This window comes from Novosphingobium sp. YAF33 (assembly GCF_052113265.1).
Classification (GTDB): domain Bacteria; phylum Pseudomonadota; class Alphaproteobacteria; order Sphingomonadales; family Sphingomonadaceae; genus Novosphingobium.
In genome coordinates this window covers 284,783-341,099 of record NZ_JBFRCW010000001.1, presented here as the reverse complement: position 1 = coordinate 341,099, position 56,317 = coordinate 284,783, and the positions used below count along the sequence as shown (strand labels likewise).

General features: G+C 67.0%; 53 protein-coding genes and 1 tRNA gene (1 of these 54 only partly in view). 39 read left to right on the top strand and 15 right to left on the bottom strand.

Features of this window, described 5'->3' with window-relative positions:
* Positions 1–132 precede the first annotated feature (132 nt).
* The 5 genes from AB4Z00_RS01550 to AB4Z00_RS01530 form a co-directional block, all read right to left on the bottom strand.
* Positions 133–1,008 (bottom strand): amidohydrolase family protein, encoded by an 876-nt coding sequence (locus tag AB4Z00_RS01550; protein WP_442044617.1) that lies wholly within the window; start codon positions 1,006–1,008, stop codon positions 133–135.
* Complete coding sequence (gene ligK, locus AB4Z00_RS01545; RefSeq protein ID WP_442044615.1) at positions 1,001–1,675, bottom strand: 4-carboxy-4-hydroxy-2-oxoadipate aldolase/oxaloacetate decarboxylase; 675 nt, start codon at positions 1,673–1,675, stop codon at positions 1,001–1,003. Before ligK ends, AB4Z00_RS01550 begins: the two co-directional genes overlap by 8 nt.
* Positions 1,676–1,764: 89 nt before the next feature.
* Positions 1,765–2,199, bottom strand: a complete 435-nt coding sequence (locus AB4Z00_RS01540) for a group II truncated hemoglobin (RefSeq protein WP_442044613.1) — start codon at positions 2,197–2,199, stop codon at positions 1,765–1,767.
* 66 nt (positions 2,200–2,265) lie between these two features.
* On the bottom strand, positions 2,266–2,913 hold the full coding sequence (locus tag AB4Z00_RS01535; RefSeq protein WP_442044611.1) for a L,D-transpeptidase family protein: 648 nt from the start codon (positions 2,911–2,913) through the stop codon (positions 2,266–2,268).
* A 189-nt stretch (positions 2,914–3,102) separates the two neighbouring features.
* Positions 3,103–3,762 (bottom strand): TetR/AcrR family transcriptional regulator, encoded by a 660-nt coding sequence (locus AB4Z00_RS01530; protein ID WP_442045063.1) that lies wholly within the window; start codon positions 3,760–3,762, stop codon positions 3,103–3,105.
* Positions 3,763–3,937: 175 nt separating this feature from the next.
* Here AB4Z00_RS01530 and AB4Z00_RS01525 point away from each other — a divergent pair, with 175 nt between their 5' ends.
* The 7 genes from AB4Z00_RS01525 (at position 3,938) to AB4Z00_RS01495 (ending at position 13,146) form a co-directional block, all read left to right on the top strand.
* On the top strand, positions 3,938–6,340 hold the full coding sequence (locus AB4Z00_RS01525; protein ID WP_442044609.1) for a TonB-dependent receptor: 2,403 nt from the start codon (positions 3,938–3,940) through the stop codon (positions 6,338–6,340).
* Between the two features lie 89 nt (positions 6,341–6,429).
* A complete protein-coding gene (locus AB4Z00_RS01520; protein ID WP_132261713.1) occupies positions 6,430–7,311 on the top strand; it encodes an alpha/beta fold hydrolase in 882 nt (293 codons plus the stop codon).
* Positions 7,312–7,440: 129 nt separating this feature from the next.
* Positions 7,441–8,724, top strand: coding sequence for a spinster family MFS transporter (locus tag AB4Z00_RS01515; protein ID WP_442044606.1), 1,284 nt, complete (start codon positions 7,441–7,443; stop codon positions 8,722–8,724).
* A 157-nt stretch (positions 8,725–8,881) separates the two neighbouring features.
* Positions 8,882–10,246: an NCS2 family permease gene (locus AB4Z00_RS01510; RefSeq protein WP_442044604.1), complete on the top strand. Its 1,365-nt coding sequence runs from the start codon at positions 8,882–8,884 to the stop codon at positions 10,244–10,246.
* Positions 10,247–10,316: 70 nt separating this feature from the next.
* Positions 10,317–11,603 carry a guanine deaminase gene (gene guaD / locus AB4Z00_RS01505; RefSeq protein ID WP_442044602.1) on the top strand — a complete coding sequence of 429 codons (1,287 nt, stop codon included), beginning with the start codon at positions 10,317–10,319 and terminating at the stop codon, positions 11,601–11,603.
* The gene (locus AB4Z00_RS01500) at positions 11,600–12,616 is read left to right on the top strand and encodes an adenosine deaminase (RefSeq protein WP_442044600.1); all 1,017 of its coding nucleotides are present in this window, start codon (positions 11,600–11,602) and stop codon (positions 12,614–12,616) included. Before guaD ends, AB4Z00_RS01500 begins: the two co-directional genes overlap by 4 nt.
* Positions 12,613–13,146, top strand: coding sequence for a DUF4269 domain-containing protein (locus tag AB4Z00_RS01495; protein WP_442045062.1), 534 nt, complete (start codon positions 12,613–12,615; stop codon positions 13,144–13,146). Before AB4Z00_RS01500 ends, AB4Z00_RS01495 begins: the two co-directional genes overlap by 4 nt.
* Positions 13,147–13,155: 9 nt before the next feature.
* Here AB4Z00_RS01495 and AB4Z00_RS01490 read toward each other — a convergent pair whose 3' ends face one another.
* The 3 genes from AB4Z00_RS01490 to AB4Z00_RS01480 all read right to left on the bottom strand — a co-directional run bounded on the left by AB4Z00_RS01490 (position 13,156) and on the right by AB4Z00_RS01480 (position 16,046).
* A complete protein-coding gene (locus AB4Z00_RS01490) occupies positions 13,156–13,689 on the bottom strand; it encodes a phosphoribosyltransferase (protein ID WP_442044598.1) in 534 nt (177 codons plus the stop codon).
* A 114-nt stretch (positions 13,690–13,803) separates the two neighbouring features.
* Positions 13,804–14,724, bottom strand: coding sequence for a LysR family transcriptional regulator (locus AB4Z00_RS01485; RefSeq protein WP_442044596.1), 921 nt, complete (start codon positions 14,722–14,724; stop codon positions 13,804–13,806).
* 425 nt (positions 14,725–15,149) lie between these two features.
* On the bottom strand, positions 15,150–16,046 hold the full coding sequence (locus AB4Z00_RS01480; protein WP_442044594.1) for a LysR family transcriptional regulator: 897 nt from the start codon (positions 16,044–16,046) through the stop codon (positions 15,150–15,152).
* A gap of 119 nt (positions 16,047–16,165) precedes the next feature.
* Here AB4Z00_RS01480 and AB4Z00_RS01475 point away from each other — a divergent pair, with 119 nt between their 5' ends.
* Positions 16,166–17,326, top strand: coding sequence for an isovaleryl-CoA dehydrogenase (locus AB4Z00_RS01475; protein ID WP_132261728.1), 1,161 nt, complete (start codon positions 16,166–16,168; stop codon positions 17,324–17,326).
* 102 nt (positions 17,327–17,428) lie between these two features.
* Here the strand turns inward: AB4Z00_RS01475 and AB4Z00_RS01470 are convergent, their stop codons facing one another.
* The 5 genes from AB4Z00_RS01470 to ccmA form a co-directional block, all read right to left on the bottom strand.
* Positions 17,429–17,875, bottom strand: a complete 447-nt coding sequence (locus tag AB4Z00_RS01470; protein ID WP_132261730.1) for a hypothetical protein — start codon at positions 17,873–17,875, stop codon at positions 17,429–17,431.
* 419 nt (positions 17,876–18,294) lie between these two features.
* Complete coding sequence (locus AB4Z00_RS01465) at positions 18,295–18,918, bottom strand: carboxymuconolactone decarboxylase family protein (protein WP_134095122.1); 624 nt, start codon at positions 18,916–18,918, stop codon at positions 18,295–18,297.
* Positions 18,919–18,950: 32 nt separating this feature from the next.
* The gene (locus AB4Z00_RS01460; RefSeq protein ID WP_132261734.1) at positions 18,951–20,093 is read right to left on the bottom strand and encodes a sulfotransferase family protein; all 1,143 of its coding nucleotides are present in this window, start codon (positions 20,091–20,093) and stop codon (positions 18,951–18,953) included.
* Between the two features lie 123 nt (positions 20,094–20,216).
* Complete coding sequence (locus AB4Z00_RS01455; RefSeq protein ID WP_442044591.1) at positions 20,217–20,876, bottom strand: heme exporter protein CcmB; 660 nt, start codon at positions 20,874–20,876, stop codon at positions 20,217–20,219.
* Positions 20,873–21,454 (bottom strand): heme ABC exporter ATP-binding protein CcmA, encoded by a 582-nt coding sequence (gene ccmA, locus AB4Z00_RS01450; RefSeq protein ID WP_442044589.1) that lies wholly within the window; start codon positions 21,452–21,454, stop codon positions 20,873–20,875. The genes AB4Z00_RS01455 and ccmA overlap by 4 nt, the downstream gene beginning before the upstream one ends.
* 64 nt (positions 21,455–21,518) lie before the next feature.
* Here ccmA and AB4Z00_RS01445 point away from each other — a divergent pair, with 64 nt between their 5' ends.
* Positions 21,519–21,818: a 4a-hydroxytetrahydrobiopterin dehydratase gene (locus AB4Z00_RS01445; RefSeq protein ID WP_442044587.1), complete on the top strand. Its 300-nt coding sequence runs from the start codon at positions 21,519–21,521 to the stop codon at positions 21,816–21,818.
* 10 nt (positions 21,819–21,828) lie between these two features.
* Entirely contained in the window at positions 21,829–22,947 is a 1,119-nt protein-coding gene (locus tag AB4Z00_RS01440; RefSeq protein WP_442044585.1) for an acyltransferase family protein, read from the top strand.
* Between the two features lie 8 nt (positions 22,948–22,955).
* Here AB4Z00_RS01440 and AB4Z00_RS01435 read toward each other — a convergent pair whose 3' ends face one another.
* On the bottom strand, positions 22,956–23,573 hold the full coding sequence (locus tag AB4Z00_RS01435) for a DNA-3-methyladenine glycosylase family protein (RefSeq protein WP_442044583.1): 618 nt from the start codon (positions 23,571–23,573) through the stop codon (positions 22,956–22,958).
* Between the two features lie 104 nt (positions 23,574–23,677).
* On the opposite strand from AB4Z00_RS01435, the gene AB4Z00_RS01430 reads away from it, so the two are divergent.
* The 28 genes from AB4Z00_RS01430 to AB4Z00_RS01295 all read left to right on the top strand — a co-directional run bounded on the left by AB4Z00_RS01430 (position 23,678) and on the right by AB4Z00_RS01295 (position 54,483).
* Positions 23,678–23,995: a 2Fe-2S iron-sulfur cluster-binding protein gene (locus AB4Z00_RS01430; protein ID WP_132261744.1), complete on the top strand. Its 318-nt coding sequence runs from the start codon at positions 23,678–23,680 to the stop codon at positions 23,993–23,995.
* A 253-nt stretch (positions 23,996–24,248) separates the two neighbouring features.
* The gene (locus AB4Z00_RS01425; RefSeq protein WP_132261746.1) at positions 24,249–25,259 is read left to right on the top strand and encodes a cysteine synthase A; all 1,011 of its coding nucleotides are present in this window, start codon (positions 24,249–24,251) and stop codon (positions 25,257–25,259) included.
* A 40-nt stretch (positions 25,260–25,299) separates the two neighbouring features.
* The gene (locus AB4Z00_RS01420; RefSeq protein ID WP_132261748.1) at positions 25,300–25,635 is read left to right on the top strand and encodes a hypothetical protein; all 336 of its coding nucleotides are present in this window, start codon (positions 25,300–25,302) and stop codon (positions 25,633–25,635) included.
* Between the two features lie 37 nt (positions 25,636–25,672).
* Positions 25,673–26,494 (top strand): ABC transporter, encoded by an 822-nt coding sequence (locus AB4Z00_RS01415; protein ID WP_442044580.1) that lies wholly within the window; start codon positions 25,673–25,675, stop codon positions 26,492–26,494.
* Positions 26,495–26,808: 314 nt separating this feature from the next.
* Positions 26,809–27,306: a division/cell wall cluster transcriptional repressor MraZ gene (locus AB4Z00_RS01410; protein WP_132261749.1), complete on the top strand. Its 498-nt coding sequence runs from the start codon at positions 26,809–26,811 to the stop codon at positions 27,304–27,306.
* Positions 27,303–28,343 carry a 16S rRNA (cytosine(1402)-N(4))-methyltransferase RsmH gene (gene rsmH / locus AB4Z00_RS01405; protein ID WP_442044578.1) on the top strand — a complete coding sequence of 347 codons (1,041 nt, stop codon included), beginning with the start codon at positions 27,303–27,305 and terminating at the stop codon, positions 28,341–28,343. Before AB4Z00_RS01410 ends, rsmH begins: the two co-directional genes overlap by 4 nt.
* Entirely contained in the window at positions 28,340–28,900 is a 561-nt protein-coding gene (locus AB4Z00_RS01400; protein WP_134095117.1) for a hypothetical protein, read from the top strand. Before rsmH ends, AB4Z00_RS01400 begins: the two co-directional genes overlap by 4 nt.
* Before the next feature lie 98 nt (positions 28,901–28,998).
* Positions 28,999–30,672 carry a peptidoglycan D,D-transpeptidase FtsI family protein gene (locus AB4Z00_RS01395; RefSeq protein ID WP_431568799.1) on the top strand — a complete coding sequence of 558 codons (1,674 nt, stop codon included), beginning with the start codon at positions 28,999–29,001 and terminating at the stop codon, positions 30,670–30,672.
* Between the two features lie 10 nt (positions 30,673–30,682).
* Complete coding sequence (locus AB4Z00_RS01390; RefSeq protein ID WP_442044576.1) at positions 30,683–32,182, top strand: UDP-N-acetylmuramoyl-L-alanyl-D-glutamate--2,6-diaminopimelate ligase; 1,500 nt, start codon at positions 30,683–30,685, stop codon at positions 32,180–32,182.
* Between the two features lie 4 nt (positions 32,183–32,186).
* Complete coding sequence (locus AB4Z00_RS01385) at positions 32,187–33,764, top strand: UDP-N-acetylmuramoyl-tripeptide--D-alanyl-D-alanine ligase (protein ID WP_132261757.1); 1,578 nt, start codon at positions 32,187–32,189, stop codon at positions 33,762–33,764.
* A 16-nt stretch (positions 33,765–33,780) separates the two neighbouring features.
* Positions 33,781–34,851 carry a phospho-N-acetylmuramoyl-pentapeptide-transferase gene (gene mraY, locus AB4Z00_RS01380; protein WP_132261758.1) on the top strand — a complete coding sequence of 357 codons (1,071 nt, stop codon included), beginning with the start codon at positions 33,781–33,783 and terminating at the stop codon, positions 34,849–34,851.
* Between the two features lie 13 nt (positions 34,852–34,864).
* A complete protein-coding gene (gene murD / locus AB4Z00_RS01375; protein WP_442044573.1) occupies positions 34,865–36,265 on the top strand; it encodes a UDP-N-acetylmuramoyl-L-alanine--D-glutamate ligase in 1,401 nt (466 codons plus the stop codon).
* Positions 36,265–37,476, top strand: a complete 1,212-nt coding sequence (locus AB4Z00_RS01370; protein ID WP_134095114.1) for an FtsW/RodA/SpoVE family cell cycle protein — start codon at positions 36,265–36,267, stop codon at positions 37,474–37,476. The genes murD and AB4Z00_RS01370 overlap by 1 nt, the downstream gene beginning before the upstream one ends.
* Positions 37,473–38,684 carry an undecaprenyldiphospho-muramoylpentapeptide beta-N-acetylglucosaminyltransferase gene (gene murG, locus AB4Z00_RS01365; RefSeq protein ID WP_442044570.1) on the top strand — a complete coding sequence of 404 codons (1,212 nt, stop codon included), beginning with the start codon at positions 37,473–37,475 and terminating at the stop codon, positions 38,682–38,684. Before AB4Z00_RS01370 ends, murG begins: the two co-directional genes overlap by 4 nt.
* On the top strand, positions 38,681–40,102 hold the full coding sequence (murC, locus tag AB4Z00_RS01360) for a UDP-N-acetylmuramate--L-alanine ligase (RefSeq protein ID WP_442044568.1): 1,422 nt from the start codon (positions 38,681–38,683) through the stop codon (positions 40,100–40,102). The genes murG and murC overlap by 4 nt, the downstream gene beginning before the upstream one ends.
* Positions 40,099–41,022: a UDP-N-acetylmuramate dehydrogenase gene (gene murB / locus AB4Z00_RS01355; RefSeq protein WP_442044566.1), complete on the top strand. Its 924-nt coding sequence runs from the start codon at positions 40,099–40,101 to the stop codon at positions 41,020–41,022. The genes murC and murB overlap by 4 nt, the downstream gene beginning before the upstream one ends.
* A complete protein-coding gene (locus AB4Z00_RS01350; protein ID WP_442044564.1) occupies positions 41,019–41,975 on the top strand; it encodes a D-alanine--D-alanine ligase in 957 nt (318 codons plus the stop codon). The genes murB and AB4Z00_RS01350 overlap by 4 nt, the downstream gene beginning before the upstream one ends.
* On the top strand, positions 41,972–42,937 hold the full coding sequence (locus AB4Z00_RS01345; RefSeq protein WP_132261769.1) for a cell division protein FtsQ/DivIB: 966 nt from the start codon (positions 41,972–41,974) through the stop codon (positions 42,935–42,937). The genes AB4Z00_RS01350 and AB4Z00_RS01345 overlap by 4 nt, the downstream gene beginning before the upstream one ends.
* Positions 42,937–44,217 (top strand): cell division protein FtsA, encoded by a 1,281-nt coding sequence (ftsA, locus tag AB4Z00_RS01340; RefSeq protein WP_134095109.1) that lies wholly within the window; start codon positions 42,937–42,939, stop codon positions 44,215–44,217. Before AB4Z00_RS01345 ends, ftsA begins: the two co-directional genes overlap by 1 nt.
* Before the next feature lie 262 nt (positions 44,218–44,479).
* On the top strand, positions 44,480–46,042 hold the full coding sequence (gene ftsZ / locus AB4Z00_RS01335) for a cell division protein FtsZ (protein WP_442044561.1): 1,563 nt from the start codon (positions 44,480–44,482) through the stop codon (positions 46,040–46,042).
* Positions 46,043–46,192: 150 nt separating this feature from the next.
* Positions 46,193–48,259: a tetratricopeptide repeat protein gene (locus AB4Z00_RS01330; RefSeq protein WP_442044559.1), complete on the top strand. Its 2,067-nt coding sequence runs from the start codon at positions 46,193–46,195 to the stop codon at positions 48,257–48,259.
* A 223-nt stretch (positions 48,260–48,482) separates the two neighbouring features.
* The gene (locus AB4Z00_RS01325) at positions 48,483–49,001 is read left to right on the top strand and encodes a YbjN domain-containing protein (protein WP_132261776.1); all 519 of its coding nucleotides are present in this window, start codon (positions 48,483–48,485) and stop codon (positions 48,999–49,001) included.
* 287 nt (positions 49,002–49,288) lie between these two features.
* On the top strand, positions 49,289–50,098 hold the full coding sequence (locus tag AB4Z00_RS01320; RefSeq protein ID WP_314463727.1) for a pyrroline-5-carboxylate reductase: 810 nt from the start codon (positions 49,289–49,291) through the stop codon (positions 50,096–50,098).
* Between the two features lie 147 nt (positions 50,099–50,245).
* Positions 50,246–50,986: a Bax inhibitor-1/YccA family protein gene (locus tag AB4Z00_RS01315; RefSeq protein WP_132261779.1), complete on the top strand. Its 741-nt coding sequence runs from the start codon at positions 50,246–50,248 to the stop codon at positions 50,984–50,986.
* Between the two features lie 163 nt (positions 50,987–51,149).
* Positions 51,150–51,845, top strand: a complete 696-nt coding sequence (locus AB4Z00_RS01310; protein WP_132261781.1) for a hypothetical protein — start codon at positions 51,150–51,152, stop codon at positions 51,843–51,845.
* Between the two features lie 224 nt (positions 51,846–52,069).
* Positions 52,070–52,145 (top strand) — tRNA-Ala (locus AB4Z00_RS01305).
* 162 nt (positions 52,146–52,307) lie between these two features.
* Positions 52,308–53,363, top strand: a complete 1,056-nt coding sequence (gene obgE / locus AB4Z00_RS01300; protein ID WP_132261783.1) for a GTPase ObgE — start codon at positions 52,308–52,310, stop codon at positions 53,361–53,363.
* A 172-nt stretch (positions 53,364–53,535) separates the two neighbouring features.
* Positions 53,536–54,483 carry an alpha/beta hydrolase gene (locus AB4Z00_RS01295; RefSeq protein WP_442044555.1) on the top strand — a complete coding sequence of 316 codons (948 nt, stop codon included), beginning with the start codon at positions 53,536–53,538 and terminating at the stop codon, positions 54,481–54,483.
* A gap of 10 nt (positions 54,484–54,493) precedes the next feature.
* On the opposite strand, the gene AB4Z00_RS01290 is transcribed toward AB4Z00_RS01295, so the two are convergent.
* On the bottom strand, positions 54,494–55,822 hold the full coding sequence (locus AB4Z00_RS01290; protein ID WP_442044553.1) for a family 1 glycosylhydrolase: 1,329 nt from the start codon (positions 55,820–55,822) through the stop codon (positions 54,494–54,496).
* Between the two features lie 161 nt (positions 55,823–55,983).
* On the opposite strand from AB4Z00_RS01290, the gene AB4Z00_RS01285 reads away from it, so the two are divergent.
* On the top strand, positions 55,984–56,317 hold the beginning of the coding sequence (locus AB4Z00_RS01285; protein WP_442044551.1) for a DMT family transporter. Its footprint extends 626 nt past the window's final position; 334 of the gene's 960 nt are visible here — the first part of the coding sequence; its start codon is at positions 55,984–55,986; its stop codon lies off the right edge, out of view.

Below are 56,317 nucleotides of genomic sequence, written 5' to 3'. Positions count from 1 at the left end.
TTTCCGCTGTCGAGCGCCCACCACTCCTTCGTCATTGCGAGGAGGCGAAGCCGACGAAGCAATCCAGAGCGGCGCAAGACCGCCCCTGGATTGCTTCGCTACGCTCGCAATGACGAACCTTGTTATCTGGCCTTAAACCTCTTCCGGCCAGTACAACCGCATCGGATTGGTCACGAGCAGCTTCTGCTGAAGCGCCTCCGTGGGCGCGATGCGGGGGATCATATCGACGAGGTGGCCGTCGTCGGGGATGTTGTCCTGCATGTTGGGGTGCGGCCAGTCGGTGCCCCAGATCACGCGGTCCGGATAGTCCGCAACCAGCGGCGCGACGGCTTCGGCGAACTTGTCCCACGGGTCGTTCGTGGGGTCGAGACGGTCGGGGCACGTGGCCTTGAACCAGATGTCCTCGCGGCTGTCGAGCAGGGCGCGGAACGCCTTCATGTCCACGCCGTCCGGGCCCTGGGTCACGTCGGGGCGGCCCATGTGGTCGATGACGACCGGCACGGGAATCGCGTCGATGAAGGCGCGCATTTCGTCGAGGATGTCGGCTTCGAAGTAGATCACGACGTGCCAGCCTTCGGGGAGGCGACCGGCGACTTCGAGGAACTTGTCCTTCGGGGCATCGTCGACGAGGCGCTTCAGGAAGTTGAAGCGGATGCCGCGAATGCCGCCTTCGTGCAGCTTCGCGAGTTCCGCGTCCGAGATCGCGGGATCGACCACGGCCACGCCGCGCGCCTTACCTTCGGACTTGGCTATGGCGTCGAGCGTCGCGGCATTGTCGGTGCCGTGGCAGCTCGCCTGCACGATCACGTTGCGGGCGAAGCCGAGGTGATCGCGCAAAGCGAAGAGCTTGTCCGGCCCGGCGTCCTCGGGGAGGTACTTGGCCTTGGCGCTGAACGGGAACTCAGCCATCGGGCCGAAGACGTGGCAATGCGCGTCAACCGCGCCTGCGGGCGGCGTGTAGAGCGGCTTGCTCGGGGCCGCGTGCCACGAGGTGATCCGCTCAGACATACTTGAGGCCTTCCTTTTCAAGGCGCTCACGCATCTTGTACATGTCGAGGCCGAGCACGCCGGCGGCCAGCTTCTCGCGCTTTTCGCCTTCGTTGGCTTCGCGGGCCTGCGCGGCGGCGAGCACTTCGGCTGCCTTTTCACGCGGCACCACGACCACGCCGTCATCGTCGGCCACGATCACGTCGCCCGGGTTCACGGCGGCATTGGCGCAGACGACCGGTACGTTCACCGAGCCGAGCGTGTTCTTGACGGTGCCCTGCGCGTAGATCGCCTTGGACCAGACCGGGAATTCCATCTCGGTCAGGTCGCGCACGTCGCGCACGCCGGCATCGATGATGAGGCCGCGGCAGCCGCGGGCAATGGCGCTGGTGGCCAGGAGGTCGCCGAAATAGCCGTCCTCGCAAGGGCTGGTCGGCGCCAGCAGCAGCACGTCGCCTTCCTTGAGCTGCTCGATGGCGACATGGACCATCCAGTTGTCGCCCGGAGGCGCGCTGATGGTCACGGCCGAGCCGGCGATGCGCGCGCCGCGGTAGATCGGGGTCATGTAGCTGGCGAGAAGGCCGGTGCGGCCCTGGGCTTCGTTGACGGTTGCGACGCCGCACTTGGCGAGGCCGTCGATCACCGCGGGGTCGGCCCGCTCGATGTTCTGGACGACGATACCACTCATCACGTGCTCTCCTGCATTATCAAAATTTCAGGCCGTCATTCTAGGACCTCAGCCGCAGGAAAGGCGAAGGGGATTGGCCTGAGAGGATATTAGTTCTGGCTAATCGTGGTTTCGACGGGGTCCTGATCGGGCCCTTCCTTATCGGGCACGTTGCGCATCCAGTCGGCCAAGCGGGCCATGGCTTCGTCGATGGCGGCGCGGGCCGCGTCGTCGGCCACGGTCTCGGCGAGGGCGCCGCGCATGCAGAGCAGCCAGGCATCGCGCGCGGCGGAGTCGATCGCCACGCGCATATGGCGCTGGCGCATGCGCGGATGGCCGCGCACCGGCGAGAACAGCGCCGGGCCGCCGAGCCATTCGGAGAGGTAGTCCTTGAGCACCTGCCCCAGCGGCGCGAGATCCTGCGGGTGCATCGCGCGGATCGTGCGCGCTTCGGCCAGCGCGTCCATGCGGGCGTAGAAGCTGTCGACAAGAGCGTCGATGGTCGGCGCGCCGCCGATGCGGTCGTAAAGGCTGGTCTCGGTCATGGTCGCGGCGTCATTCGGGCATTGCGGGAAGGTGCGCAAGGGCCATGGAGAAACGGGCGAAGGCGTTCACGCTCCCGCCAGATCGTCGCCCAGGCCCACCTGCTTGCCGCGCGTGATATAGACCTTGTCGCCGACCTTCGTGGTGGCGAAGAGCTTGGCCGCGAAGTCCACCGGCATGCCGACGCAGCCGTGGCTGGCGTAGCCCAGTTCGACCTTGGACCCGTGAAGCGTGATGCCGTCGTTGGTCAGCCGCTGCATGTAGGGCATCGGCGCGCCGGTGTAGATGTTGGAGACGTGGTCCTTGTCCTTCTCGGTGATCGGGAAGACGCCGAGCGGGGTCGGCGTGTCCTCGGTGCCGAGCAGGACGGCGGTCGTCCCGATCTCGTAGCCGCCCCGAAATACCGAAAGCACCCGCGCGTCGAGGTCCACGGTCACGACGATCGGACCGGAGGGAACTTCCGCTTCGTCCCAGTGCCAGTCGCCATATTTGATGGCGCCCTCGATCGGCAGGATGCGCTTGATGACGAAAGGCTGGTCTTTCGGCGGCGCGGAGGGCTGGGCCGAGGTCTGGGCGGCAGGCGCAGGCGTCCTGGCCGGGCTGACGGCGGCGATGCGTGCAACCGGGGCGGCCGGCTTCGAGGACGACAGCGCGAAGACGCCGACGATCACGGCAATCGCAAGCACGCCGGAGGCGAGTAGGAGGCGGGCATTCACGGGAGGATTTGTCCTGTCGGTTCGGCGGCTTTCACCATTTCAACATTGCGGAAAGCCGCCGCGATTGCCAGTCCGCTGCGGGCGCTGTCCCGCAAGGGGACTGACGAGGGACGGAAGTTAACGTCCGGCCGAATGTCGAAGGAGCCGGGTCGGCATCGAGGGCGCCCAAACAGAATGACGCGGGAAGCGTCAGTCTTCGTCCCGACTGGCGTCATCCTGACTGCCTTCATCCTGACTGGCCTCATCCTGACCGGCCCCGTCCCGCGCCATGATCCCTTCGCGCAGGATCGAATTGGCAAGATCCGCCAGTTCCTCCGGCGTGCCGTCGTTCGACCAGACGGCATAACGCAGCCCGAGGAACACGTTCATGCCCATGATCGCCCAGGCATGGGCCTCGCCCAGCCCCTCGCGCAGTTCGCCCTTGCGGGCGCCCTCGGTCAGGCGCTCGCGGATGCGGCGGGCGGTGGATTCGTAATGGATGCGGAAGCTGGCCGGATCGACGAATTCGCTCTCGTCGATGATGCGGTAGATTTCCTTGTGCTCGCGGGCGAAGCGCAGGAACGCGGTGAGCGCGGCCTTTTCCGCGTCGAGCGCGGGCAGGGGCTCTTCTAGCGCCTCACGGGCGGCATGGCGTACCTTGCCGGAGAGATCGTCTACCAGAGCACGGAAGATCTCGTCCTTGGAATCGAAGTACGTGTAGAAGCTGCCCAGCGCGGTGCCGGCGCGGGTGGTGATGCCGGTGATCGAGGCTTCGTGAAAGCCGCGCTCCCCGAATTCGATGGCGGCAGCGTCCAGCAGTTTCCGCAAGGTGCGCCGCCCGCGTTCCGTGCGCGGGACCTTGGCCGAAATGGCCGGCTCGGGTGCGCTGTCCCGGTGGGCCGAGGGCGATGGCTTGGCGCTATCTGTGGTCACGAAAGCACAGTTAGACCCTCATCGAGCCCGTGGCAAATCTTCAATGTTGAAAGACGGTTCATGTTTCAATATGGAGGGCGGACAAGATAAAGGTTCATTGGGAGTTTCAGCGATGCACAAGGCGCGTAACGGCGGCATGGGTTCGAGCTATCTGGCGCTTGCGGCCGCGATCGGGGCGGCTGCGTTCGGCCTGGCCGAACCGGCCCTTGCCCAGGACGCCAGCCCCGACCGGGCCGCTGGCCAGCCTGCCGCTCCAGCCGCCGCACAGGACCTCGGCACCGGAGAGATCGTCGTCACCGCCCGCCGCCGCGAGGAACGCCTGGTCGACGTGCCGATCGCCGTGACCAGCTTCAGCGGAGACCAACTGGCCAAGTCCGGCGCGCTCGACATTACCGACATCGCGCAGACCACCCCGAACGTGACGCTGGAAGTCTCGCGCGGGACCAACTCCACCCTGTCCGCCTTCATCCGCGGCATCGGCCAGCAGGATCCGGTGTCCGGCTTCGAGCAGGGCGTGGGCATCTATCTCGACGACGTCTACCTCAACCGCCCGCAGGCCGCCGTGCTCGACATCTACGACGTCGAGCGCATCGAAGTGCTGCGCGGCCCGCAGGGCACGCTTTACGGGCGCAACACCATCGGCGGCGCGGTGAAGTACGTGACGCGCGAACTGCCCGACCATTTCTCGCTCAAGCTGCGCGGCACTTACGGCACTTACGACCAGGCCGACGGCGTGCTGACCGTTTCCACCCCGATCACGGACCTCGTCCGCGTCGGCGGATCGGTGGCACGCCTTTCGCGCGGCGGCTTCGGCAAGAACCTGACCACGGGCGAGGAGAACTACAACAAGGACATCTGGGCCGGGCGCGGCACGGTCGAGATCGGCGGCAAGGGCCAGCCCGTGCTGATCCGCATCTCCGGCGATTATTCGCGTGACAAGTCCAACTCGCGCGGCGGCCATCGCCTGATCCCGGGCATGGTCTCGGGCACGCCGGTGCTGGACGACGTGTTCGACAGCCAGGGCGGGCTGGTCGATCCCAAGCAGGACGTGAAGGCTTACGGCCTGGCCATCAACGCCAGCGCCGAGCTGACCGATGCCCTGACGTTCCGCTCGATCAGCGCCTGGCGCAAGGACAAGAGCGCCTCGCCGATCGACTTCGACGCCTTGCCCGCCATCGATGTCGACGTGCCGGCCTTCTACAACAACGAGCAGGTCAGCCAGGAATTCCAGCTGCTCTACGACAACAGCAGCTGGCTGCAGGGCATGATCGGCGCCTATTACCTGGGGGCCAAGGCGGACACGGCCTTCGACGTGCGCCTGTTCACCACCGTCAACGGCCTGACCGCCTATACCCAGGCCGACGTCGACACCAGCACCTGGGCCATCTTCGGCGATTTCACGTTCGACTTCACCGACCAGCTCAGCCTCGCGGTCGGCGGCCGCTATACCTGGGACGAGCGCAAGGCGCAGATCCTGCGGCAGAACTACCTCGGCGGCGGCTCTCCGGTGTTCGGCGGGCTTGGCGTGGCTTTCGGAGCGCCCGGCACCGACTTCTCGGGCAAGGCGGTGTTCAAGAAGTTCACCCCGCGCGCCTCGCTCAGCTTCAAGCCGACACCGGACCACAACCTCTACGCCAGCTTTTCGCAGGGCTTCAAGGGCGGCGGCTTCGATCCGCGCGGCGTCGGCGTGAACGCGCCGGACACCAATGGCGACGGCATTCGCGAAGACAGCGAAGTGGCCGACTACCTCAGCTTCAAACCGGAATCGGTGGACAGCTACGAGGTCGGCTACAAGGGCAACCTGTTCGGCGGCGGCCTCTACCTGGCGCTGGCGGCCTTCCACATGGACTACAAGGACGTGCAGATCCCCGGCTCCTCGGGCTGCACGGTCAACGGCATCCCGACTTTCTGCGGTGTCATCACCAATGCCGGCAAGGCGAAGATCGACGGCGTGGAGTTCGAGGCCAATGCCCGGCTCGCGCAGAACCTGGCGACTTCGGGAGACCGCGTGAACCTGTCCGGTTCGGTGGGCTACATCAATGCCCGCTACAAGGAATACATCACCCAGATCGCGGGCCAGGGGCCGGTCGACGTCGCGGAGTTCCGCAAGGTCCAGAACACGCCCAAGTGGACCAGCAGCGCGACCCTGGCCTACAACGCGCCGGTGGGCGAAGGCGATGTGTCGTTCAACACCACGCTGTCCTACCGCAGCAAGACCTACCAGTTCGAGATCCCGAACCCCTATATCGACCAGAAGGGCTATACGCTGCTCGACGCCAGCCTGGTCTATACCGCGCCCGGCGGCCGCTGGAGCCTGGGCGTCCACGGCAAGAACATTCTCGACAAGGAATACAAGACTTCGGGCTATACCTTCATCGGGGCCGACCCGGTGACGGGGGCGATCCTGCGCAATCCCGCGGGCGGGTTGATCCCGACCCTCGGCAGGGAGGGTACGCTGACGGCATTCTACGGCAATCCGCGCCAGGTCTTCGTTACCGGGACGCTGGAATTCTGATCACGCCGGGCGGGCCTCGTCCGGGGAAGATGAGGCCCGTCATCCTGCCATCGTTCGGCCCGGCATGGGGCGAAAGGACAAGGCCCGCCATGGAATACCGCCTCCACCGCTACCGCAGCGCCTGCGGGAGGCTCGAGCTGGCCGCGCGGGACTATCCTGCGCACGAGGTCGGCGCGCCGGACCTGCTGCTGATGCACGGCCTCACCCGCAACAGCGCGGATTTCGAGCCGCTCGCCGCGCACCTCGCCGGGCGTTACCGGCTGATCGTGCCGGACCAGCGGGGCAGGGGGCTTTCCGAATGGGACCCGGATCCCGCGCAGTACCGGCCCGATGTCTACGCGCAGGACATGCTCGCGCTGCTGGACGGGCTCGGCATCGCGCGGGCCTGCCTGATCGGCACGTCGATGGGCGGGCTGATGGCCATGGTGATGAACGCCCTGCGGCCGGACCTCGCCAGCGGCTTCGTGTTCAACGACATCGGCCCCGTGCTGGACCCGGCCGGGCTGGCGCGCATCCAGGGCTATGTCGGGCCTGGCGGCACGATGACATCGTGGAAGGCGGCGGCGGCGCGATGCCGCGCGGTCAACGGCGTGGCGTTCCCGGATTTCGGCGGCCCGGACTGGCTGGCCTTCGCCCATCGGACCTGCCGCGAAAACCCGGACGGCACGGTGTCCTTCGCCTACGATCCCGCGATCGCGAAGAGCATCGACGGTGACGATCCCCAGACGGTTCCCGCCGATCTCTGGCCCTTGTGGGACCTGCTGGAGGGGGCGCCCGTGCTGGTCGTGCGCGGGGCGCTCTCCGATCTCCTTTCCGCTCAGACCGTGCGGGACATGGCGCAGCGCCATGCGGGGCCGTTCGCGGCGGTCGAGGTGCCGCGCGTGGGCCATGCGCCGATGCTGGACGAACTGCCGGCCCTGGCTGCGATTTCCGCCTTCCTGCGCGAGCATGTCCCGTCGTCGCGGGCTTGATCCGGCAGGCCCTGACGCCTTCAGGCCCCGGTCTTCCGCGCGATGGGGCAACAGGGCATCTTGCCGAAGAGCGGGCTGTTCACCGATGGTGGTCCCGGATCCCGTCCGGGATGAGGAAAGAGACTGACGATGCACGATAACCTCTCCCACCGGCAATCCACCGGAACTGCCCGCAGGTCGGCCTCGCCCCGGCTGGTGCTGGCGATGCTGCTGCTGGTCTACATCTTCAACTTCGTGGACCGCCAGATCCTGGCGATCCTGGCCGCGCCGATCCAGAAGGACCTGGGCCTCGACGATGCGCAGATGGGCATGCTGGGCGGCCTCGCCTTCGCCATGCTCTATTCGACGCTGGGAGTTCCGCTGGCCTGGCTGGCCGACCGGACCAGCCGGTCCTGGGTCATTACCGGTTCCATGGTGGTCTGGAGCCTGTTCACCGCGCTGTGCGGCGCGGCCACCGGCTTCTGGCATATCTTCCTCGCCCGGCTCGGCGTCGGTGTGGGAGAGGCGGGCGGCGTCGCGCCGTCCTATGCGGTGATCGGCGATCACTTCCCCAGCGAGCGGCGGGCTTTCGCGCTTTCGGTCTATTCGCTGGGCATCCCGCTCGGCTCGGCGGCCGGTGTGCTGGCCGGAGGCTATGTCGCGGCGCGGGTGGACTGGCGCGCGGCTTTCGTGGCGGTGGGCCTTGCCGGCCTGCTGATCGCGCCGCTGTTCAAGTTCGTGGTCCGGGACCAGCCCCGCCCCGCACCGGGCATGGCGCCGTCCGTGCGCTTCGGGGAAGTGGCCGCGCTGCTTGCCCGCAAGCGCGCCTTCTGGCTGCTGAGCTTCGGCGCGGCTTCCAGCTCGATGCTGGGCTATGGCCTGGCCTTCTGGCTGCCCAGCCTGCTCCAGCGCAGTTTCGGGCTGGACCTCGTCCAAACCTCCTGGTTCATCGGCGCGGTCCTGCTGATCGGCGGGACCGTGGGGGTGCTGGCCGGCGGCCTCCTTGCGGACCGGCTCGGCCGTGCCGACCGCGCCTGGTACGGGCGGGTTCCGGCCATGGCCTATGTCGTGGCCGTGCCGCTGTTCGCGGGCGGGATCTGGACCTCCAGCGTGCCGCTCGCCTTCGTGCTGTTCCTGCTGCCGCAGGCGCTGGCCTATGTCTGGCTCGGCCCGGTGACGAGCGCGGTCCAGCACCTCGTCGAGCCGCCCGCCCGCGCGACGGCTTCGGCCCTGTTCCTGCTGATCAACAACCTCATCGGCCTGGGCGGCGGAATCTACGCACTCGGTGCGCTGTCCAAGGCGCTGGCGCCGGTCTATGGCGCGGAATCGCTGCGCTATTCCATGCTCCTGGGCCTGGGCCTCTACGTGCTCGCGGCCCTGCTGATGAGCCTAGCCGGACCCGCCCTGCGGCGCGAATGGGTGAACGAGCGCTGATCCTCCATTCCGGCGGTCCCGGCCGGGAATAGGCGGCCAGCGATCGGGCAAGACCGTCGAAGCCCGTTGCGCCGCCTCCGGCAATTGCCGATAGGACTCCACCGGCCGAAAGCCGTCGCAGCCGCGCGCGGCCGCGCGAACTGTTGGGGACGAGAACGTGACGCGCACCGAAACGCAATTCGAACCGGGCACTCCGCCGGATGGCGCGCTGGAACGCTGGTTTGCGCTGAAGGAACGGGGAACCACCGCCCGCACCGAAGTCCTGGCGGGCATGACGACCTTCCTGACGATGGCCTATATCGTGCTGGTGAACCCTGCGATCCTGGGCGCGGCGGGCATGCCGGTGGCCTCGGTGGCGGCGGCGACCTGTTTTGCGGCGGCTTTTGCCTCCATCCTCATGGGGCTGGTGGCCAATACGCCGCTGGCGCTGGCGCCCGGCATGGGGCTCAATGCCTATTTCAGCTTCACCGTGGTGCAGCAGATGGGCGTGCCCTGGCCGGTGGCGCTGGGCTGCGTGTTCCTGTCGGGCGTGGCCTTCCTGGCACTGACCGTCACGGGCGTGCGGCAGCTCATCATCGCCGCGATCCCGCACTATCTCTTCGCGGCGGTGGCCGGGGGGATCGGCCTGTTCATCGGCTTCGTGGGGCTGAAAAGCGCCGGCATCGTGGTTGCCGATCCGTCGACTTTCGTCGCGCTCGGAAACCTGAGGGAGCCCGGCGCCATGCTGGCCCTGTTCGGACTGGTGCTGATCGGCGCGCTGTCCGTGTGGAACGTGCGCGGCGCCATGCTGATCGGCATTCTCGCCACGACCGCGCTCGGCTGGCTCTGCGGCATGGTCTCGGTCCATCCCGAACCCTATTCGTTGGACACCCTGACCGGCACGGCCTTCAAGCTGGACCTCGCCGGCGTCTTCGGGCTTTCGGGCAGCCATGGGCTGGGCCTGTTCGAGATCCTCTTCGTCTTTCTCTTCGTCGACCTGTTCGACAATATCGGCACCCTCGTGGCGGTGACCAAGCGGGCCGGGCTGATGGACGGGCAGGGGCGGATCCCGCGGCTCAACCGTATTCTCGTGACCGACGCCGCCGCCACCATCGTCGGTTCGATGGCCGGGACAAGCACGGTGACCAGCTATGTCGAAAGCGCGGCAGGGGTGCAGGCGGGCGGGCGCACCGGACTGACCGCGGTGGTGACCGGGCTGTTGTTCCTCGCCACCCTGTTCGTGGCGCCTTATGCCCAGGTCATTCCGCTGGCGGCGACTGCACCGGCGCTGATCATCGTTGGCGGGCTCATGTTGCTGCCGCTGACCGAAGTGGAATGGGAAGACCCGCTGGCGGCGATCCCGGCCTTCCTGACCGTGGCGATGATCCCGTTCACTTTCTCCATCGCCAACGGCCTGGCGTTCGGCATCACCGCCCATGCCTTGCTCAAGCTGGTGCGCGGCACGATCCAGCGGAAGGACTGGTTCCTGCTGGTTCTGGCGCTGCTTTTCGTCGCTCGCTTCGCCTGGCTGGCGGGCGGGTGAACGGGGCGTCACGCGGGAAGCGGCGCGTCGGCGCTCGCCTTCGTGCCGTTCGCCCGCTAGGACAAGGCGGATGATCCAAGCCTTTCGCGCCGAAATCCTCTCCGTTTCCCATGACCCCCAGCACGATCCCGCCGCGATCCGTCACGAGCCCGACGGGCTGCTGGTGGTCGAGGACGGGGTGATCGCCGCGCGCGGGGCCTATGCCGAACTGGCCGGACGCTACGGGCAAGTGCCGGTGGAGACGCTGCCCGGCCTCGTCGTGCCGGGGTTCGTCGACGCGCATGTCCACTACCCCCAGACCGACCGCATCGCCGCGCATGGCGACCAATTGCTCGACTGGCTGGAACGCCACATCTTCCCGGCCGAAAAGGCCTTTGCCGACAAGGCCCACGCCGATGTCGTGGCGGCCTTCTTCCTCGACGAATTGCTGAGGAACGGCACGACCAGCGCGCTGGTCTATCCCACGGTTCACGAACAGTCGGTCGATGCCCTGTTCGAAGCGGCGCTGGCGCGGGACATGCGGATCGTCTCCGGAAAAGTGCTGATGGACCTCGGCCCCGAAGGGCTGCGCGACACGCCCGCGTCGGGCCGGGCCGGAACCGAGGCGCTGATCCGCCGCTGGCGCGGCCGGGGGCGGCTGGGCTACGCCGTCACACCGCGTTTCGCGCTGGCCTGCTCCGACACGCAGCTTGCCGATGCCGGTGCGCTCCTGGCCGAGCATCCCGAGGTGCTGCTTCACACCCACCTGGCCGAGAACTTGCGCGAATGCGTGGAAGTGGCGGCGCGCTTTCCCGAAGCGGCGGACTACCTCGACGCCTACGACCGCTTCGGCCTCGTCACGGACCGCGCGGTCTTCGCACATGGGGTCCACTTGTCGGAGAGGGCCGGCCACCGGCTCCACGAAAGCGGGGCGGGGATCGCGGTCTGCCCCAGTTCGAACCTGTTCCTCGGTTCCGGCTGCTTCGATTTCGGGCAGGCAGACCGGCACGGCCTGCGTCTGGGCCTCGGCACGGACGTGGGGGCGGGCACGACGTTCTCGCTGCTCCACACCCAGGGCATCGCCTATCAGGCGGCGCAAATGAAAGGCACGGCGCTCGACCCGTTCCGCGCCCTCTGGCTGGCGACCGGGGGAAGCGCGGCGCTGCTCCACATCGGCGACCGCGTGGGGCGGCTGGACGTGGGGCAGGAAGCCGATTTCGTGGTGCTGGACCCCTGCGCGACGCCGCTGCTCGCGCGCCGCACCCGCGACGCCGGACTTGCAGAGCGGCTCTTCGCGTTGCAGGTGCTGGGTGACGACCGCGCCGTGGCGCGCACTTATCTGCTGGGCCGCTGCGCCTGGAACAGGGACAAGACATGACCGATCTCGACAGCTTCATCGCCGGCCTGCCCAAGGCCGAGCTTCACCTCCACATCGAAGGCAGCCTGGAGCCCGAACTCATGTTCGCCCTGGCCGAGCGCAACGGCGTGTCGATCCCCTTCGCCACGGTGGAAGAAGTGCGTGCCGCCTACGACTTCTCGAACCTGCAGGACTTCCTCGACATCTACTACGCGGGCGCCAACGTGCTGCTGACGCGGCAGGACTTTCACGACCTCGCCGCCGCTTACTTCGCCCGTGCGGCGGCGGACGGGGTGGTCCACGCCGAACTGATGTTCGATCCCCAGACCCACACCGACCGCGGCGTGCCTTTCGCCGAAGTGATCGAGGGCCTGCTCTCCGCCATGGAGGCCGCCCACGCCGAGCATGGCATGACCAGCAGCCTGATCCTCTCGTTCCTGCGCCATCTCTCCGAGGAGGCCGCCTTTGCCACTCTGGCCGAGGCGGAGCCCTGGCTCGACCGGATCGAGGCCGTGGGGCTGGATTCTTCCGAAGTCGGCCACCCGCCCGAGAAATTCGCGCGGGTCTTCGCCGCCGCGCGCGAAAAGGGCCTCAGGATCACTGCCCATGCCGGCGAGGAAGGCCCGCCCGCATATGTCCATCAGGCGCTTGACCTGCTGGGCGTCCACCGCATCGATCACGGCAACCGCGCGCTGGAAGACCCCGCGCTGATCGCGCGCCTGGTTCGTGAGGAAATGACGCTGACCGTCTGCCCGCTCTCCAACCACAAGCTCTGCGTGGTGGACGACCTGGCCGATCACCCGATCGACGCGATGCTCGCTCACGGCCTCAAGGCCACGATCAATTCCGACGATCCGGCCTACTTCGGCGGCTACGTGGCTGACAATTACCGCGCCGTCGCTGCGGCTCGCGGTCTGGGCAAGGCAGCGCTGGGGACCCTGGCGCGCAACAGCTTCACCGGCTCGTTCCTGCCGGCCGAGGCCGTCGCGGCCAATCTCGAACGGCTGGAAGCCTATCTGGAGGCGCATCGCTGAGGGGGCCGGACTGGCAGGCGGCCCTGGCGGCGAGCGGCATTCTCCTGCGGCTCGCCCGGTTCGATCCGCATGTCGCCGGGACGTTCCCGCTCGGCCTGGCGGTTCCCGGCAGCGACATCGACGTGCTCTGCCATGCCCCCGATCCCGACCTGTTCGCCGCGGCCCTGTGGGCGGAGTGCGGACGTTTCGAACATTTCGCCATGTGGCAGTGGCGCAAGGCGGACCGCCCGGTGGTGGCCACGTTCTCGGTGGAAGGGCTGCCTTTCGAGATATTCGGCCAGGCGCGGCCGGTCGCCGGGCAGCACGGCTGGCGCCACTTCACGGTGGAGCAGCGGCTGCTCGGCCTTGGCGGCACGGCGTTCCGGGACGCGGTCCTGCCGGCGCGGAGGGCAGGCGCGAAGACCGAGCCGGCCTTTGCGCAAGTGCTCGGGCTGGAGGGCGATCCCTACCGCGCCATGCTGGACCTGGCGGAGATGGACGACGCCGGATTGCTGGAGGTCATGAAGCCAGGGGGAAGCCCCGGGGCATGACCCCCGGCTTCAGGCCAGGCGTTCGGGCACCGAAAGCGCTTCCTCGACGATGCTTTCGCGCGTGCCCACCGATTCCCAGGGGAACACGAACCAGCGCTTGTCGTCGGTACGGTCGATCACTTCGGCCCAGAGGTCGACGCCGACCTTGGAACTCCTGTTGTTGATCACCACCGCGAAGCGCAAGTTGCCGTGGTCGCAGCCGCCTTCGGTCAGCTGGCTGCGGATATATTCGATGGTGCCGCCGGTGTCGTTGATGTCGTCCACGAACAGCATGCGCGTGCCCTCGGCGCTCATCGCCGCGACTTTCGCCAGCAGTTCGTCGGCGAAGCCGGGAATCTTGGACGAATGGTCGATCGACAGCATCGGCAGCGACAGCTGGTGCGAGATATAGACGGCCGGAACCAATCCGCCGCGGCCGAGGCCGATGACGAATTCGGGCTTCCACTCGCCCTGCTGCACCTGCCGTGAAAGCTGGCGAACCTTGGCAAGGAAGTCTTCGTAATACTCGAGATAATGGAGCTGCGGCTCGGAAGCTTCACTCATGCGGGGCAAATCCTGAACGCGAATGTGGGGAGGAAGCTGCTCCGGTTACCGCGTTCTTGCGAAATCCGCAATCGCGCGATGCCGCCTGGGCTTCCCGCAGAGGCCGGGCGGGGCCTAAGCCGTTGAAGCAGCATGGCCAAGCGCGGCAAATCCGTGCTCGAATTCGCCGATCACCAGGTTCGCGGCATAAGACGGCGTGCGGGCCGAGGCCGTGCAGAGCGCCAGGGTCATCGGCCGCAGCAGCGAATCGGAAATGCGGGTGAAGGCCAGGCTGCCCCGTTGCACTTCGGTGCGGACATCCAGCGAAGTGAGCACGCCCACCCCGGCACCCTGCGTGACCAGCGCGGTGATCATCTGGATATTGTCCGAACTCGCCTTGCGCGTGAGGGCGATCCCCGTAGCCCCTTCCAGCACGGCGATCTGCTGATAGACCGCCAGCGGCTCGGCCGGGATGATCATCGGCTCGTCCGCGCAGATCGAGAAGCGCGCCTCGGGCAGGGCGGCAAAAGGATGGCCGGGCGGCGTGACGAAGCCCAGCACCACTTCGGTGAAGGCGCGGACCGAAAGGTCGCGGTAGGACTGCGGCTCGAACAGGATGCCGCAATCCACCGATCCGTCGATCACCGCCCGCCGCGCCGCGTCGTTGCCCAGCACCTTGATGCCCAGGGTGATGCCCGGATAGCGCTGCTGGATGGCGTGGAGCGTCGCAGGGACATGGCCCGTCGCCAGGGCATCGATCACCGCGATGTCGACGTGGCCCCGCTTCAGTCCGCGCAAGTCCTCTATCCGTCCGCGCAGGCTGGCCATGCCCTGCTGCCAGTGGGCACCGGAGGCCATCATCATCTCCCCGGCCGCGGTGAGCCGCAGGCCGGTGGGCAGGCGCTCGAACAGCGGGAGGCCCAGTTCGGCTTCCACGTTCAGGATCTGCCGGTCGATGGCGGAGGCGGACACGTTCAGTTCGTCGGCGGCCTTGCGGATCGAGCCGAGGCGGCCGACCGCCATGAAGTAGCGCAGGAAACGGGAAAATGCCGGCATCGGGACTGTCTGGACCTGCTCTAATTTTTGCAACGCTGCGTCAAATTCATTGCGTTTGATCGCATCGTGTCAGCTCTTTACCTAATGGGCAACACCGAAACGTGCGAACGCGCTGGCGGCGGCTGCTCTCCCAACGAGGCCGCTGCCAGTGCGCGAACCGCATGACGGTAGGGGGCGCTTCTCCGCATTTGGGGGTAAAAAGGGACACCCGGTTCGGGAGCGCCCCCGCTCGGTGCTGTCTCGTACAGGCAGGCCCGTTACCGGGCGGCTTGTGCGGACACAGGGTGCGCAAGTCAGGGTGCGCAAGTCAGGGTGCACCAGTCAGGGTGCACCAGTCAGGGTGCACCAGTCAGGGTTCAGGGCAAGACAGGATATTCACGGCCGACACGGCAAGACCCGGTCGGCATGGAGACAGCCGGCGGGCGCTATGAGGGCGCCGCACCGGATTGACGGGCCAGGGAGGGAAGGCTGGCGGAGACGATCTCCAGCGTCGCCGCCAGTCGTTCCTCCGCCTCCGCCGGAAATTCCGCGCCGCGTACCAAGCCCAGTCTGCGGCTCAGGCCATAGCCTGCGATCTCCGCCGTCGCCGTTCCCGCAGGAGCCAGCGACAGGGGCGCCACCGTCACGCCAAGACCGGCCGCGACCATGCGCATGCAGCGGTCCTCGTTCTCGCTGCGCAAGGCGAAGCGCGGGCGCACCCCGGCATCGGTGAAAAAGCGGCTGGTTTGCTGAAGCACCTCGCAGGACCGCCTGGCGATCATGATGTCCCCGGCGATGTCCTGCGGCGCCACGAGCGACGCCCCGGCGAAGCGGTGCGTCTCCGGCATGACCAGGACGTAGGGCTCCTCCAGCAACGTGCGGGCGCAGGGGCCTTGTTCGTCCTCCCCCAGCAACGTCAGCGCCAGCTGGATCTTGCCGCTGCCGAGTTGCCCGCGCAAATCGCGGTCGTCCCCCTCCACCAGTTCGATCCCGAAGTTCCCGGCCAGTTCGCGGGCGAGCCGCTCCAGCAGGGGGCCGGACACGCTCGGGATCACGCCCAGCTTCAGGTCCGGCCACTGCTCCTGCATGGGCCGGCCGAACTGGTCCGCGCGGCGGAAGCCGGCTTCGAGGTCGCGGGCGATCGGCAGGAAGGCGCCCCCCGGCTCGGTCAGGCGAACATGGCGCCGGTCGCGCACGAACAGCGGCGATCCCACCAGGCGTTCCAGTTCCGCAATGCTGGTGGAGACCGTCGGCTGGGTGACGTGGAGCCGCGCCGAGGCCTGCTTGAAGCTCCCGGAATCGGCAACGGCCAGGAAATGGCGGATATGCGCGCGCTTTATCATTGGGAAAATTTATCGAACCGGGCGGGAAGTTTCAATTTGTTTGCAGGGAGCCCGGTCGCTAACTTGCGGGTTAACGAAAGGCGCCGGAGAGCGGCGCTCGAAAAGATTGGGACTAGGGCATGAAGGCAACCCCGGATTTCGACTTCGCGCTGGGCGAATCTGCGGAAATGATCCGCGAGAGCGTGGCCCGTTTCGCCGACGAACAGATCGCGCCGCTTGCGGCCAGGGTCGATGCGGAAGACTGGTTTCCGCGCGAACTCTGGCCTGCCATGGGCGAACTTGGCCTGCACGGCATCACCGTGGAAGAGCAATGGGGCGGCACCGGGCTGGGCTATCTCGAACATGTGATCGCGGTGGAGGAAGTCAGCCGGGCCTCGGCTTCGGTCGGGCTGTCCTACGGCGCGCACTCGAACCTCTGCGTGAACCAGATCCGGCGCTGGGGGAACGAGGCCCAGAAGGCCAAGTACCTGCCCGGCCTGATTTCCGGCGAGCATGTGGGCAGCCTGGCCATGTCCGAAGCGGGGGCAGGGTCCGACGTGGTCGGGATGAAGCTGCGTGCCGATGCCGTGCCGGGCGGCTTCCGCCTGAACGGCACCAAGTTCTGGATCACCAACGGCACTTACGCGGAAGTGCTGGTCGTCTACGCCCGCACCGATGCGGAGGCAGGCTCCAGGGGGATCACCGCCTTCCTGATCGAGAAAGGCATGGCCGGCTTCTCCATCGGCCAGAAGATCGACAAGATGGGCATGCGCGGATCGCCGACGTGCGAACTGGTGTTCGACGACTGCTTCGTGCCTGAAGAGAACGTCATGGGCCCGCTGAACGGCGGCGTGAAAGTGCTGATGAGCGGGCTCGACTACGAGCGGGTGGTGCTGGCGGGTCTGCAGATCGGCATCATGCAGGCCTGCCTGGATACCGTGATCCCCTATGTGCGCGAACGCCGCCAGTTCGGCACCGCCATCGGCACGTTCCAGCTCATGCAGGCCAAAGTGGCGGACATGTACGTCGCGCTGCAGTCGGCGCGGGCCTATGTCTACGCCGTCGCGCGGGCCTGCGACGCGGGGCAGACCACCCGGTTCGACGCGGCCGGCGCGATCCTGCTCGCCAGCGAGAACGCCTTCCGCGTCTCGGGAGAGGCGGTGCAGGCACTGGGCGGGGCCGGCTACACCAAGGACTGGCCGGTCGAGCGCTATCTGCGTGACGCCAAGCTGCTCGACATCGGCGCCGGTACGAACGAGATCAGGCGCATGCTGATCGGGCGCGAATTGATCGGGGGATAAGTCCGCCGATCCTCACCGCTCCCGCTCAATGAGGAGCGCCGGAGGGAAGTGCGCTTCCCTCCGGCACGCGCCCCGAAGCCGGGCCTCCATCCGCGCCGCCGTTCAATGCCGCTGGTTCTTCGCTTCGACCGGTTCGCCGGGGAAAATGCCGGCAATGGCCATGGCCGCGCCGAGCTTCGAGAGCGTTTCCAGCACGTCGCCCACGCTGTCTTCCGAAACCACCAGTTCCAGCGTGGCGCGCGTCTGCTGGGGGCCGCGATCGCGCAGCGAGGTGATGAGTTCGAGAATCACCGCCTCGTGCTCGGAAACATGGCTGCAGGCCATCGGGCAGAAGGCGAAGGTCTCCAGCGCATCGCGGTTGAACAGCAGCATGGCCCGGTGGAACGGCTGGAGCCCGCCGATCATCCGCCACTTGGCGAAAGCAGGGGCCAGCGCCTGCGCAGGGCATTGCCGGCGGGCCAGCGTCGTGACCCAGGCGCGCATGGACCAGACGAGGAAACGGCACCCCTCGTCGAGCGAATTCAGCGGGCGATCGACGTACTGATACATGCCTGGTTCTCCATGGGCTTGTATTTGAGAATGATTATCATTAGCTATGTCTACGCAGCTTGTCTTGCCCGTCAAGCCTGCACCAAGGACCTCGGGCCGGCGCTTGTCATGGGGCGCCCGCCTGCCCTTCCTGTCGACTGGGCCGGGGCGATTTCACGCACCACGCGAGAAACCGCCCCGGCCCGTTTTTTCCAGGAAAATCCCCAACTTATCCCGCCGTTATCCCGGAGTTCTGCCGCGCTTGTCCACAGGCGCCGCCGGATTGGTTGCCGGTGAACCGTGCGAAAAACCCGGCGATATTTTCCACGAGAAAAGGCCGCCGCTCGGGGAGCGACGGCCTTTCGAAACACGCGGTGATTCGCAGTGATTCGTTTCGCCGATTCGCGGATTATCGGCGTGCCGAATCCCGCGAACCGGGATCAGCGGTAATCGAAACCGCCCTTGGGCTGAATTTTCAGGGAATTCTGCTGCATCGCCGTCATCAGATAGGCGCCGACGAGCATGGGCAGTTCCAGCATCTGCTTTTCGTCCCAAGTCCGGGCCAGCGTGTCCCAGGTCTCCTCGCCCAGGCAGTAATCGGCGAGCAGTTCCTCGACCGCGCGCAGCATGGCCGATTCGTGTTCGGTCCAGCCGGGCGCGGCAGAGCCTGCGATCACGCGTTCGAGGTCCTCGGCAGTGATGCCGAAGGCCTTGCCGATATCCACATGTTCGCACCATTCGAACGGCGCGCCGGCGAGCAGGGCCAGGCGCAGGATCATCAGTTCCCGCTCACGGCCGGGTATCGCGCCTCTGGCGGCCAATTCGATACCCAGCACCATCTGCCCCTTGAACATGCCCGGATGGCGCAAGGTGATCAGGCTGACGTCGGGGAAGGGGCGACTGTCGGGGATATGGAAGGCCGCGCGGATCGCGTCGACCTGCTCCTGTCCCTCCGGGCTCACTTCGTCGAGCCGCAGCGGCGCATAGCGCGGCCCTCCCGCAATCGTCTGCGCCTCTCGCGCGGCGGCATCGAAGTCTACGGGGCCGCTGGTTACTTCACCCATCTGTCATCACCTGTGGTTCTTCCGAAAGTTGTTCAAGCGGCTTCGCTGAAGGGCGCCCAGCGCTCCATGTGCGCCAGATAGTCGCCGAAATGGCCGCGCACCGCTGCGGGATCGAGCCCGAAGCGCGCCGGATCGGGCTTGGCCATGCGGGGCTCGCTCTCGTTCGATGCCCACCATGCCGCCATTGCCCGTGCGAACTCCGGGGAGACCGGCTCTCCCAGCCAGGCATAGAGTTCGCGCACCTGCCCCAGCGGGTCGCGCAGCATGGCGCGGAAGTGGATGTCGTGAAAACGGTGGTCCCCGCCGCCATCGCGAAAGGCGATTGCCCGCCGCATCGCCTCGGACCAGGTCCGAAGGTTGAGATCGCCGAGATAGGCATGGTCGGTCCGGTCGGTGAACTTGCCGATGATGTCGGCATAGACCGTGGCCACGGACAGGATCACGTCGCTGGGATCGCGGTGAGTCATGACGAAGCGGGCATCGGGAAACGCCGCCGTCAGCGCATCGAGATAGAGCATGTGCGTGGGCGCCTTGAGCCGCCAGGGCCGCGCCGGTTGCCGCCATTGCAGCAGCTTCAGCACACGCTTGTGATAAGCGTAAGTCTCGGTCAGGTCGGCTTGGAGCAGCCAGTCCGAATAGCGGGGAACCTGGGCGAAAGCCTGGAATATCTGGCTCTTGAAATCGAGCGCCATGATGTCCTGGCACTCCATCGCGCCGTCGATCCCGCTTGGCGTGCGGCGGCCGCCTTTCAGCGTCTCGTCGGCGCTGCTGGCGGAGACGCCCCGGCGGGGATCGGGTCCTTCGACAGTGCCAGGCGGCGGACAGGGGCGGCTGCTTTCCCAGACCCTGAGGTAGCGGATCGCCGGGTCGCTCGCGAGCAGGAACGACAGCGCCGAGGAACCGGTGCGCGGCAGGCTGACGCCGAACAGCGGCGCGCGGATCTCCTCGTCCGCGATCTCGGGATGGCGGCGATACCAGTCTTCGATTTCCAGTCTCTGCCTGAGATGCAGGACGATGCGTTCCGCCAAAGCGCTTTCGCCCAGCGCATTGAGCCCGGCCTCGCGATCGAGGGAATCGACCAGGATTTCCAGGCCCTCGCGAAAGCCGTCTGCACCGAAGTCGTCGAGCCCGGCTTCGCGCCTGGCCCTGTCGATCAGCGTCCGATGGCTTTCCATGGCATTCTCCCGCTGTCCGGTTCTGGCCGGATCTGGAAGCGCACTATGCTTGGGCAGCGGTACCTGCGCCAACCGCCGTGGCGATGAAACGAGCGCTCGCCGGCGGCGCGCCGCGCGAGATCGTCAGCCGCGGGCCGCGCGGATCGCCGCGCCGCTTGCGAAAGGGGCGATGGCCAGCAGGACCAGGCTTGCCGCCGCGGTCAGGGCCAGTCCGCCCGTGCCGCCGCTGCCGAGGCTGCCCGCGCCGAAGATCAGCACCGGCACGGCCATGGGGATCATCAGCAGCCCCCCCAGCGCCGCGCCGCCGCGCAGGCCGGCCGTGAGCGCGGCAACCGTCACTCCCAGCGCGGCGAGGCCCGGCGTACCCGCCAGCAGCCCGATCTCGACCAGCATGAGCCTCTGCCCGTCCAGCCCGAGCAGGGCGGCGGCGGGCAGGGCGGCCAGCATGAGTGGGGGGCCGAAGCTCAGCCAATGGGCGAGCACCCGCACCGCGATCACCAGTTCCTCGGAGATGCCGCGCAGCGCCCACTGATCGAACAGGCCCATCTCGATGTCGGGCTCCACCAGGCGGTCGAGCGGCAGGATCGCGGCCAGCAAGGCGGCAACCCAGATCACGCCGCCGCCGGTCCGCGTCAGCAGCGGCGCGTCGGGGCCGACGGCGAAGGGATAGAGCATCGCCACCGAGAGGAAGAACAGGATCGGCAGCAGCGCCCCGCCGCCGCGTCCGCCCAGCAGCAGGCGCGTGAGGTCTCGCTTGAGGAGGGGCCGGATCCTGACGCTCATGCCGCGTGCTCCGCAAGGGAGAGGGTGGCCATGCCCGGCAGCGCGAAAGGCTGGTGAGAAGCGATCACTGCAATGCCGCCCTTGCTGCAATGCTCCGCCGCCAGTGCCTCGACCAGGGCGACGGCATGGCTGTCGAGCCCGTTCAGCGGCTCGTCGAGCAGCCAGATCCGCGCGTCCTGGCCGAGCAGGCGGGCAAGGGCGGCGCGCTTCTTCTGCCCCGTGGACAAGTAGCGCACCGGCACGTCGAGCAGGCCCGAGAGACCCAGGCGGGCCATGTGCCGATCTTCGCTGTTCCCGTCCATCTGCTGCCAGAACGCCAGGGCGGAGCCGAGCGTCCAGCCCGGATCGAGCGCCGGGCGTTCGTCCACCAGGCCGATGCTGCCTGCGGTCGTCACGGCGCCGGAAAAGGCCGGGGCCAGGCCGGCCAGGATACGCAGCAGGCTGGACTTGCCGATGCCGTTGCGCCCGGTCACCTGCAGTGCCTCGCCGGCATCGAGCCGCAGCGAGACGCCGCGAAACAGCAGCCTGTCGCCGCGCCGGCAGGCGAGGTCGTCGATGGCGATGGAGGCCCCTTGCATGGGGTGACGCGATAGTGGAAAGCCCCCCCAGTGCCAAGCTGGCTGCATCTTTACGGAGTCGCCCATGCCGATTGCCCGCCTTACCGACGCCGAACGCGATGAAGCGCTGGCCGCACTGCCCGGCTGGGAATTGCGCGAGGACGGCCTCGCCATCGTCCGCAAGCTGAAATTCGCGGACTTCAACGAGGCTTTCGGCTTCATGACCCGCGTGGCCATCCAGGCCGACAAGGCCGACCATCATCCTGAATGGTTCAACGTCTACAACCGCGTGGAGATCACGCTGACCACCCACGATGCCGATGGCCTGAGCCGCCGCGATCTGGAACTGGCCCGCTTCATCGACGCGGCCGCCCCGCGCGACTGATTCGGCTCCCGTGAGCCCGCCTGCCGAGGAACCTTTCCTGACGCGGCCGCTCTCGGTCGTGCTGGACTTCGTGCGCTTTGGCGCGGCGCTGCTCGTGGCCATCGGCCATGCAGTGCAGCTCGGGCTTTATCACGGCTGGTTTCCCTTCGGCGTGCGCATGCAGCACTACTGCGTGATCGTGTTCTTCGTGCTTTCGGGCCTTGTGATCAGCACGTCCGTGCTGAGCGGCCGGTCCAGCCTGCCGCGCTATGCCGTGGCGCGGCTGTCGCGCATCCTGCCGGTCGCGGTGCCCTCGCTGCTGTTCGGGACGCTGGCGGCCTATGTGCTGGCGGGGCCGATGCCGGTGCGAATGGACAATTCCCCTGCGGAAGCGCTGGAAGTGACGAAGCAACTGCTGGCGCCGCTGGCTTTCCTCAGCGCCTGGCCGGGGGTGGCCGGACCGGTCTGGAACCCGCCCTACTGGTCGCTCTGCTATGAGGTCTGGTACTATGCGATCTTCGCATTGGCCGTGTTCCTGCGGGGCTGGCCGCGCATTCTTGCGGTGGCGCTGGGCTGCGCGGCGGCGGGCGGGGCCATTCTCCTGCTGATGCCGGTCTGGCTGATGGGTGCGGCGCTGACCCATGTTCCCGCCGCCCGGCGCCTGCCCCTTGCGGCTGCGCCCGTCGCGATCGTGGCAGCCTGCGCGATGGCGCTGTTCCTGTTCCGGATCGATCACGCGGTGCTCAATCCCCTGCTCAAGGCGTGGTGGCCGGGCGATGCCGAATGGTCGCAATGGGCGTTGTCGGACCTGCTGATGGGCCTGGCCATGACCCTGGTGCTGGTGGCCGCGCGTCCGCTGGTGAACCTGCTTTCCGCGCCGATCCTGCGGCTGGACGGAGCCGCCCGGACGCTCGCCGGCTTTTCCTTCACGCTCTACTTGTTCCACTGGCCGCTGATCCAGCTGCTGCGGTCCTGGGGGATCGAGGCCGGGCGCAGTTTTCCGATGTTCGCAGCCCTGATCGCGCTGATCGTGCTGGCCTGCGCGGGAATTTCGATCCTGACCGAACGGCAGTCCCCGCGCCTGCGCCGGTGGATGGAGAGCCGGTTTCTCGGCGAAGCGGGGCTACGGAAGGCGCCCCTCTCCGTTTAGGGCGCCGCTTAAAGGGCCGGGTTGTTGTAGCAGTGCCAGGTGAAGATCGCCGCGGCGCCGCGATGGGGGCGCCAGGCTTCGGCCAGTTCCCGCGCTTCCTTCTCGCTCGGGCGCGCTTCCAGGCCGAGGATCTTGTGCATGCCGGCCTGCACCGCAAGGTCGCCGGCCGGCCAGATGTCCGGGCGGCCTTCCGCGAAAAGCAGATAGATTTCCGCGGACCAGCGGCCGATGCCCTTGATGCGCACAAGCTGGGCGATTGCCTCCTCGTCGTCCGCGGGCAAGTCGTCGAAGTCGAGCGTGCCGGCGATCACCAGTTCGCAAAGGCTGCGCGCATAACCCTGCTTCTGACGCGAAAGCCCGCAGCCGCGCAGGGCGTCGAATTCGGCGGCCAGCAAAGTTTCGGGCGCGATCCCTTCGCCCAGCAGGTCCTCCAGCCGCTGCCACACCGAAGAGGCCGCCGCCACCGACACTTGCTGGCCCACGATCGTGCGCAGGAGCGTGGCGTATCCGGTAGGGCGGATGCGCGGTTCGGGGTAGCCGGCCGCATCCAGCGCTCGGGCGATGGCGGGCTCTCGCCCCGCAATCGCGTCGAGTCCCAGTTTCAGTGCGCCAGCGCTTAAGCCCATAGTTCGATTACCTTGCAAAAGGGGATTGCAGCCATTAGCAGCCGGCCCCAAAGGCCGAAACCAGCATGTTATGATACATGCAGTATCAAAGAGGATCGACGAGAATGCCGCAGATCATCGTCATCAATCAATCGGGCGAAGAATCCACCGTTGAGGCCCTTGAAGGCCGCACCCTCATGGAAACGATCCGCGACAGCGGTTTCGACGAGCTTCTGGCCCTCTGCGGCGGCTGCTGCTCCTGCGCGACCTGCCACGTCCACATCGATCCCGCCTTCGCCGACAAGCTGCCGGCCATGAGCGAAGACGAGAACGACCTGCTCGACAGCTCGGACCATCGCAACGAATACTCGCGCCTGTCCTGCCAGGTGCCGATCACTTCGGTGCTCGAAGGCTGCAAGGTCACGATCGCCCAGGAAGACTGATTCTGCGATGACCTGATGCTCCGGCAAGACGGCCTCCGGGCCGTTTTGCGCGGGCACCGGCCTGCGTCCCAGCGGACCTCCCCTCCGGGATGAATTCTTGAGGGAGGCGAGGCGGAAAGCGGGCGGGCGCCGCAGGCCGGGGCGCATGCCGGACTACGAGACGGGCACGAGAAGGAGAGCAAGGCGAATGCCCTGCTCAAAAAACTCCGCAAATCATTTGCGCCTTTCGGTCTGACTTCCTACCTGTGCCGCCATGACTGCACCGATCCCCCAGCGCTCCACTCTCGACCTCATCGGCAACACCCCGCTCGTCCTGCTCAAGGGACCGAGCGAAGCGGCCGGATGCGAGATCTGGGGCAAGTGCGAATTCGCCAACCCCGGCGCCTCGGTGAAGGATCGCGCGGCCTTGTGGATCGTGCGCGATGCCGAGGCGAAGGGCCTGCTCCAGCCCGGCGGCACGATCGTGGAAGGCACGGCGGGCAACACCGGCATCGGCATCGCGCTGGTGGCCAATGCGCTGGGCTACAAGACGATCATCGTCATGCCGGAAACGCAGTCGCGCGAGAAGATGGACACGCTGCGCGCGCTGGGCGCCGAGCTGGTCCTGGTGCCGGCCGCGCCGTTCTCGAATCCCGGCCACTTCGTCCACACCTCGCGCCGCCTCGCCGAAGAGACGCCGGGCGCGATCTGGGCCAACCAGTTCGACAACATCGCCAACCGCAAGGCTCATATAGAAAGCACCGCGCCGGAAATCTGGCAGCAGCTGGACGGCCGGATCGACGGCTTCACTTGCGCTGCGGGCACCGGCGGCACGATCGCGGGCACCGGCCTCGGCCTCAAGGCCTTCGACGAGAACATCACCATTGCGCTCACCGATCCGCACGGCGCGGCGCTCTACAACTACTATGCCCATGGCGAGCTGAAGGCCGAAGGCTCGTCGGTCGCCGAAGGCATCGGGCAGGGGCGGATCACCGCCAACCTCGAAGGCGCGCCGATCGATACCCAGTTCCGCATCTCGGACGAAGAGGGCCTCGAATGGGTCCGCCGCCTGCTTTCGGAAGAGGGGCTCTGCCTCGGCCTGTCCTCGGGCATCAATGTGGCGGGCGCCGTGGCGCTGGGGCGCAAGTTGGTGGCCGAAGGCAAGGCCGACGCGCGCGTCGCCACGATCCTGTGCGACACCGGATTCCGCTACCTCTCCTCGCTGTTCAATCCGGAATGGCTGGAATCGAAGAACCTGCCCGTCTTCCCATGGCTGCGATCCTGAGGTAAACGGTCTGTCGATGGCAGGACACATTCCGCCTACAATGGTTGAACCGATCACCGCACCGCAGCACTTCGTGCCGCCCACTGCGCGCGAGCTGCGTTCGCAGGCCGTTCACCGCCTCCAGGTCGGACTTTTCGGCCTTTGCGCGATGCTGCTCATCGTGGGTCTGGCGAACATCATCAACGATCGCACCCGGCTGATCGATACTTCCGATCCGATCCAGCAGGTCGTTGCGGTCGATGCCAAGCCGAAGAAGGCGTCCAGCGATCCGCTCGCGGACATCGGCGTGGTTCCCGCCGCCGATCCCAGCCCCTCGGCTCCGCCCGCGCCGATGACGGATCCCGAAGTAACCGGCGCTCCGGTAGACGGCCAGTAAGCTGCGCCCAGCGCTGACGCTTCTGGCGGGCGCGGCCATGCTCGCGGCCACACTCACGAGTTGCGGCGAATCGGCGGCGCCGCGCCGCGATCGCGCCATTGGCCTTTATACCAGCCTGCCCATCGTCTGGGGCGAAAGCGGCGATGTGCGCGAACTGCTGGCGCCTGAGCGCGCCCGGCACTGGGCGCTTGCGCCGCTGGATGAGGCAGGGCGCCTGACCCCGCTCGACACGCTGGCCGGGCCGAACGGGCGATTGCCGCTCCCCTCGGGCGCGCTGCTGGTGCTGGCGCAGCCCCGCCCGCTTTCGCCGCAGGAAAACGTGGCGCTGGACCGCTGGGTGCGGGAGGGCGGGCATCTGCTGCTGTTCGCGGACCCCATGCTGACCATGCCGTCGCGCCACGCGCTGGGCGATCCTCGGCGGCCGCAGGACATGGTGCTGCTATCTCCCATCCTGGCGCACTGGGGATTGGCGCTGGAGTTCGACGCGGGCCAGCGGGCCGGGGAACGCCTGGTCCGGACTTCCGCCGGGCCGCTTCCGGTCAACCTTGCGGGCCGGTTTCGCGCATCGGGGAATTCCGGGGAAGGACCATCGTCCTCGGGAATTTCGGGGAAAGCGGGGAGCGATGGGGACGGCGCCGTGTCGGCGGGAAAATCCGGGACCGGCGGGAAAAGCGGGGACGAGACTGCCTCCTGCCTTTTCGAAGCGGATGGGGTTCTGGCGCGATGCAGGCTGGGGAAGGGCGGGATTATGGCCATTTCCGACGCAGCCTTGCTGGAGGACCCCGAAGATGTGCCCTCGCTGGACTTGCGGCGTAAAACGTTTGCCAGGCTCATCGAACAGGCAAAAAGTGGGGATTGATGGGCAGGCCCGGGATCGATGCGGATATAAGGGAAAATCCGCGTAAAATCAGCGCTATCCATGGTTTCGCAGGTTCTAACGGAACGGGACCTGGGATGACCCGTGCCTAAAATCCGAAGAAATCCGCCGATTAATTCCCTCTGATCCCCACATTTCCCTTTAATCCCCAAAATTCCCGTTATAAAAGCATTGTCAATCGGAATGGCTGAGACTCGCCGTGTGCTGCTTGCAGTACCGGAACCCTGCCGCGTGAGCGCGTGGCGGGAGGGGTTGCTGTCATGCCCGAGAGGCAACCTTAGGGGCGAACAGGGACCATGGCTGGGCAGCCATACATCTACAACGGACAGGGCTTCTCGCTGCTACGCGACAAGAACCGTTTCGTGCTGCCCAATGCATTTCGCGGCACTGTGCGCGAATCGAGCGGCAAGGACCTGCTCTGCCTGACCACCCATGACCGCTGGCCCTGCCTCGTCGGCTTCGGCCTCTCGCGCATCCAGGATTTCGAGCAGGAAATCCGCGAGCAGCAGGAAATGGCCGTCCGCGCGGGCAAGGACTTCGACGCGGAAAAGCGCGCCAGCGACATTTACGCCTCCTACGAAGTGCCGTTCGACGGCAGCGGCCGTTTCGTCCTGCCCGACGATCTCGGCGCGCTCGCCAATGTCTCCGACCAGCTCTACTTCCGCGGCAATGGCCGCTTCTTCACGGTGTGGAGCCCGGAAAACCTCAACACGATGGACGATAGCTGGAAGGCGGCACAGACCGCCTGTGGCAGCCTTGCGGCCAAGGAACTTCAGAAAGCTTCGAAGAAATGAGCGCCTCTCGCACCATACCCGAGGGCGTTCCCCACGTTCCGGTGCTCCTTGAGGAGGTCGTCGCCGCCCTGAACCCCCGGGGCGGCGACGTCATCGTCGACGGTACCCTGGGCGCGGGAGGCTATACCCGCCGCCTGCTCGATGCGGGCGCGACGGTTCATGCCTTCGACCGGGATCCCGATGCCATCGCTGCAATCGTGGATAACCGCGAAAAATGGCCGGAGCTGGACGCCGTTCCGCCCCGCCTCGTGTTGCACGCCCGGCGCTTCTCCGAAATGGTCGAGGGCCTTGCAGAAGCGGGAGTCGACAGCGTGGACGGCGTCGTCATGGATATCGGCGTGTCCTCGATGCAGCTCGACCAGGCGGCGCGGGGCTTCGCGTTCGGCGCCGATGGCCCGCTCGACATGCGCATGAGCCAGTCCGGGCTTTCCGCCGCCGACTTCGTGAACGAGGCGGACGAGGCGGAGATCGCCGACGTGCTCTATCTCTATGGCGAGGAACGCCAGTCGCGCCGGGTGGCGCGCGCGATCGTGGCCGCGCGGCCCATCGCGACCACGGGCGAACTCGCCAGCGTGGTGCGCAAGGCCGTGGGCTACAACCCCAATTACAAGGGAGCATCGGCGCCGAAGGATCCGGCGACGCGCAGCTTCCAGGCGATCCGTATCCATGTGAACGGAGAGCTGGACGAACTCGATGCCGGGATGGAAGGGGCCGAAACGCTGCTGCGCGCCGGGGGGCGGCTGGCGATCGTGACCTTCCACAGCCTTGAGGACCGCAAGGTCAAGCGCTTCCTGCGCGATGCCGCCGGCCAGGCCCAGAGCACTTCGCGGCACCTGCCGCAAGTCGCTTCGGGATCGCAGGCGACGTTCGAACATGTGGCGAAGGCGGTGCGGCCCGGGGAAGCGGAACTTGCCGCCAATCCCCGTTCCCGATCCGCAACCCTGCGCGCCGCGGTGCGCACGGAAGCCTCACCCAGAACGACTGGCCCCACGAAATCGGCCCGGAACGGCCGCGAAGACCCCAGGAGCGCCGCATGAACCTCACTCGCGATCGCGTCCATTCGATCGGATGGATTTCCGTGCTGCTGGTCTGCGGGGCGCTGACGATCGGCCTGACGCTGCGCGTCAACGCGGTGAAGAGCCAGGTTCACGATACCGAGAAGCGGATCGTGTGGGTGCAGCAGGACATCAACTTCCTGGAAACGGAATTCCAGACCCGTTCGAACCAGCAGGCGCTCAAGGAACTGAACGACGTCGAGTTCGGCTACAAGGCGCCGACCGCGGGCCAGTACATCGAAGGCGAGCGCCAGCTTGCCGCGCTGGGCATGCCGGTGGGGCCGGGTGCGCCGGCGCCGATCCGCTATGCCAATGCCGACAAGACCGGCGAGGGCACCCAAACGGAGGGCGGCAACGGCGGACTGCTGGCCATGGTGTCACCCGTCTCCGGCGCCACGGCCGCTGCCATCGCCCAGGGCGAAGCCAAGGGCGCGGGCGGCAAGAACCGCGATCCCGAGCGTGACCAGATGGCGCGTGACGCCGCCGCGCTGGGCAGCCGCCTGGCGCGCATCGAAGTGGCGGAGGCCGCCCAGCAGTGAACGCTCCGGCCTTCCCGATCGGAGCGATCCCCACCACGGTTTCCACCGGCCGGCGCAAGCTGTTCAACGTCCGGCAGCAGTCGCTGCTGACGGCGAAGATGCGCACGCTCTGGATTCTGGGGGTGTTCACGCTCATCGGGCTTCTGGCCTTCTTCCGCATCGTCTACCTGGGCGTGACCGGTCCGTCCGTGCGCGGAGGCGACCTTTCCGACTTGCTGATCCCGCAGCGCGGCGAGATCGTGGACCGCAACGGCGTGCCCCTCGCGCGCGAATTCCGTACTTATTCGCTCTGGTTCAACCCCAAGGCGATGACCGAGGGATCCTCGCTGGTCCACACCCCGGCCGAGATCGCCGATGGGCTGATCCGCATCTTCCCCGATCTCGACCGCGCCGAACTGATCGCCAAGCTCTCGTCCGACAAGCCGGGCTACTTGCGCAAGTCGATCCTCCCGGAGGACGCCAACAAGGTCCACGCCCTGGGTGAGCCGGCGCTCGAATATCCGCAGGAAGCCACGCGCTTCTATCCGCAAGGGTCCATGGCGGCCTCGGTGCTGGGCTATGTCGATACGTTCGGCAAGGGCCAGGTCGGCATGGAAGAGGCGTTCGACAAGCAGCTTACCAGCCCCGAAGGTCGCGAGACCCCCGCCGTGCTCTCGATCGACTTCCGCGTGCAGAGCGCGCTGGAAGACGAACTCGGCAAGGGCATGGCGCTGAGCAAGGCCAAGGGTGCGGCAGGCGTGATCCTCGATGTCGACACCGGGGAAATCCTGGCGCTGGCCTCCTTGCCCTCGTTCGATCCCAACCACGTCCAGCCCAGCGACCTCGTCATCACCGAGGAGCAGGCCAAGGCCGGAGACGTGCCGCGCGGCTTCAACCGCGTGACCAACCAGGTCTATGAACTCGGCTCCACCTTCAAGCCGATCACCGTCGCGGCCGCGCTCGATGCCGGCACGATCACCGACTTGCGCCGCCGCTGGCCGGCGACGCCGCTCCACGTCGGCAAGTTCACGATCCACGATCTGCACAACTACGGCAGCTCGCTCAACGTGCTGGAAACGCTGATCCATTCGTCGAACACGGTCACCGCGCATATCGCGGACGAACTTGGCGGCGAGCGGCTCAAGAAGACGATGGAATCGCTGTCGATGAACCAGCGGCCTTATGTCGAACTGCCGGCGCGCGGCTTCCCGCTCTGGCCGCGGGGCGAATGGCCGCGCCTGCGCACCATGACGGTCGCCTATGGCCACGGTATCGCGGTCACTCCGCTGCATCTGGCCAACGCCTATGCCGCGCTCGTCAACGGCGGCATCTGGCGCCCGACCACCCTGAAAAAGCTGGAGCCTTCGCAGGTTCCGGCAGGACGCCGCGTGTTCACCGCCGCCACGAGCGCCCGCATGCGCCAGCTCCTGCGCATGATCGTGTCCTACGGCACGGGCCGCAAGGCCGACGCGCCGGGCTTCCGCGTGGGCGGCAAGACCGGCTCTGCCGAAAAGCCCGGCGTCGGCGGCTATCGCAAGCACTCGCTGGTGGCGACGTTCGCCGCGGCTTTCCCGATGGACCGCCCGCGCTATGTCGTCATCGCCATGATGGACGAGCCGCAGGGCACGGAAGCCACCTCGTTCCAGCGCACCGCGGCCTGGAACTCGGCGCCGGTGATCCAGCGCGTCGTCCCGCGCATCGGGCCGCTGCTGGGCGTCATGCCCGACGAAACGCGCGACATCGACATTTCCGACCTCAAGCCCCTGATCCCCGCCGGAACCGCTGAAGAGTGAGCCTCGAAGAATGAAATTGACTGCCCTCTGCGCCGCTGCCGGCATCCCTCTTGCCGAGGGTTCTCTTTCGGCCAGCAATCTTGCGGGCAGTGCAGACGAGACGGGCAATGTCACCGGCTTTGCCATCGACCACCGCAAAGTCGCGCCCGGCACGGTTTTCGGCGCTTTTCGCGGTACGAAGTTCAATGGCGAGGACTACATCGCCGCCGCCGTCAAGGCCGGCGCCATTGCCGTGGTGGCGCATCCCGATGCCAAAGTAGAAGGCGCCGTCCATTTCGCCGATCCCGAGCCGCGCCGCCTGTTCGCGCGCCTCGCCGCGCCGTTCTTCCAGCCGGTTCCCGAGACCTTGGTGGCCGTCACCGGCACGAACGGCAAGACCTCGACGGTCGAGCTGACGCGCCAGATCTGGCGCATGGCGGGCCAACGCGCGGCCTCGATCGGCACGCTGGGCGTCACCACGAGCGACGAAACCGTCTCGACCGGGCTGACCACGCCCGACATCGTCACGTTCCTCGCCAACCTGACCGGCCTCGCGCGGGAGGGCGTCACTCATGTCGCCTACGAGGCGTCCAGCCACGGCCTTTCGCAGTACCGCATCGAGGGACCGCGCGTTTCGGTGGGCGCCTTCACCAATCTCTCGCGCGACCATCTCGATTATCATGCCGACATGGACGATTATTTCGCGGCGAAGATGCGCCTGTTCGACGAAGTGGTCGTCGATGGCGGCACCGCCGTGATCTGGGCCGACGATGCCTGGTCGGACAAAGCCATTGCCCATGCCGAAAGGCGCGGGCTCAAGACGTTCACCGTGGGTGCCAAGGGCACCAGCATCCGCCTCTCGGGTCGCAAGCCGGGCGGACTCGGCCAGAAGCTGGAGCTCGAGCATGAGGGCAAAGCCTACGTGCTCGAGCTTCCGCTCATCGGTGCCTACCAGGCCGCCAATTCGCTGGTGGCGGCAGGGCTGGTGCTGGCCAGCGGCGGCGCTGCCCATACGACTTTCGATGCCCTGAAGCGCCTCGTCACCGTGCGCGGGCGGCTTGAGCGCGCCGCGATTTCCTCGGTAGGCGCGCCGGTCTATGTCGACTATGCGCATACGCCAGACGCGCTGGAAGCGGCCATCGCGGCGCTCCGTCCCCATGTGGAAGGGCGCCTGATCGTCGTCTTCGGCGCCGGCGGCGACCGCGACCAGGGGAAGCGGCCGGACATGGGCCGCGTGGCCAGCGAAGGCGCGGACGTGGCGATCGTCACTGACGACAATCCGCGCGGCGAGGATCCGGCGGCGATCCGCGCGATGGTCCTGGCCGGAATGGGCAAGGATGCGCGGGAAATCGGTGACCGGCGCGAGGCGATCGGCGCGGCCATCGCCGAGGCTGGACGGGGGGACATCGTCCTCATCGCGGGCAAGGGGCATGAACAGGGGCAGATCATCGGCAGCGGCGACTCCGTGCGCGTCCTGCCATTCGACGACGTAACCGTGGCCAGGGAAATGTCTGGTCCGCAGGGAAGGTAGTGCGATGAATGCTGTAGCCCGGATCCTCGATTGGCCCAGTGATTCGATCGGGGGAAGCGACGCCGCGGAGGAAAACCCGCTGGCCCCGTCGACGCAAGGCCTGTGGGATTCCGCCACGCTTGCGCGGGTGCTCAAGGGTGCGGCCAGCAGCGAGTTCACCGTCTCCGGCGTAGAGATCGACAGCCGCGACGTTCAGCCCGGAGACTTGTTCTTCGCGCTCAAGGGCGAGGCCATGGACGGCCACCGCTTCGTCGAGGGGGCTTTCGCCAAGGGTGCGGCGGCGGCCGTGGTCGACCGGCCGGTCGATGGGCCGCACATCCTGGTGGAGAACACCACCGAGGCGCTGGAACTGCTTGGAAACGCCGGCCGCCTGCGCGCCCGCGGCCCGATTATCGGCGTGACCGGGTCGGTCGGCAAGACCGGCGTCAAGGAAGCGATCTGGGCCGCGCTCGACCGCGCCAGCCGGGGCGATGCCCATCGCTCGGTCAAGAGCTACAACAACCACGTCGGCGTCCCGCTCAGCCTGGCGCGCATGCCGGCGCGCGCCCGTTTCGGCATCTTCGAAATGGGCATGAACCACGCGGGCGAGATCGCCGGGCTGACCCGGCAAGTCCGTCCGGGCGTCGCCGTCATCACCACCATCGCGCCGGCCCATATCGAGATGCTGGGCTCGATGGAGGCCATTGCCGATGCCAAGGCGGAGATATTCGAAGGGCTGGAAGAGGGCGGGATCGCCGTGATTCCGGCCGACAGCCCCTATTTCAACCGGCTGAAGGAAGCCGCGGTCGCCGTCGGCGCGCAAGTCGTTTCCTTCGGCAAGGCCCGCGACGCCGACGTCCGTCTGCTGGACGCGGTGCCGGCGATCGGCGGCGGCTCGCTGGTGACCATCGACATGGGCGACCGGCGCGTCTGCTATACCGTCGCGTCGCCCGGCGAACATCACGTGATCAATTCACTCGCGGTCATGGCCGCAGTGCGCGGGGTGAAAGGTGACCTTGGCGCTGCAGGCGTGGCGCTCGCCGAAATGGGCGGGCTGCCGGGCCGGGGCGCGCGACTGGAAATCGACGTTCCGGGTGGGGAGCCCGACGTCGATGCCGATGCAGCCGGTCGCCGCCCCGCGTCGCCCCGCAATGGCGGCAAGGCGCTGCTGATCGACGAGAGCTACAACGCCAATCCGGCCTCGATGCGGGCGACGCTCGACCAGCTCGGGCGCACCCCCGCGCATCGCCGCATCGCCGTGCTGGGTGCGATGAAGGAACTGGGCAGCCACGGCCCCGATTACCACGCCGCGCTGGCCGGTCCGATCCGGGAGGCGGGAGTCGATTACGCCGTGCTGGTGGGCGAGGAGATGGCCCCGCTCGCCCAAGCTCTTGAAGCCGCCGAACATTCAGGGGAACTGGGGAAATCCGCTAGTCTTCCGCTTGGCAAGACGGTGCCCTTCGCGCATTGCCTGAGCGTGCGGGAAGCCGTGGATGCACTGCGCGAATTCGGTCTCGAACGGGATGACGTCATCCTGGTCAAAGGCTCGAATTCGGTGGGCCTGTCTTCCCTCGTGAACGCGCTCGACAAACAGGAAGGGTAGGGGGCAACCCCGCAAGATGCTGTATCTCATCGCAGATTGGTTCCATTACGAGGGACTGTCCAACCTCTTCCGCTACCAGACGTTCCGTTCCGGCGCGGCGCTGATGACGGCGCTGGGCCTTGGCCTGCTGATCGGTCCGCGCTTCATCAACATGCTGCGCGTGCGCCAGGGCAAGGGCCAGCCGATCCGTGAGGACGGCCCGCAGAGCCACCTCGCCAAGCGCGGCACCCCCACGATGGGTGGGCTGATGATCCTCACCGCGCTGGTCAGTTCGATGATCCTGTTCATGGACGTGACCAACCCCTTCGTCTGGGCCTGCGTGGCCGTGACCGTGGGTTTCGGGATCATCGGATTCCTGGACGACTATGACAAGGTCGCCAAGCGCAGCACCGCCGGCCTGTCGAGCAAGTTGCGCCTGGGGCTGGAGTTCGTGGTGGCGGGTATCGCCTCGTACATCATCGTCAGCCAGCTCAACACCAACCTCTACGTGCCTTTCCTGTCGGGCCGCTACATTCCGCTCGGGCCATTCTACTACGTCTTCGCGGCCGTGGTGATCGTGGGCGCGGGCAATGCCGTGAACCTGACCGACGGCCTGGACGGACTGGCGACGATGCCGGTCATCATCGCAGCGGGTACTTTCGCGATCATCTGCTACCTGGCGGGCCGCGTCGACTACGCCAATTACCTCGGCATTCCGCACGTTCCGCGTGCGGGTGAACTCGCCGTGTTCTGCGCCGGGATCATCGGCGCCTGCCTTGCCTTCCTCTGGTTCAATGCTCCGCCCGCGGCCGTCTTCATGGGCGATACCGGCAGCCTTGCCCTCGGCGGCGCGCTCGGCGCCATTGCCGTGGCCGCGCACCACGAGATCGTGCTGGCCATCGTCGGCGGGCTGTTCGTGCTGGAAGCGGCTTCGGTCATCATCCAGGTGTTCTGGTTCAAGCGCACCGGTCGCCGCGTGTTCCGCATGGCGCCGATCCATCACCACTTCGAGCAGAAGGGCTGGAAGGAATCGACCGTCGTGATCCGCTTCTGGATCATTTCGATCGTCCTTGCCGTCCTCGGCCTCTCCACGCTCAAGCTGCGATAAGGGGCGCCGGGTCTTGATCGTCTCCCCCGCCTTTGCCGGAAAACGCTACGCGGTGCTCGGACTCGCGCGCTCCGGACTCACGGCGGTGGAGACGCTGCTGGCCAGCGGCGCCCACGTCTTGGCCTGGGATTCGCGCGAAGAGCCGCGCCACGCCCTCTGCGCGCGCCGTCACGAGGAAAGCATCGAAGTCGCGGACCCCGTTACCGCCGACCTGACGGGCTATGACGGCGTGGTCGTCTCGCCGGGCGTACCGCTCAACAAGCACCCGATCGCCGAAGCCGCGCGCCGCCACGGCGTGCCGGTGATCGGCGACATCGAACTTTTCGCGCTGGCCCGCGGCAGCCTTCCCGCGCACCGCGTCGTCGGCATAACCGGCACCAACGGCAAGTCGACCACGACTTCGCTGGTCTGCCACCTGCTGGAAAGCGCCGGCGTGCCCACCCGCGTCGGCGGCAATATCGGTGTGCCGGTGCTGGGCGAAGATCCGCTGCCGGAGGGCGGCGTCTACGTGCTGGAGCTGTCCAGCTACCAGATCGATCTCACCCGCAGCCTGGACTGCGACGTGGCCGCGCTGCTCAACATCACGCCGGACCATCTCGACCGCTATGACGGGTTCGAGGCTTATGCCCTGTCCAAGGCGCGCCTCTTCGCGATGCAGGACGCCGGGCGCCCCGCCATCTTCGGCACCGGCGACCGCGAGACCTCCGACATTGCCGAGACCGAGGAACTGCGCCGCGCGCCCGGCGCCGTCCGCCGCGTCGGCGGGCAGGACCTTGCGCCGCTCCAGAAGGACTGGCCCTCGCTGCAAGGCCCGCACAATCTGCAGAACGCCGCCGTGGCCGTCGCCATCGTCGAGGCCCTGGGCATTCCCGCGGAGCAGTGGCAGCCCGCGCTGCGCACCTTCAGCGGGTTGCCGCACCGCATGGAGCGCGTGGCCGAGGCCGGCGGCGTGCTCTACATCAACGACAGCAAGGCGACCAACCCGGCCTCGACCGCACCGGCGCTGGCCGCGTTTCCGCCCGATCCCGAGCCGCGCCTCCACTGGATTCTCGGCGGTCTTCCCAAGGGCGACGACCTTGACGAATGCGCGCCGTTCTTCGGCAATGTCGCGGCTGCCTATACCATCGGCGATGCCGGGCCGCGCTTCGCCGAAATCCTCGCCCCTTACACCGAAGTGCACCGCAGCGAGATGATGGCCGAAGCCATCCGCGATGCGATGACCCGCGCCAGGCCCGGCGACGTCATCATGCTTTCGCCCGCCTGTGCCAGCTTCGACCAGTTCCGCGACTACGAAGCGCGCGGGCTGGCCTTCCGCCAGATCGTCGAGGCTCTGCTCGAACTTCATGGCGAGCAGGAGCAGGGCGCATCCGCCGATACGCCCGAGGGTGAAGGCGAAGATGGGGTGAAGCACTGATGGCCACTGCCGCTCCCGGTTCCGCTTCGGGCGTTCAGCCCGCCAACGTCCGCTACAACCGCAACCGCCGGGGCCAGCTGGCGATCTGGTGGCAGGAGATCGACCGCACCGTCCTGGCCATCGTGCTGATCCTCATGGGCATCGGCGCCGTGGCGGTGGCGGCCGGTTCGCCCGCGAGTGCGCGGCGCCTGTCTACCGCGCATGAAAAGCTCTCGCAGCTCCACTTCTTCTGGCTGCACTTGCGCTGGCAGTTCGTGGGCCTTTGCGCGATGTTCTGGGCGTCCAGCCTGTCGAAGGACAGCGCGCGCCGCGTGGGCATCCTGATTGCCGCCGTCATGCTGGTCGGGCTGGTGCTGGTGCCGGTGATCGGCTCCGAAGTGAACGGCGCGCGGCGCTGGCTGAAGCTGGGCTTCTCGATCCAGCCGTCGCAGTTCCTGGGCTCCGGCTTCCCGATCCTGCTGGCCTGGATCCTGTCCTGGCGCGCGCGCGATCCGCATATTCCGGTGGTGGCGATCTGCTTCTGCCTCATGGGCCTGCTGGGCGCGCTGCTCATGGCGCAGCCGGACTTCGGCTCGACGATGCTGTTTTCGGGCACGTTCTTCGTGATGATCCTGCTGGCGGGCATTCCGCTCAAGCGCATCGGCATGTTCGCCGGGCTGGGCGTCGCGGGTATCGTCCTGATGTATTTCACATACGACAACGGCCGCAACCGCATCGATTCCTTCCTGTCCGGCGGCAATGCTTTCGACCAGGTGGACCTGGCCCAGCGCACGCTCCTGAACGGGGGGTGGTTCGGGCAGGGCTTCTGGATGGGCGCGCGCAAGATGGCGCTGCCCGAAGCGCATACCGACTACATTTTCTCCGTCATCGGCGAGGAATTCGGGCTGATCGCCTGCGTCGTCATCGTCATGATCTATCTTGCCCTGCTGACGCGGGTCATGCTGCGCCTCGTGGATGAGGAGGACCTCTTCACCGTGCTCGCCGCCTCGGGCATCGCCTCGCAGTTCGGCGGGCAGGCTTTCATCAACATCCTGGTCAACCTGCAGCTCTTCCCGTCGAAGGGCATGACCCTGCCGCTGATCAGCTACGGCGGCTCGTCCACAGTGGCCATGTGCATGACCGTCGGCCTGCTGCTGGCGATCACGCGCCGCAATCCGTTCATCAAGCGCGAGAAGTTCTCACTGCGCGCCGTTGGAGACTTTTCTTCATGAGTTCGGCCGTATCCGGCTCGGTCAGCCGCCACTACGTCCTCGCCGCGGGCGGAACGGGCGGCCACCTTATCCCCGCCTTCGCGCTCGCTGCGGAGCTGGACCGTCGCGGCCATCACGTCGCGCTCATCACCGACGAGCGCGGCGCGGCCATTCCCGGCAAGCCCGACTATCTACCCGCTCATGTCCTGCCGCAAGGGCGCATCGCGGGCAAGAATCCGCTTAACTGGCTCAAGGGCCTCAAGGGCATCCTGTCCGGCCGCGCGATGGCGCTGCGCCTGTTCGAGAGTTTCGAGCCGACTGCCGTGGTCGGCTTTGGCGGCTATCCCGCCCTGCCGACGATGCTCGCCGCCCGTTCGGCGAAGATCCCGACAGTGCTGCACGAGCAGAATTCGGTGCTCGGCCGGGTGAATCGCTACTTCGCCGGCAAGGTCAACGCCATCGCCACGGCCTTTGCGCAAGTGGACCGGCTCGATCCGAAGCTGGCGGACAAAGTCACGCTGGTCGGCAATCCGGTGCGCGAGGAAGTCCTGGCCCTGCGCGACGCGCCGTTCCCCGAATTCGGTGAGGACAGCCTGCTGCGGATCCTGGTGACCGGCGGCAGCCAGGGCGCCCGCGTGCTTTCCGAAGTCGTGCCTGACGGCCTTGCCATGCTGCCCCCGGCGCTGCGTTCGCGGCTCCAGGTGATCCAGCAGTGCCGGCCCGAGGATATCGATGCGGTGCGCGCGCGCTATGCCGGCCACGGCATCCCCGCCGAACTCGCGACTTATTTCGAAGACATGGCCGAGCGGCTTGCCGGCGCCCATCTCTTCATCGGCCGCTCCGGCGCCTCGACCATCGCGGAGCTTACCGCGGTCGGCCGACCGGCGATCCTGATCCCGCTGCCGATCGCCACCGACGACCACCAGGCCGCCAATACCCGCGAGATCGTCGCGGCCGGCGGAGCCCGCGCAATCCGACAGGAAAGCTTCACCGCGACCATGCTCGCGAAACAGATTCAGGCCATGGCCCAGCACCCCGAAACCCTTGCCAATGCCGCCCACGCTTCGTGGAACTGCGGCTATCCCAATGCCGCCAGCGATCTTGCCGACCTTGTCGAGAGCTTCGGCGCGGCGCCGATCATGGACGTGATCCGCCTGGAGAAAGCCATGCCTGCCAAGGGCGGCGAGGCGCTCGCAAAGAGCAAGCTCGCGAAGGAGTCCGCGCAGTGAGGGGCGTGGGCACCGACATCGGCACGATCCACTTCGTGGGTATCGGCGGCATCGGCATGTCCGGCATTGCCGAAGTGATGCACAACCTGGGCTATTCGGTGCAGGGCTCCGACATTGCCGAGGGCTACGTGGTCGAAGGCCTGCGCGGCCGGGGCATCAAGGTCATGATCGGCCAGTCGGCGGAGAACGTCGAGGGCGTCGCCGTGGTCGTCACTTCCACCGCCGTGAAGCGTGACAATCCGGAAGTCGTCTACGCGCTCGAAAACCGCATTCCCGTGGTCCGCCGCGCCGAGATGCTGGCCGAGCTGATGCGCCTCAAGAACACCGTGGCCGTGGCCGGCACGCACGGCAAGACCACCACGACATCGATGGTCGCGGCGCTGCTCGATGCCGGCGGGGTCGATCCCACCGTGATCAACGGCGGCATCATCAATTCCTACGGCTCGAACGCGCGCCTCGGCGCTTCGGACTGGATGGTGGTGGAAGCCGACGAGAGCGACGGTTCGTTCCTGCGTCTCGACGGCACCATCGCCGTCGTCACCAACATCGATCCCGAGCATCTCGATCACTACGGCTCGTTCGACAAGGTGAAGGACTCCTTCGTCGAATTCATCGAGAATGTGCCCTTCTACGGCGCGGCGATGCTCTGCATCGACCACCCGGAAGTGCAGGCGATCATCCCCAAGGTGCGCGACCGCCGCGTGGTGACATACGGCTTCTCCGCCCAGGCCGACATTCGCGGCGAGAACGTGACGCCGATCCCCGGCGGCAACCGCTTCGACGTGGCCCTGCGCCAGCGCGACGGCTCGTTCCGCCGCATCGAGGGCATCGAACTGCCGATGCCGGGTCGCCACAACGTCCAGAACGCGCTCGCCGCGGTGGGCGTGGCGGTGGAGATGGGCTGTTCGGAAGAGTGCATCCAGACCGGCTTCTCCAAGTTCGGCGGCGTGAAGCGTCGCTTCACCAAAGTCGGTGAAGTCGAAGTGGACGGCGGTGTCGTCACCGTGATCGACGATTACGGCCACCACCCGGTCGAGATCCGCGCCGTCCTGGCAGCGGCCCGCGAAGGCGTGCGCAACCGCGTCATCGCCGTGGTTCAGCCGCACCGCTTCACGCGTCTGCGCGATCACATGGAAGACTTCGAAGCAGCCTTCAACGATGCCGACGTGGTCTACGCCGCCCCGGTCTATGCCGCGGGCGAGCAGCCCATCGAAGGCGTCGATTCCGAGCACATGGTGTCGGGCATGAAGGCGCGCGGACACCGCTCCGCGCAAGTCATTGCCGGGCCGGATGCCTTGGCCGACGCGCTGGCCACGTCGGTCCAGCCGGGCGACATGGTGGTCTGCCTTGGCGCGGGCGACATCACCAAGTGGGCAGCCGGTCTTGCCGACGCGATCGTCAAGCGGAGGGCCGCTTGAGCGAGGCGGATAGCCTTCCCCAGGTAGCCGGCAAGCTCAAGGCCGATGCGCCGCTGGCGCCGCTCGTCTGGTTCAAGTCGGGCGGCGCGGCCGAGTGGCTGTTCGAGCCCAAGGACCTGGCGGACCTGCAGGGCTTCCTGCGCGATCTCGACCCGGCGGTCCCGGTCATGGCGCTGGGCCTCGGCTCCAACATGATCGTGCGCGACGGCGGCGTTCCGGGCGTGGTGATCCGCCTGGGCAAGGCTTTCGCGAAAGTCGGCCGCGTGGATGAGGTCACGCTCGAATGCGGCGGCGGCGCCAGCGGCATTCTCGTTTCCTCCACCGCGCGCGACAACGGCATTGCCGGTGTCGAGTTCCTGCGCTCGATTCCCGGCACGGTCGGCGGCTTCGTGCGCATGAACGGCGGCGCCTATGGCGGCGAGGTCAAGGATATCCTGGTCGATTGCGACGTGGTGCTGCGCGACGGCACGCTGGTCACGCTGGGCAATGCCGATCTCGGCTATACCTATCGCCATTCGCAGCTGCCCGAAGGCGCCGTGGTCGTCGCCGCACGCTTCAAGGGCCGCGCGGGCGAACCCGAGGCGATCCAGGCCGAGATGGACCGGATTTCCGCCAGCCGCGAAGCCAGCCAGCCACTGCGCAGCAAGACCGGCGGCTCGACCTTCAAGAACCCCGAGGGCCACAAGGCCTGGCAGCTCGTGGACGAAGCCGGTTGCCGCGGCCTCACGCTGGGCGGCGCGCAAGTGAGCGAGAAGCACACCAACTTCCTGCTCAACGTGGCCGAGGCCACCAGCAGCGATATCGAGGCCCTGGGCGAGGAAGTCCGCCGCCGGGTCAAGGAAACGTCGGGCGTCACGCTCGAATGGGAAATCCAGCGGGTTGGACTATCCGCTGAAGCAAGAAGTGAGTTGACGCAGTGACCCTCCCAAAACTCCACGTCGCGGTCCTGATGGGCGGTTGGTCGAACGAACGGCCGGTCTCGCTGATGAGCGGCGAGGGCGTGGCCAAGGCGCTTGAGTCCAAGGGCCACAAGGTCACGCGCATCGACATGGACCGCGATGTCGCGCTGCGCCTGTCGGAGGCCAAGCCGGACGTCGTGTTCAACGCGCTCCACGGCGCGCCGGGCGAGGACGGCACGGTGCAGGGCATGATGGACCTGATGGGCCTCACTTATACCCATTCGGGCCTCGCCACGTCGGTCATCGCCATCGACAAGGAGCTGACCAAGCAAGCGCTCGTGCCTCACGGCATTCCCATGCCCGGCGGCCGTATCGTCGAGAGCGCGGAAATCCATGAGCGCGATCCACTGCCGCGTCCCTATGTGCTCAAGCCCGTCAACGAGGGTTCCTCGGTGGGCGTCGCCATCGTCACCGATGAGGGCAATTACGGTAATCCGATTGCGCCGGACGCCAAGGGCCCGTGGCAGGAATTCGACCGCCTGCTCGCCGAACCCTTCATTCGCGGCCGGGAACTGACCACCGCCGTGATCGGAGACCGCGCCTTGCTGGTCACCGAACTCAAGCCCAAGTCCGGCTTCTACGACTTCGACGCCAAGTATACCGACGGTATGACCGAACACGTCTGCCCGGCCGAGATCCCCGACGAGATCACTGCGGCCTGCAAGGACCTTGCCTTGCGCTCCCATCAGTTGCTGGGCTGCAAGGGCGCCAGCCGCGCCGACTTCCGCTGGGACGACACGCAGGGGATCGAGGGTCTGTTCCTGCTGGAGGTCAATACCCAGCCCGGCATGACGCCGCTCAGCCTGGTTCCCGAGCAGGCGCGCGCCTGCGGCATGGAATATCCCGATCTCGTGGAAGCAGTGATTGCCGAAGCGCTTGCCGACGCCGGAAAGGTCGCCAAGGGGGCCAAATGAGCCAGACGATCCGGCGCAAGCCGAAGACAGCGCGAAAGGCCGCCGCGGCCCAGAACACCAAGGCCAAGGTCCGCCAGGCCAAGGCGACCAGCGGCACGGCCGTCGATACGGTGATGAGCTGGCTGCCCTTCACCGAGGAGCAGCTTCACAAGATCTTCCTCGTCGCCATCCTCGGCGGCGCGGGCCTGCTCATCTGGGTCGTGGCCAATGCGGCCGGCGTGCCGATGCTGGCGGGCAAGCAGTTCGCCCAGGTCGCCGCCGATGCCGGTTTCGAGGTGAAGCGCGTCGAAGTGCGCGGGGTGAAGAACCTCAACGAGCTGAAAGTCTACGAAAAGGCCCTGGCCGAGCGCGACCGGGCAATGACCCAGGTCGATCTCGACGGGCTGCGCAGCGAACTGCTGGGCCTGTCGTGGGTCAAGGACGCGCGCGTCTCGCGCCAGCTGCCGGACACGCTGGTGATCGACATCGTCGAGCGGGAGCCCCATGCGGTGCTCCGCAAGGCCGACCGTTTCGTGCTCATCGACGAGACCGGGCAGGAACTGGAAGCGATCAACCGGAAGGACGCCAAGGGCAAGCTGATCGTCTCCGGCCCAGGCGCGGGCCAGCAGGTGACCCAGCTCGGCCATCTTCTCGAAGCGGCTCCGGCGCTCCAGCCGAAAGTGCAGGAAGCGGAATGGATCGGCAACCGCCGCTGGAACCTGACGTTTCAGACCGGGCAGGTGCTGGCGCTGCCGGAAGGCGACACCGAATCCGCCGGGGCGCTCGTCACTTTTGCCCGGCTTGACGGCACCAACCGGCTGATCGGCGGCAAAGTCACGGCTATCGACATGCGCGCGAAGGACCGCATCTACTTGCGGGTCCCGGACGCCGAAGGACAGGAACTGGCGATGAAGGCGGGCGCAGTCCCCCATACGAGCGTCGAAGCGAGCAGCCAGAGTGCCGCCGCAGCGGAGGAACAGTGATGGCACCCCCACGCATCACCCGGGTGTTCGGCGCGGTCAATATCGGGTCCTTCCGCATTTCCGCCATTGTCGCGGGCATGTCCGAGATGGGGGACATGATCGTGCTCGGTTCGGGCCACCGCGCCAGCCAGGGCATCAAGCGCGGCTTCGTCACGGACATGGCCGCCGCCACTTATGCCGTGCGCGATGCCATCGACCGGGCGGAGAAGATGGCGGACACCAGCGTCACCAAAGTCTGGATCGGCTGCTCGGGGGCAGGGCTCGCCAGCCGCATCGACCAGTTCGATGCCGAGATCGGCGGCCGCCGCATCGAGCAGGAGGATATCGATCAGCTCCTGATCTCGGCGCGCGAAGTGATCCAGCCCGACGGGCGCATGGTGCTCCATGCCCAGCCGGCGCAATATCGCCTGGACGGTGCGCACGGCGTGGGCAATCCCAAGGGTCTCCATGCCGAGCGGCTCGGCGTCGACATCCACATCGTCCTGGCGGACGGCGCCCCGATCCGCAACCTGACCGAAGCGGTGCAATGCGCACATCTCGAAGTGGAGGCCGTGGTCGGCTCGCCCATCGCGGCGGGGCAGGCCTGCCTCTCGCCCGAAGAGCGTGACCTGGGCGTGGCGCTGGTGGAATTCGGCGCGGAAGTCACCAATGTCGCGGTCTATTCGCATGGGCTGCTGATCGACATGATCTCCATCCCGATGGGCTCGGCCGACATCACCGACGCCGTCGCCTCGGCCTTCGGCATTCGCCGGTTCCAGGCCGAGCGGCTCAAGTGCGTCAACGGCTCCGCCATCGCCAGCCCGCACGATCACCGCGAGATGATTCCCGTCAACGCGCCGGGCGAGGAAGGCACCGGCCCGATCGCCCGCCATGCCGATGACAAGAACCGGATCCCGCGCGCCGAACTGATCGGGGTGATTACCGGCCAGCTCGGCATCCTCATGGAAGAAATAAACAAGGCGCTGAAGTTGATGCGCTTCAACGCGCAGCGCGGCAAGCAGGTGGTCTTCACCGGGGGCGGCGCGGAACTGGTGGGATTGGCCGATTATGCGCAGGCGGCGCTGGGCAAGCCGGTGCGCATCGGCCGCGTGCCGCATCTTTCGGGACTGGCCGAAGCCCACGTAAAACCGGGCTTCTCGACGCTGGCGGGACTGGTTCTCTATGCCGCCGCGGACCCGATCGACATTCGCACTTTCGGCAAGAACCGCCAAGGTACAGTGAGTTACAGCGGTCTTGGCGTGGTCAACCGCGTCTATAGAGCATTGAAAGAGTACTTTTGAGCAACTGTTTGGAAGATGCCCGGCAGGGCATCTAGTGGAGGCGAGGGCCGGTGCCGCTGAATTCCTGTCCGCGAATTTCCAAACCGACTCAAAGCCCTTTGGTCAGTCGTGCATTCCCTGCGACGGGAACGGCACGATTGGCTGGAATTCGCGGTTTCGGCTGTGGACAACAAGGCTGCACGCTTTGCCTTGACGGAGGCTGCCGTGCAATCAGGCTAGTCAAGGTAAATTTCTTCGCGCACGTGCCTGCCAGGAGATCGAAATGAGCATCAACATCGGACCGCCGGCGATCGAAGAGCTTCGTCCGCGTATTGTCGTCATCGGCGTAGGCGGAGCAGGCGGCAACGCCATCGCCAACATGATCCAGGCCCAGATCGAGGGCGTGGACTTCGTCGTCGCCAATACCGACGCGCAGGCGCTCAACAACGCGATCGCCGAAACCCGCATCCAGCTCGGCCCGGAAATCACGCAGGGCCTTGGCGCCGGTGCGCGTCCGGAAGTGGGCCGCGCCGCAGCGGAAGAGACGATCGAAGAGATCGAGCGCCTGCTTGACGGCGTCCACATGGTCTTCATCGCCGCCGGCATGGGCGGCGGCACCGGCACGGGTGCGGCGCCGATCATCGCGCAGGCCGCGCGCGCCAAGGGCGTGCTGACGGTGGGCGTGGTTTCCAAGCCCTTCATGTTCGAAGGCACGCGCCGCATGCGTTCGGCGGACTCGGGCATCGAGGAACTGCAGAAGCACGTCGATACCCTGATCGTCATCCCGAACCAGAACCTGTTCCTGGTCGCCAAGGCGGAAACCACGTTCAAGGAAGCCTTCCAGCTTGCCGACGAAGTGCTTCAGCAGGGCGTGCGCTCGATCACCGACCTGATGATCATGCCGGGCCTCATCAACCTCGACTTCGCGGACGTCCGCTCGGTCATGGGCGAGATGGGCAAGGCGATGATGGGCACCGGAGAGGGCGAAGGCCCGAACCGCGCACTCGAAGCGGCCGAACGCGCCATAGCGAACCCGCTGCTCGACGGCGTGTCGATGCAGGGCGCCAAGGGCGTGATCATCTCGATCATCGGCGGCGACGACATGAAGCTGCTCGAAGTCGACGAGGCCGCGAACCACATTCGCGAACTGGTCGACCCTGACGCCAACATCATCTGGGGCTCGGCCTTCAACCCCGACCTTCAGGGCAAGATCCGCGTTTCGGTGGTTGCCACCGGCATCGAGCAGACCACGGAAATGGCCGAGATCGCCTCGCGTCCACTGAACCTCAGCGCCTCGCGCGGCCCGGTTCGTCCGATGGTGTCGCGCCCGGTGCCCAGCGCACCGACGCCGCTCGTCACGCCCGCTCCGGCCGCCGCAGCGCCGGTCGCTCCGGCTTCCGAGCCCTTCGAACTGTCGACGCCGGCTGCCGAGTCGGCCGACCAGCCGTTCGAACTGGAACTCGGCGCCAGCGAGGAAGTCGAACAGGAAGCCCCGGCCGCTTACGCCGGTCTTCGCAGCGCGCGTCCCGAACCGCTCGATCTCGGCGCGATGGCGCAGGCTCAGCCCCCGCACCCGTCGGCCCATCAGCCGGCTCCGCAGGCCGCCAGCCAGCGCCAGCAGGACGAACTCTTGCTGGGCGGCGGGCAGCCGCAAGCCGCTGAACCCGCCCGCGCGCGTCCGGCCGATCCCGCACCGGCGCGCCCGGTCGGCGGTGGCAGCACTTTGTTCGAGCGCATGACCAGCCTTTCGCGTCCCAAGGCGGCCCCGGCCGAACCGGCGGGCGATGACGATGATGGCGGCTCGATCAGCATCCCCCGTTTCCTGGGGCGCCAGAACAACCAGTAATGAAAATGGGCGGGCGGCGGCCGGTTTGCGGCCGTCGCCTCCCGTTTTCGCAAGGTTCATGAATCGGACGACATAGACGCGGCCGATCGGTTTCCAGCAAAGGCCCGATTCCAGTCGGGCCTTTGCGCGTTTTGAGAGGTTTTTCGGGTCTTGCGGGTACGTCAGAGGGTTTCGAGCAAGTGGCTGGCCTCGGCAGCCGTGCATGTAGCGCTGGTCGTTCCCGCTGCGTCCCTCTCGTTCGCCGTCCTCCCGGCCGCAGCCATCGCCGCGCCGGTGGTGCAAGCGCTGCCGAGCGCCGACCAGTTGAAGCTCAACGCCGCGCTGTCGCGACTGGCGCGCGATCCGCGGGACACCTCCGCCTTGCTCGACGCGGGCGATGCGGCGCGCAAGCTGGGCGATTTCGACGCCGCCATCGGCTTCTATCGCCGCGCCGACGAAATTTCGCCTGGCAATGCGCGGGTCAAGGCGGGGCTCGCCGCCTCGCTGGCGCAGAGCGGCGATCCAGTTGCCGCGCTGCCGCTGTTCGCCGAGGCGGAGAAGGCGGGCGCCAGCCCCACGCAACTGGCGGCAGACCGCGGCCTTGCCTACGACCTCGTCGGCGACAACGCCGCCGCGCAGCGCTATTATGCCCTGGCGCTCGGCGGTGCCAATGACGAGGATGTCCGCATGCGACTGGCGATCAGCCAGGCGATTGCCGGCGATGCCCAGGCCTCGGAAACGACGATCATGCCCCTGCTGCGCAAGCAGGACAAACCGGGCTGGCGTACGCGCGCCTTCTCGCTGGCGATCGCGGGCGACGCCAAGCAGGCGGTGGAAGTGTCGAACACGATCCTGCCCCCGCAACTGGCCCAGAATATCGCGCCTTACTTGCGCTACATGCCGCGTCTCACCCGCGCGCAGCAGGCGGCGGCGGCCAATCTCGGCAAGTTCCCGCGCGCTTCGGAAATCGGGCATGACGATGCCCGGATCGCGGCCTACACGCCGACGCGGCTTGCCAGCGCGGACGCGAATCTCGTCCCGCGCGGCGAGGCCCTGGGCAGCGGCAGCACTGCGGCTACCCGCACGTCCCGCACGGCCAAGGCCAGCACGAAACCGGCAAAGGCCGGCCCGCGGACCGGCGGCACATCGGTGGCCGCGGCGGATCCCTATCGCATCGGCGGCGGGCGGACGACCTCCACGCGCACGGTGCCCGCTGCGGCGGCAGAGCCGGCACGGGTCGCACCGCCCGAACCGATGCCGACCATCGAGCGCGCCGATACGCCGACGGGCGAACTGCCTCCCGTGAAGCCGAAGGCGGAGCAAACCGCCCCGGTCAGCGCCAAGCCGCCCGCAACGGCAACGGCCGCGCCTGCCTCGACTTCGGTAACGCGCGAATGGGCTGCCGCCTCGCTGGCTGCGCGGAGTAGCTCTGCGCCGCCTACGGCCGCCGCAAGCCCCGGTTTCGACCTTGCGCGGGTTCCGGCGGGTCAGCCTGCCGCGGCGCCCTCCACGTCGCCCGTTGTCTCCAAACCCGCGGCACCCGCGCCCGGGCTCGCCGCCACGCCGAGTGCGCCAGTTGCGCCGCTTGGCAGCACGCCGGCCAAGCCGCCCGTGGCGGAAGCGCCGCCCGAACCGAACGCCCAGCAGCTCTCGCTGGAGCAGATCTTCGCGGATCTGGGCAAGCCCACCATGCAGATCATGCCGGCTTCGGGCGCGGTCGACATGCGGCAGATAGAGCCCGCACGTCCGGCGCCGCCCAAGATCGACCTTCCCAAGCCCGAACCCGAAGCGCCCAAGGTGCCCGAGCCGAAAGCCAAGGCAGACCCCAAGGCCAAGCCCGACGCCAAGACCAAGCCCGATGACAAGGCGGAAGACGACAAGGCCTCTGCCAAGACCAAGGCTGCCGCGAAGGCCAAGGCCGATGCCGCCGCCAAGGCCAAGAAGCCTGCGCCGCCGTCGCATCCCAGCCGGATCTGGGTGCAGATCGGCGTGGGCCGCGACAAGGCTGCCATCGCTTTCGACTGGCGCCGCTACCTCAAGCAGTCGCCCGCGCTGTTCAAGGGCCACGAACCCTATGTCAGCGACATGGGGCGGACCAACCGCATCCTCGTGGGTCCGTTCGAGACACAGAAGGCGGCCGGCAGCTTCATCGCCGATGCGAAGAAGCAGGGCTTCAACGACGCGCTTCCCTGGACGAGTCCGGCGGGGCAGGTCGTCGACGCGCTTTCGGCGAAGTGACGGGCGGGTCGCGGAGGCGGCCCGTTTCCCTATGCGTAAAGCGGGCCTGAGGGCCGCGTCCGGCAAATCCGGGTGACTTCGAACTGTCCTAATGGCGGGGCGGCGGGCCTTATCCACATCCTGTGAACAGGCTTGTGCAGTTTTGCTCAGGCGATCGCATGCCCCGGATTGTGCTTGCCCCCCCAGGCAAAGCATCCATGGCTCGTCGCGTCGCGGAGGGCAAATGTCGGAAATCATGAGGCAGGTACAGGACGACATCAGCCGGGAGGACGAGTCCGCCCCGATCGAGATGCTGGCGTCGCTGTTCGAAGCGCGCGACTGGGCGTTCGAGCACTCGGGCGAGGATGAGATCTCCGCCGAAGTGAAGGGCGCCTGGGCGACCTATCAGATCCAGGCGATCTGGCGCGCGGAAGACCGTGTGCTGCAATTGCTCTGCCTGCCGGACATTCGCATCGCCGACAGCAAGCGGCAGGCCATGTTCGAGGCCTTGGCTCTCATCAACGAGCAGCTCTGGGTCGGCCATTTCGACACCTGGTCCAGCAGCGGCGTGGTGCTCTATCGCCACGGGCTGATGCTGGGCGAGGAAGGCCTGCTCGGCCCGGGCCAGGCGCAGACCGTGGTGGAGGCGGCGATCGAGGAATGCGACCGCTTCTATCCGGTGTTCCAGTTCATCCTCTGGGGCGACAAGACGCCGACCGAGGCGCTTGCCGCAGCCATGATCGACGCGGCCGGAGAGGCCTGACCCCGCGGCGCCGGCGCCGGCGCTGACAGCGCTGGCGCAGGGATGCGGGAGCGGGACTGCCATGCCGGCGCGGTCAGGCAGGTTCGGCGTGGATGGCCCGTCATGTCGGGCTTTGGCCCTTGGCAGTGTGCCGTCGCTCCCTTAGAGCGGGATCCGATCCTGCTGCGTCGGCCCTGTCGCCGTAGGTTTTTGGTTTGCCGCGTTTTCCGAGCAATCAGGTGATCCCATCTGCTTGGAAAGCGCTCTAGGCGCCGGGACGTCGCAAGGTCTCGCGCAAGGGGAATGACATGGAGCGGTTTCAGAACATCCTTCTCGTCGGCTGCGGCAATATGGCCGGCGCCATGCTGGAGGGCTGGCTGAAGGGCGGCATCGCCGCATCGCGTTTCACCATCGTCGATCCCAAGCGCACCGAAGCGCCCGAGGGCGTGACCCTGCTCGGCGAACTGCCGCGCGAAGGTCGCTTCGACGTGGTCATGCTGGGTATCAAGCCTCAGGGCCTGGATGAGGCCGCCCCGGCGATCGGCGCGCTGGTCGGGCGCGAGACGACGCTCTTCTCGATTCTTGCAGGTGTGGAGTTCGAGAGCCTTGCCGCGCGGTTCCCCGCGGCGGGCGCCGTCGTGCGGATCATGCCCAACCTTGCCGCTGCCATCGGCAAGTCGCCGATCGCGCTGGATTCGCGCGGTCTCGATGAGACGGGGCGCGCAGCGGTCACGGCAATGATGGCGCATCTCGGCACCCCGGAGTGGCTGGCGGAAGAGGCGCTGTTCGATTCCGTCACGGCGCTGGCAGGCTGCGGCCCCGCCTTCGTCTACCGCTTCATCGATGCGCTGACGGCAGGGGCCGTGTCGCTCGGGCTGGACGAGGCACAGTCGCAGCGGCTTGCCCTGGCCATGGTCGAAGGGGCGGCGCAGCTCGCGGCCGCCTCGCCGTTTTCGGCCGGCGAACTGGCGGACAAGGTGGCCAGCCCCGGTGGGTCGACCCGCGCCGGCATGAACGTGCTCGATGCAGGCGACGCCCTGACGCGCCTGATTGCGGCCACGATGGCCGCTTCGCGCGACCGTAACGCCGAAATGGCCGCGGAGGCCCGCAAGGCCTGATCGCCGTATTCCGGCGGGTTCCGACAGTCTTTACATTTTGACACAAAGTCGATCCGCCGGTTTTCCTTGAATTCGGAGGCCGGACAGCAGATATTCGTGCCTGTACGGGTGCCGCATTTCGCAAGCGCCTGTGAAAGGGAGTTTGAAATGGCGAATTGGAACGACCCCCAGCCCGGCACGGGCTTCGGTGCGTCTCCGAGCCTTGACGGACGCGAAGCCGGCCGGGCCACGTATGACGCGGGCCTGCGCAGCTACATGCTGTCCATCTACAACTACATGGCCTCGGGCGTGCTGCTGTCGGGCATCGTGGCGCTGTTGTTCGCTTCCTCCGGCATGGCGATGCAGGTGCTGACCACCCCGCTGCGCTGGGTCATCATGCTCGCCCCGCTGGGCTTCGTGATGGCGATGAACTTCGGCCTCAACCGTATGAAGACCTCGACCCTCCAGATGCTCTATTGGGGCTTCTGCGTGGTCATGGGTCTGTCGCTGTCGACGATCTTCCTGGCCTTCACCGCCACGTCGATCGCCACGACCTTCTTCGCAACGGCTGCGGCCTTCGCGGGTCTGAGCCTGGTGGGCTATACCACCAAGAAGGACCTTTCGGGCTTCGGCACGTTCCTGATCATGGGCCTGTTCGGCATTCTGATCGCGATGCTGATCAACATCTTCGTGGGTTCGACGGTGCTGCAGCTGGCGATCTCGGTGCTCGGCGTGCTGATCTTCGCCGGCCTCACTGCCTATGACACGCAGATGCTCAAGAACCAGTACGCACAGCTTCGCGGCACCGAATTCCTCGGCAAGGCCGTGGTGATGGGCGCGCTCAGCCTCTACCTGGACTTCATCAACATGTTCCAGTTCCTGCTGAGCTTCCTGGGCGATCGCCGTTAATCCACCGTTTTTTGACGGATGAAACGATCATGCCCGGTGCGATTCGTCGCACCGGGCATTTTCATTGGAGTCAAGACGAGATAGAATCCCGGCCATCGTGAGAACTGGAGTGTCCGGGGTGGTAAACCTGAAGAAAAAAGGCCTTTTGCGCGGCCTTGCCATTATGACGGGCTCGCTCGTCGCCATGCTGTCCGGCTGCGGACCCAAGGAGGTTGCCGTTGCGCCGCCGCCGCCGCCGCCCGTGGTGGTGATCCCGCCGCGGCCGATGCCGCCGCTGGGCGCCGCGCCGAACATGATCGTGCCGGTCTTGGCCGTGGACGGTTCGCGCCGTACGGTGAATTCGGGCATCTCGGCTGCCCAGTCCCTGTGGAACCTGCGCTCTGCCTACAATGTCGCGGCGCTGAACTGCGTTGGGCCGCAGTACGAGCCGATCCTGGCGGGCTACAAGGACTTCCTGAAAAAGCACGTCAAGAGCCTGACGGCGGCCAACAAGGAACTCGACAAGGAGTTCAAGTCGCGGTTCGGCGCCAAGTCCGTTCGCGAGCGCGAAGCCTATCAGACCCAGGTCTACAACTTCTTCGCGCTGCCCCCCGTCGTTCCTGCGCTCTGCAACGCGGCGATGGGTCTCGCGGTCGATCTCCAGGCCGTGCCGGCCGGCCAGCTTGACGGTTTCGCGGTGAGCGGCCTTGCCAAGGCGGAGGCTCCCTTCAAGGAGTTCTTCAACAGCTACGACCAGTACCGCGCCGATCTGGCCGCCTGGGAAGCGCGCTACGGCGCGGGCGCCTCGGCCAGCGCGCCTTCGGGCACGACGCCGGTGGCGGCAGCGCCCACGGTGAGCCAGCAGGCCTACTCGCGGTAAGCCCGAAGGGGCGAGCGGGCAGGGGCGCGCAAGGCCGCGATCCTGCCCCGCTCCGAACCTGACAGGACCAGTTCTCTTCCGGCCGAATTCGGGGGGAGTCTCGGGTACCAGATCTCGGGAATCGAATCTCGGCCCGGTGCATTTTTGCTCTTTCATGCGGAAGAGCACTTCGCTAAGGGGACGCCTCGCGAAGGCGCTTGTCGTCCCAGCGAAAATACTGGAACGGGGCCGTAGCTCAGATGGGAGAGCGCGTCGTTCGCAATGACGAGGTCAGGGGTTCGATCCCCCTCGGCTCCACCAGTATGAAATTCTGAAGCGATCCGGGTCTGCCCGGGTCTACCCCGGCATGAGGCGTTTGACGCGACATGGCCGGGTTTTTTGTTTATCTGCGATGGACGGATAAAGGCTCTGCCGCTGTCCCTTCGCCTTTGAACGTCTTTGAACGCGCCGGAAACATACAAGATGCACTTTCTCGACCAGGCCAAGATCTACATCCGTTCGGGCGGAGGCGGCCCCGGCGCGGTTTCGTTCCGGCGCGAGAAGTACGTCGAGTACGGCGGACCCGACGGCGGCAACGGCGGGAAGGGCGCGGACATCGTGTTCGAGGCGGTTGCGGGCCTCAATACCCTGATCGATTTCCGCTACACCCAGCATTTCAAGGCTCCGCGCGGCGGCCACGGCATGGGCAAGAACCGCAATGGCGCGGCCGGCAAGGACCTGGTCATCAAGGTTCCCGTCGGCACCCAGATCGTCGACGACGAGGATCGCGAAACGGTCCTGGCCGACCTGACCGAGGCCGGCCAGCGCGTGACGCTGATGGAAGGCGGCATGGGCGGTCGCGGCAACGCCAGCTACAAGACCTCCACCAACCGCGCTCCGCGCCAGCACCAGCCCGGCATTCCCGCACAGGAAATGTGGGTATGGCTGCGCCTGAAGCTGCTGGCCGACGTCGGCCTGGTCGGCATGCCGAACGCAGGCAAGTCCACGTTCATCAACAAGCTGTCGAACGCCAAGGCGAAAGTCGGCGACTATGCCTTCACCACCCTGCGCCCGCAGCTTGGCGTCGTCATGCACAAGAATCGCGAATTCGTGCTGGCCGACATTCCGGGCCTGATCGCCGGCGCCGCCGATGGTGCGGGCATCGGTGACCGCTTCCTGGGTCATATCGAGCGCTGCCGTGTGCTCGTCCACCTCATCGACATCTCGAACACCGATCCGGTGGAAGCGATGCATGTCGTCGAGGAAGAACTGGCGGCCTATGGCGGCGATCTCGAGAACAAGCCGCGCCTGGTCGCGCTGAACAAGATCGACCTCGTGGACGACGATCTGGCCGCGGCCTATGCCAAGGAACTGCTGAAGGCCGGGGCGGACGAAGTCTTCCCGATCTCCGGCGCGACCGGCAAGGGCATGTCGAAGCTGCTGGACGCGGTGATCGACTACCTTCCCGCGGCCACCGTCACCGAGCGTCCCGAAGGCGAGCGCGAGGAATCCGACGACAAGCCCTGGTCGCCGATTTGATCTCGGCTATTTGACGCTCCCATATTGCCGGCCCCATATTGCCGGCCCCCATATTGACGGCCCGCATATTAACGGCGGCGCCTTGATTTCGGCGTTTCGACCCGGAGGCACCGGGTCGTTCGCCGTGACGGTTTGAGTTGGCGCCGGGCCTCGCTCCGGCTACAGCTTTGCCATGAAGATCATGCACATGGCACTGGCGGCGGGCCTGCTCCTGTCGCCCCTTCGCGCTGCTGCGGCAGAGCCCGCTCCGGTCGCCAGCCGTCCGATCGAGATCGGCACGAGCTACAGCCTCCCATCGGCGGTGCTGGGCGACACGCGCGAAGTCAACGTCTGGCTGCCGACCGGCTACGCGGCGTCGCACGATCGCTATCCGGTGGTCTACCTGCTGGACGGCGCGCTCGATCAGGACTTCCAGCATATCGCGGGCCTCGCCAACCTTGCTTCGCTGAGCTGGACCTATGGCCCGATGATCGTGGTCGGCGTGCAAACCAGGAACCGCCGCGCGGAACTGACGTCGCGGCCCACCGATCCCCGCTACCTCTCCGCATTTCCCGAAAGCGGCGGAGCGGACCGCTTTCGCCGCTTCCTGCGCCAGGAGGTGATCCCCTTCGTGGAAGCACGCTTCCGCACCGGAGAGCGCCGCGCGATCATGGGTGAATCGCTGGCCGGCCTCTTCGTGGTCGATACCCTGCTCAACGATCCCGCGCTTTTCGCCGACTATGTGGCGATCAGCCCCAGCCTCTGGTGGGACGACCGCCGGCCGCTCGCTCATCTCGACCGGACGGCCCGCGTGAAGGGGCTTGCCAAGGCTCGCCTCTATCTGGCGGTGGGCGACGAGGGTGGGACCATGCAGGACGGGATCGATCGACTGCGCACATTCCTCGAGAGCCAGCCGGCGGACCGCGTCACCTTGCGCTACGACGATTTCAGCAAGAGCGCTTCGCATGCCACCGTCTATCACCATGCGGCGGAGGACGCGCTGCGCTGGCTCTATCCCGCGCCGCCCTATGAAGGCGGGGGGACGCCGTGGTTCATGATCGAGGGGGCCCAGCCCCCACCACCTTCGTCTCCGCCGCCTTCGTCCCCGCCGCCACCGTCGCCCACTACGCCCGCGGGCTGAGGCTTTTCCCTCAGAGCGAATTGCGCCGGGCGATGGCGGCCAGCACGGCGGCGCTGGGCTTGGGTGTGCGCTTGAAGGTCGTGCGGTCCAGCGTGTGCAGGCCGAACTGCGGTTTGTAACCGAAAACCCATTCGTAATTGTCGACCAGCGACCAGTGCATATAGCCGAGCACGGGCACGCCATCGTCCATGGCGCGCTTGAGTTCGGCCAGCGCTGCCGGGATCAGCCGCGCGCGCTTGGTGTCGTCGGCCGAATTGATGCCGTGCTCGGTAACCATCACCGGCACGCCGCTGACCGCATGGGCATAGCGCACCGCTCCGGCGAGGGATGCCGGGTAGATTTCGGAGCCGGCGTCGTTGGTTTCCGCGCCGCTGGGTGGGGGCAGGCGGCCCTTGTCGTTCCAGACCGTCCGCTCGTAGTTCTGCACGCCGACGAAGTCGTTGCCGCGCGCGGCCTCCAGCCAGGGCAGGTAGAGCTTGGCGCGCATGGCATCGCGCAGGCTGTTGCGGCCGGCGGCCTGATCGTCGATCACGGCAAGGCTGACCCCGACCGGCAGGTCGCTCCGCACGGCCTTGATCGCCGCGCGCCCGGCCTTGTGTCCGGCCAGGAGGTTGCCCTGCACCACTTCCGGGTCAGCGACGTAGAGCGGATTGCCGGGCAGGAAGCGGGCGACGGCATGCTCGCGGGCGGCGGCTTCCTGCATGGCCTTGTCCGCGCCGAGCAGGCGCGGCCCGATGTCGCCGGGAAGGACAACGTCCAGCAAGCCGCTGAGATTGGGCTCGTTCAAGGTGGTGGCATGGCTGATCCCCGCGGCGAGATGGCGGGCTGCGCGGTCGCAATAGCGGGCGAAAAGGGCAGGAGCCTCGGCATGGGACCATCCGCCCTGCGCTGCGAACCAGGCGGGAGTGGTGAAGTGGTTGAACGTCACCATCGCCTTGAGGCCGCGCGCATTGCAGCCCTCGATCATGGCTTTGTAATGATCGAGCATGGCGATCGAGAACTGGCCTTTGGCAGGCTCGATGCGCGCCCATTCCAGGCTGAAGCGATAGGTGTTGAGCCCAAGGCCCTTCACCAGGTCGAGGTCCACCGGCCAGAGCGCCAGGCTGTTCGCGGCGTCGCCGGAGGGTTCCATGTAGACCGTGGGATTGGCGTGCTCCATGGCCCAGACATCGCTGTTGACGTTGTTGCCTTCGATCTGGTGCGCCGCCGTTGCCGCGCCCCAGAGGAAGCCGTCCGGGAACTTGGGATCGACGGGCCTGGCCGTGCGCGCCAGGGTGGAGGTGCTCACAAGCGTGGCCCCGGCGGCCGTGGCGGCCAGCATGGTTCGGCGGTCGATCACGCGGTTCTTCTCCCTGTTCGCGCCGGTTTCGTTTCGAATCGGCCAAGAATGTAAAATTAGAACGATAAATCTAAAATGAAACCCGCATCGTCGGACCTGACCGAATGGCCGCGACAAAAAGGGACTGCCGCCACCCCGGCGCGGGCGCTAAGGGCCGGATCATGGACATCGACCAGCCTCTTTCGCGCAAACCCGTGGACGGCCGTGCGGCCCTGCTCATGGTCGGCCTCTGCGCGATCTGGGGCATGCAGCAGACGGCGCTGAAAGCAGCGGCGCCGGACATGGCGCCGGTGCTTCAGATTTCCTTGCGCTCTGGCATCGCGGCCTTGTTCATCGCCGCGCTGGTGTTCATGCGGAAGGAAGGACATGCCCTGCGCGGCGGGACATGGAAGGCGGGGCTGGCGATCGGCGCGCTCTTTGCGCTCGAATATCTGTTCATGGGCGAGGGGCTGCGCTTCACCAGCGCCTCGCACATGGGCATCTTCCTCTACACCG

What these genes read in the sequence shown, in the direction of transcription:
- AB4Z00_RS01370 (WP_134095114.1), top strand. Translation starts at nt 36,265, where the DNA reads ATGGCCACTGCCGCTCCCGGTTCCGCTTCGGGCGTTCAGCCCGCCAAC.
- AB4Z00_RS01325 (WP_132261776.1), top strand. Translation starts at nt 48,483, where the DNA reads ATGTCGGAAATCATGAGGCAGGTACAGGACGACATCAGCCGGGAGGAC.
- AB4Z00_RS01445 (WP_442044587.1), top strand. Translation starts at nt 21,519, where the DNA reads ATGCCGATTGCCCGCCTTACCGACGCCGAACGCGATGAAGCGCTGGCC.
- AB4Z00_RS01470 (WP_132261730.1), bottom strand. Translation starts at nt 17,875, where the DNA reads ATGTATCAGTACGTCGATCGCCCGCTGAATTCGCTCGACGAGGGGTGC.
- AB4Z00_RS01345 (WP_132261769.1), top strand. Translation starts at nt 41,972, where the DNA reads ATGAGCCAGACGATCCGGCGCAAGCCGAAGACAGCGCGAAAGGCCGCC.
- AB4Z00_RS01315 (WP_132261779.1), top strand. Translation starts at nt 50,246, where the DNA reads ATGGCGAATTGGAACGACCCCCAGCCCGGCACGGGCTTCGGTGCGTCT.
- AB4Z00_RS01410 (WP_132261749.1), top strand. Translation starts at nt 26,809, where the DNA reads ATGGCTGGGCAGCCATACATCTACAACGGACAGGGCTTCTCGCTGCTA.
- guaD (WP_442044602.1), top strand. Translation starts at nt 10,317, where the DNA reads ATGATCCAAGCCTTTCGCGCCGAAATCCTCTCCGTTTCCCATGACCCC.
- AB4Z00_RS01465 (WP_134095122.1), bottom strand. Translation starts at nt 18,918, where the DNA reads ATGGGTGAAGTAACCAGCGGCCCCGTAGACTTCGATGCCGCCGCGCGA.
- AB4Z00_RS01385 (WP_132261757.1), top strand. Translation starts at nt 32,187, where the DNA reads ATGAATGCTGTAGCCCGGATCCTCGATTGGCCCAGTGATTCGATCGGG.
- AB4Z00_RS01425 (WP_132261746.1), top strand. Translation starts at nt 24,249, where the DNA reads ATGACTGCACCGATCCCCCAGCGCTCCACTCTCGACCTCATCGGCAAC.
- murG (WP_442044570.1), top strand. Translation starts at nt 37,473, where the DNA reads ATGAGTTCGGCCGTATCCGGCTCGGTCAGCCGCCACTACGTCCTCGCC.
- obgE (WP_132261783.1), top strand. Translation starts at nt 52,308, where the DNA reads ATGCACTTTCTCGACCAGGCCAAGATCTACATCCGTTCGGGCGGAGGC.
- AB4Z00_RS01515 (WP_442044606.1), top strand. Translation starts at nt 7,441, where the DNA reads ATGCACGATAACCTCTCCCACCGGCAATCCACCGGAACTGCCCGCAGG.
- AB4Z00_RS01490 (WP_442044598.1), bottom strand. Translation starts at nt 13,689, where the DNA reads ATGAGTGAAGCTTCCGAGCCGCAGCTCCATTATCTCGAGTATTACGAA.
- AB4Z00_RS01435 (WP_442044583.1), bottom strand. Translation starts at nt 23,573, where the DNA reads ATGGGCTTAAGCGCTGGCGCACTGAAACTGGGACTCGACGCGATTGCG.
- AB4Z00_RS01310 (WP_132261781.1), top strand. Translation starts at nt 51,150, where the DNA reads ATGACGGGCTCGCTCGTCGCCATGCTGTCCGGCTGCGGACCCAAGGAG.
- AB4Z00_RS01320 (WP_314463727.1), top strand. Translation starts at nt 49,289, where the DNA reads ATGGAGCGGTTTCAGAACATCCTTCTCGTCGGCTGCGGCAATATGGCC.
- AB4Z00_RS01400 (WP_134095117.1), top strand. Translation starts at nt 28,340, where the DNA reads ATGAACCTCACTCGCGATCGCGTCCATTCGATCGGATGGATTTCCGTG.
- AB4Z00_RS01460 (WP_132261734.1), bottom strand. Translation starts at nt 20,093, where the DNA reads ATGGAAAGCCATCGGACGCTGATCGACAGGGCCAGGCGCGAAGCCGGG.
- ftsZ (WP_442044561.1), top strand. Translation starts at nt 44,480, where the DNA reads ATGAGCATCAACATCGGACCGCCGGCGATCGAAGAGCTTCGTCCGCGT.
- AB4Z00_RS01550 (WP_442044617.1), bottom strand. Translation starts at nt 1,008, where the DNA reads ATGTCTGAGCGGATCACCTCGTGGCACGCGGCCCCGAGCAAGCCGCTC.
- mraY (WP_132261758.1), top strand. Translation starts at nt 33,781, where the DNA reads ATGCTGTATCTCATCGCAGATTGGTTCCATTACGAGGGACTGTCCAAC.
- AB4Z00_RS01395 (WP_431568799.1), top strand. Translation starts at nt 28,999, where the DNA reads ATGCGCACGCTCTGGATTCTGGGGGTGTTCACGCTCATCGGGCTTCTG.
- AB4Z00_RS01485 (WP_442044596.1), bottom strand. Translation starts at nt 14,724, where the DNA reads ATGCCGGCATTTTCCCGTTTCCTGCGCTACTTCATGGCGGTCGGCCGC.
- ftsA (WP_134095109.1), top strand. Translation starts at nt 42,937, where the DNA reads ATGGCACCCCCACGCATCACCCGGGTGTTCGGCGCGGTCAATATCGGG.
- AB4Z00_RS01475 (WP_132261728.1), top strand. Translation starts at nt 16,166, where the DNA reads ATGAAGGCAACCCCGGATTTCGACTTCGCGCTGGGCGAATCTGCGGAA.
- ligK (WP_442044615.1), bottom strand. Translation starts at nt 1,675, where the DNA reads ATGAGTGGTATCGTCGTCCAGAACATCGAGCGGGCCGACCCCGCGGTG.
- AB4Z00_RS01455 (WP_442044591.1), bottom strand. Translation starts at nt 20,876, where the DNA reads ATGAGCGTCAGGATCCGGCCCCTCCTCAAGCGAGACCTCACGCGCCTG.
- rsmH (WP_442044578.1), top strand. Translation starts at nt 27,303, where the DNA reads ATGAGCGCCTCTCGCACCATACCCGAGGGCGTTCCCCACGTTCCGGTG.
- ccmA (WP_442044589.1), bottom strand. Translation starts at nt 21,454, where the DNA reads ATGCAAGGGGCCTCCATCGCCATCGACGACCTCGCCTGCCGGCGCGGC.
- AB4Z00_RS01500 (WP_442044600.1), top strand. Translation starts at nt 11,600, where the DNA reads ATGACCGATCTCGACAGCTTCATCGCCGGCCTGCCCAAGGCCGAGCTT.
- AB4Z00_RS01390 (WP_442044576.1), top strand. Translation starts at nt 30,683, where the DNA reads ATGAAATTGACTGCCCTCTGCGCCGCTGCCGGCATCCCTCTTGCCGAG.
- AB4Z00_RS01430 (WP_132261744.1), top strand. Translation starts at nt 23,678, where the DNA reads ATGCCGCAGATCATCGTCATCAATCAATCGGGCGAAGAATCCACCGTT.
- AB4Z00_RS01480 (WP_442044594.1), bottom strand. Translation starts at nt 16,046, where the DNA reads ATGATAAAGCGCGCGCATATCCGCCATTTCCTGGCCGTTGCCGATTCC.
- AB4Z00_RS01520 (WP_132261713.1), top strand. Translation starts at nt 6,430, where the DNA reads ATGGAATACCGCCTCCACCGCTACCGCAGCGCCTGCGGGAGGCTCGAG.
- AB4Z00_RS01420 (WP_132261748.1), top strand. Translation starts at nt 25,300, where the DNA reads ATGGTTGAACCGATCACCGCACCGCAGCACTTCGTGCCGCCCACTGCG.
- AB4Z00_RS01295 (WP_442044555.1), top strand. Translation starts at nt 53,536, where the DNA reads ATGAAGATCATGCACATGGCACTGGCGGCGGGCCTGCTCCTGTCGCCC.
- AB4Z00_RS01525 (WP_442044609.1), top strand. Translation starts at nt 3,938, where the DNA reads ATGCACAAGGCGCGTAACGGCGGCATGGGTTCGAGCTATCTGGCGCTT.
- AB4Z00_RS01415 (WP_442044580.1), top strand. Translation starts at nt 25,673, where the DNA reads ATGCTCGCGGCCACACTCACGAGTTGCGGCGAATCGGCGGCGCCGCGC.
- AB4Z00_RS01540 (WP_442044613.1), bottom strand. Translation starts at nt 2,199, where the DNA reads ATGACCGAGACCAGCCTTTACGACCGCATCGGCGGCGCGCCGACCATC.